At 51.9% G+C, this 56937-nt stretch carries 50 protein-coding genes, 2 tRNA genes and 23 pseudogenes (1 of these 75 only partly in view); 34 read left to right on the top strand and 41 right to left on the bottom strand.

Annotated features, from left to right (window positions below):
* Positions 1 to 217, top strand: partial view of an endonuclease SmrB gene (smrB, locus tag JZM30_RS11790; RefSeq protein WP_252318891.1) — the end only. It extends 356 nt beyond the left edge of the window; the window shows 217 of its 573 coding nt (coding positions 357-573); the start codon falls outside the window, past its left edge; it ends in the stop codon at positions 215 to 217.
* 52 nt (positions 218 to 269) lie between these two features.
* On the opposite strand, the gene sixA is transcribed toward smrB, so the two are convergent.
* On the bottom strand, positions 270 to 743 hold the full coding sequence (gene sixA, locus JZM30_RS11785; RefSeq protein ID WP_252318890.1) for a phosphohistidine phosphatase SixA: 474 nt from the start codon (positions 741 to 743) through the stop codon (positions 270 to 272).
* Between the two features lie 933 nt (positions 744 to 1676).
* Between sixA and JZM30_RS11780 the strand changes: the two genes are divergently transcribed.
* The 7 genes and pseudogenes from JZM30_RS11780 (at position 1677) to JZM30_RS11755 (ending at position 6973) form a co-directional block, all read left to right on the top strand.
* Positions 1677 to 2018 (top strand): spore coat protein U domain-containing protein, encoded by a 342-nt coding sequence (locus JZM30_RS11780; RefSeq protein ID WP_252318889.1) that lies wholly within the window; start codon positions 1677 to 1679, stop codon positions 2016 to 2018.
* A complete protein-coding gene (locus JZM30_RS24340) occupies positions 1913 to 2215 on the top strand; it encodes a spore coat protein U domain-containing protein (RefSeq protein ID WP_367115812.1) in 303 nt (100 codons plus the stop codon). Before JZM30_RS11780 ends, JZM30_RS24340 begins: the two co-directional genes overlap by 106 nt.
* Before the next feature lie 82 nt (positions 2216 to 2297).
* Positions 2298 to 2808: pseudogene (locus JZM30_RS11775) on the top strand (Csu type fimbrial protein).
* A gap of 325 nt (positions 2809 to 3133) precedes the next feature.
* Positions 3134 to 3664 (top strand): annotated as a pseudogene (locus JZM30_RS11770) (fimbrial biogenesis chaperone); the annotation flags it as partial.
* A gap of 74 nt (positions 3665 to 3738) precedes the next feature.
* Positions 3739 to 5481, top strand: a complete 1743-nt coding sequence (locus tag JZM30_RS11765) for a fimbria/pilus outer membrane usher protein (RefSeq protein WP_252318884.1) — start codon at positions 3739 to 3741, stop codon at positions 5479 to 5481.
* Positions 5450 to 6013 carry a FimD/PapC C-terminal domain-containing protein gene (locus JZM30_RS11760; RefSeq protein ID WP_252318879.1) on the top strand — a complete coding sequence of 188 codons (564 nt, stop codon included), beginning with the start codon at positions 5450 to 5452 and terminating at the stop codon, positions 6011 to 6013. Before JZM30_RS11765 ends, JZM30_RS11760 begins: the two co-directional genes overlap by 32 nt.
* Before the next feature lie 3 nt (positions 6014 to 6016).
* On the top strand, positions 6017 to 6973 hold the full coding sequence (locus JZM30_RS11755) for a Csu type fimbrial protein (protein ID WP_252318878.1): 957 nt from the start codon (positions 6017 to 6019) through the stop codon (positions 6971 to 6973).
* Positions 6974 to 7007: 34 nt separating this feature from the next.
* On the opposite strand, the pseudogene fadJ reads toward JZM30_RS11755, so the two are convergent.
* The 3 genes and pseudogenes from fadJ to JZM30_RS11740 all read right to left on the bottom strand — a co-directional run bounded on the left by fadJ (position 7008) and on the right by JZM30_RS11740 (position 11002).
* Positions 7008 to 9126 (bottom strand): annotated as a pseudogene (fadJ, locus tag JZM30_RS11750) (fatty acid oxidation complex subunit alpha FadJ).
* 35 nt (positions 9127 to 9161) lie between these two features.
* Complete coding sequence (gene fadI, locus JZM30_RS11745; protein WP_252318877.1) at positions 9162 to 10475, bottom strand: acetyl-CoA C-acyltransferase FadI; 1314 nt, start codon at positions 10473 to 10475, stop codon at positions 9162 to 9164.
* 230 nt (positions 10476 to 10705) lie between these two features.
* Positions 10706 to 11002: a YfcZ/YiiS family protein gene (locus JZM30_RS11740; RefSeq protein ID WP_252318876.1), complete on the bottom strand. Its 297-nt coding sequence runs from the start codon at positions 11000 to 11002 to the stop codon at positions 10706 to 10708.
* A 393-nt stretch (positions 11003 to 11395) separates the two neighbouring features.
* Between JZM30_RS11740 and fadL the strand changes: the two are divergent.
* Positions 11396 to 12683 (top strand): annotated as a pseudogene (fadL, locus tag JZM30_RS11735) (long-chain fatty acid transporter FadL).
* 77 nt (positions 12684 to 12760) lie between these two features.
* Here fadL and mqo read toward each other — a convergent pair.
* The 3 pseudogenes from mqo to JZM30_RS11720 form a co-directional block, all read right to left on the bottom strand.
* A pseudogene (gene mqo, locus JZM30_RS11730) lies at positions 12761 to 14332 on the bottom strand (malate dehydrogenase (quinone)).
* 457 nt (positions 14333 to 14789) lie between these two features.
* A pseudogene (locus JZM30_RS11725) lies at positions 14790 to 15085 on the bottom strand (ogr/Delta-like zinc finger family protein).
* Positions 15086 to 15123: 38 nt separating this feature from the next.
* Positions 15124 to 16258: pseudogene (locus JZM30_RS11720) on the bottom strand (phage late control D family protein).
* A gap of 152 nt (positions 16259 to 16410) precedes the next feature.
* Here JZM30_RS11720 and JZM30_RS11715 point away from each other — a divergent pair.
* The 7 genes and pseudogenes from JZM30_RS11715 to JZM30_RS11690 all read left to right on the top strand — a co-directional run bounded on the left by JZM30_RS11715 (position 16411) and on the right by JZM30_RS11690 (position 22164).
* Positions 16411 to 17602 (top strand): annotated as a pseudogene (locus tag JZM30_RS11715) (phage tail sheath subtilisin-like domain-containing protein).
* A complete protein-coding gene (locus JZM30_RS11710; RefSeq protein ID WP_252318875.1) occupies positions 17602 to 18117 on the top strand; it encodes a phage major tail tube protein in 516 nt (171 codons plus the stop codon). Before JZM30_RS11715 ends, JZM30_RS11710 begins: the two are co-directional and overlap by 1 nt.
* Positions 18118 to 18164: 47 nt before the next feature.
* Positions 18165 to 18725, top strand: a complete 561-nt coding sequence (locus JZM30_RS24750; RefSeq protein WP_438801500.1) for a GpE family phage tail protein — start codon at positions 18165 to 18167, stop codon at positions 18723 to 18725.
* Positions 18631 to 20776, top strand: a pseudogene (locus JZM30_RS24745) (phage tail tape measure protein); the annotation flags it as partial. The gene JZM30_RS24750 and the pseudogene JZM30_RS24745, both read left to right, overlap by 95 nt.
* A 64-nt stretch (positions 20777 to 20840) precedes the next feature.
* Positions 20841 to 21131: a hypothetical protein gene (locus JZM30_RS23945; protein ID WP_308167155.1), complete on the top strand. Its 291-nt coding sequence runs from the start codon at positions 20841 to 20843 to the stop codon at positions 21129 to 21131.
* Positions 21094 to 21672 (top strand): hypothetical protein, encoded by a 579-nt coding sequence (locus JZM30_RS23940; RefSeq protein ID WP_308167154.1) that lies wholly within the window; start codon positions 21094 to 21096, stop codon positions 21670 to 21672. Before JZM30_RS23945 ends, JZM30_RS23940 begins: the two co-directional genes overlap by 38 nt.
* Before the next feature lie 15 nt (positions 21673 to 21687).
* Positions 21688 to 22164, top strand: coding sequence for a phage tail protein (locus tag JZM30_RS11690; RefSeq protein WP_252318874.1), 477 nt, complete (start codon positions 21688 to 21690; stop codon positions 22162 to 22164).
* Positions 22165 to 22257: 93 nt separating this feature from the next.
* Here the strand turns inward: JZM30_RS11690 and JZM30_RS11685 are convergent, their stop codons facing one another.
* The 16 genes and pseudogenes from JZM30_RS11685 to JZM30_RS11615 form a co-directional block, all read right to left on the bottom strand.
* Positions 22258 to 23502, bottom strand: coding sequence for a phage tail protein (locus JZM30_RS11685; RefSeq protein WP_252318873.1), 1245 nt, complete (start codon positions 23500 to 23502; stop codon positions 22258 to 22260).
* Entirely contained in the window at positions 23499 to 24107 is a 609-nt protein-coding gene (locus JZM30_RS11680; RefSeq protein WP_252318872.1) for a phage tail protein I, read from the bottom strand. The genes JZM30_RS11685 and JZM30_RS11680 overlap by 4 nt, the downstream gene beginning before the upstream one ends.
* A pseudogene (locus JZM30_RS11675) lies at positions 24100 to 24986 on the bottom strand (baseplate assembly protein). Before JZM30_RS11675 ends, JZM30_RS11680 begins: the two are co-directional and overlap by 8 nt.
* Positions 24973 to 25313: pseudogene (locus JZM30_RS11670) on the bottom strand (GPW/gp25 family protein). The pseudogenes JZM30_RS11675 and JZM30_RS11670 overlap by 14 nt, the downstream one beginning before the upstream one ends.
* 15 nt (positions 25314 to 25328) lie before the next feature.
* Entirely contained in the window at positions 25329 to 25871 is a 543-nt protein-coding gene (locus JZM30_RS11665) for a phage baseplate assembly protein V (RefSeq protein ID WP_252318871.1), read from the bottom strand.
* Positions 25868 to 26506, bottom strand: a complete 639-nt coding sequence (locus tag JZM30_RS11660) for a phage virion morphogenesis protein (RefSeq protein WP_252318870.1) — start codon at positions 26504 to 26506, stop codon at positions 25868 to 25870. The genes JZM30_RS11665 and JZM30_RS11660 overlap by 4 nt, the downstream gene beginning before the upstream one ends.
* Positions 26503 to 26961, bottom strand: a complete 459-nt coding sequence (locus JZM30_RS11655; protein ID WP_252318869.1) for a phage tail protein — start codon at positions 26959 to 26961, stop codon at positions 26503 to 26505. Before JZM30_RS11655 ends, JZM30_RS11660 begins: the two co-directional genes overlap by 4 nt.
* Before the next feature lie 9 nt (positions 26962 to 26970).
* Positions 26971 to 27174, bottom strand: a complete 204-nt coding sequence (lysC, locus tag JZM30_RS24740) for an Rz1-like lysis system protein LysC (protein WP_438801499.1) — start codon at positions 27172 to 27174, stop codon at positions 26971 to 26973.
* Positions 27080 to 27517 carry a DUF2570 domain-containing protein gene (locus tag JZM30_RS11650; RefSeq protein ID WP_252318868.1) on the bottom strand — a complete coding sequence of 146 codons (438 nt, stop codon included), beginning with the start codon at positions 27515 to 27517 and terminating at the stop codon, positions 27080 to 27082. The genes lysC and JZM30_RS11650 overlap by 95 nt, the downstream gene beginning before the upstream one ends.
* Positions 27514 to 28059 carry a lysozyme gene (locus tag JZM30_RS11645; RefSeq protein ID WP_252318867.1) on the bottom strand — a complete coding sequence of 182 codons (546 nt, stop codon included), beginning with the start codon at positions 28057 to 28059 and terminating at the stop codon, positions 27514 to 27516. Before JZM30_RS11645 ends, JZM30_RS11650 begins: the two co-directional genes overlap by 4 nt.
* On the bottom strand, positions 28043 to 28345 hold the full coding sequence (locus JZM30_RS11640; protein ID WP_252318866.1) for an HP1 family phage holin: 303 nt from the start codon (positions 28343 to 28345) through the stop codon (positions 28043 to 28045). Before JZM30_RS11640 ends, JZM30_RS11645 begins: the two co-directional genes overlap by 17 nt.
* Positions 28336 to 28536, bottom strand: coding sequence for a tail protein X (locus JZM30_RS11635; protein ID WP_252319649.1), 201 nt, complete (start codon positions 28534 to 28536; stop codon positions 28336 to 28338). The genes JZM30_RS11640 and JZM30_RS11635 overlap by 10 nt, the downstream gene beginning before the upstream one ends.
* Complete coding sequence (locus tag JZM30_RS11630) at positions 28536 to 29030, bottom strand: head completion/stabilization protein (RefSeq protein ID WP_252319647.1); 495 nt, start codon at positions 29028 to 29030, stop codon at positions 28536 to 28538. The genes JZM30_RS11635 and JZM30_RS11630 overlap by 1 nt, the downstream gene beginning before the upstream one ends.
* A gap of 97 nt (positions 29031 to 29127) precedes the next feature.
* Positions 29128 to 30027 (bottom strand): annotated as a pseudogene (gene gpM, locus JZM30_RS11625) (phage terminase small subunit).
* Between the two features lie 42 nt (positions 30028 to 30069).
* Positions 30070 to 31155 carry a phage major capsid protein, P2 family gene (locus JZM30_RS11620; protein WP_252318865.1) on the bottom strand — a complete coding sequence of 362 codons (1086 nt, stop codon included), beginning with the start codon at positions 31153 to 31155 and terminating at the stop codon, positions 30070 to 30072.
* A gap of 25 nt (positions 31156 to 31180) precedes the next feature.
* A pseudogene (locus JZM30_RS11615) lies at positions 31181 to 32020 on the bottom strand (GPO family capsid scaffolding protein).
* Positions 32021 to 32175: 155 nt separating this feature from the next.
* On the opposite strand from JZM30_RS11615, the gene JZM30_RS11610 reads away from it, so the two are divergent.
* From JZM30_RS11610 to JZM30_RS11590, 5 genes and pseudogenes are all read left to right on the top strand, one after another.
* Positions 32176 to 33903, top strand: a complete 1728-nt coding sequence (locus JZM30_RS11610; protein ID WP_252319645.1) for a terminase large subunit domain-containing protein — start codon at positions 32176 to 32178, stop codon at positions 33901 to 33903.
* Positions 33904 to 33929: 26 nt separating this feature from the next.
* Positions 33930 to 34956, top strand: a pseudogene (locus JZM30_RS11605) (phage portal protein).
* Positions 34957 to 35417: 461 nt separating this feature from the next.
* Positions 35418 to 35609, top strand: a complete 192-nt coding sequence (locus tag JZM30_RS11600) for a type II toxin-antitoxin system Phd/YefM family antitoxin (RefSeq protein WP_252318864.1) — start codon at positions 35418 to 35420, stop codon at positions 35607 to 35609.
* Positions 35606 to 35761: a hypothetical protein gene (locus JZM30_RS11595; RefSeq protein WP_252318863.1), complete on the top strand. Its 156-nt coding sequence runs from the start codon at positions 35606 to 35608 to the stop codon at positions 35759 to 35761. Before JZM30_RS11600 ends, JZM30_RS11595 begins: the two co-directional genes overlap by 4 nt.
* A gap of 83 nt (positions 35762 to 35844) precedes the next feature.
* Positions 35845 to 36171, top strand: coding sequence for a type II toxin-antitoxin system death-on-curing family toxin (locus JZM30_RS11590; RefSeq protein ID WP_286673591.1), 327 nt, complete (start codon positions 35845 to 35847; stop codon positions 36169 to 36171).
* Positions 36172 to 37037: 866 nt separating this feature from the next.
* Here JZM30_RS11590 and JZM30_RS11585 read toward each other — a convergent pair.
* The 12 genes and pseudogenes from JZM30_RS11585 to JZM30_RS11530 form a co-directional block, all read right to left on the bottom strand.
* Positions 37038 to 37241 carry a BTB/POZ domain-containing protein gene (locus JZM30_RS11585; RefSeq protein WP_252318861.1) on the bottom strand — a complete coding sequence of 68 codons (204 nt, stop codon included), beginning with the start codon at positions 37239 to 37241 and terminating at the stop codon, positions 37038 to 37040.
* 177 nt (positions 37242 to 37418) lie between these two features.
* Positions 37419 to 37727 carry a hypothetical protein gene (locus JZM30_RS11580; RefSeq protein WP_252318860.1) on the bottom strand — a complete coding sequence of 103 codons (309 nt, stop codon included), beginning with the start codon at positions 37725 to 37727 and terminating at the stop codon, positions 37419 to 37421.
* A 293-nt stretch (positions 37728 to 38020) separates the two neighbouring features.
* Positions 38021 to 39805, bottom strand: coding sequence for a replication endonuclease (locus JZM30_RS11575; RefSeq protein ID WP_438801498.1), 1785 nt, complete (start codon positions 39803 to 39805; stop codon positions 38021 to 38023).
* The gene (locus JZM30_RS11570) at positions 39795 to 40082 is read right to left on the bottom strand and encodes a derepression protein (RefSeq protein ID WP_252318859.1); all 288 of its coding nucleotides are present in this window, start codon (positions 40080 to 40082) and stop codon (positions 39795 to 39797) included. The genes JZM30_RS11575 and JZM30_RS11570 overlap by 11 nt, the downstream gene beginning before the upstream one ends.
* Positions 40066 to 40332, bottom strand: coding sequence for a hypothetical protein (locus JZM30_RS11565; protein WP_252318858.1), 267 nt, complete (start codon positions 40330 to 40332; stop codon positions 40066 to 40068). The genes JZM30_RS11570 and JZM30_RS11565 overlap by 17 nt, the downstream gene beginning before the upstream one ends.
* Positions 40333 to 40334: 2 nt before the next feature.
* Positions 40335 to 40541 carry a hypothetical protein gene (locus JZM30_RS11560; protein WP_252318857.1) on the bottom strand — a complete coding sequence of 69 codons (207 nt, stop codon included), beginning with the start codon at positions 40539 to 40541 and terminating at the stop codon, positions 40335 to 40337.
* Between the two features lie 34 nt (positions 40542 to 40575).
* Positions 40576 to 41412, bottom strand: coding sequence for a DNA adenine methylase (locus JZM30_RS11555; protein ID WP_252318856.1), 837 nt, complete (start codon positions 41410 to 41412; stop codon positions 40576 to 40578).
* A pseudogene (locus JZM30_RS11550) lies at positions 41409 to 41621 on the bottom strand (TraR/DksA C4-type zinc finger protein). Before JZM30_RS11550 ends, JZM30_RS11555 begins: the two are co-directional and overlap by 4 nt.
* Complete coding sequence (locus JZM30_RS24735; RefSeq protein WP_438801508.1) at positions 41518 to 41808, bottom strand: DUF2732 family protein; 291 nt, start codon at positions 41806 to 41808, stop codon at positions 41518 to 41520. Before JZM30_RS24735 ends, JZM30_RS11550 begins: the two are co-directional and overlap by 104 nt.
* Positions 41809 to 41932: 124 nt before the next feature.
* Positions 41933 to 42324 (bottom strand): annotated as a pseudogene (locus JZM30_RS23935) (DUF5347 family protein).
* Positions 42325 to 42595: 271 nt separating this feature from the next.
* Complete coding sequence (locus tag JZM30_RS11535) at positions 42596 to 42787, bottom strand: hypothetical protein (RefSeq protein WP_252318854.1); 192 nt, start codon at positions 42785 to 42787, stop codon at positions 42596 to 42598.
* Between the two features lie 41 nt (positions 42788 to 42828).
* Positions 42829 to 43122 (bottom strand): hypothetical protein, encoded by a 294-nt coding sequence (locus JZM30_RS11530; protein WP_252318853.1) that lies wholly within the window; start codon positions 43120 to 43122, stop codon positions 42829 to 42831.
* 31 nt (positions 43123 to 43153) lie between these two features.
* Between JZM30_RS11530 and JZM30_RS11525 the strand changes: the two genes are divergently transcribed.
* A complete protein-coding gene (locus tag JZM30_RS11525; protein WP_252318852.1) occupies positions 43154 to 43402 on the top strand; it encodes a hypothetical protein in 249 nt (82 codons plus the stop codon).
* 182 nt (positions 43403 to 43584) lie between these two features.
* On the opposite strand, the gene JZM30_RS11520 is transcribed toward JZM30_RS11525, so the two are convergent.
* Genes JZM30_RS11520 through JZM30_RS11510 form a run of 3 tightly spaced genes read right to left on the bottom strand, consistent with a single transcriptional unit; the run spans position 43585 to position 44255 of the window.
* Positions 43585 to 43842, bottom strand: coding sequence for a hypothetical protein (locus tag JZM30_RS11520; protein WP_252318851.1), 258 nt, complete (start codon positions 43840 to 43842; stop codon positions 43585 to 43587).
* Entirely contained in the window at positions 43811 to 44023 is a 213-nt protein-coding gene (locus JZM30_RS11515; protein WP_252318850.1) for a hypothetical protein, read from the bottom strand. The genes JZM30_RS11520 and JZM30_RS11515 overlap by 32 nt, the downstream gene beginning before the upstream one ends.
* Positions 44024 to 44051: 28 nt before the next feature.
* Positions 44052 to 44255, bottom strand: coding sequence for a DNA-binding protein (locus JZM30_RS11510; RefSeq protein WP_252318849.1), 204 nt, complete (start codon positions 44253 to 44255; stop codon positions 44052 to 44054).
* Positions 44256 to 44719: 464 nt separating this feature from the next.
* Here JZM30_RS11510 and JZM30_RS11505 point away from each other — a divergent pair, with 464 nt between their 5' ends.
* From JZM30_RS11505 to JZM30_RS11490, 4 genes and pseudogenes are all read left to right on the top strand, one after another.
* Positions 44720 to 45106: a helix-turn-helix domain-containing protein gene (locus JZM30_RS11505; protein ID WP_286673573.1), complete on the top strand. Its 387-nt coding sequence runs from the start codon at positions 44720 to 44722 to the stop codon at positions 45104 to 45106.
* 9 nt (positions 45107 to 45115) lie between these two features.
* Positions 45116 to 45746, top strand: a pseudogene (locus tag JZM30_RS11500) (hypothetical protein).
* Between the two features lie 27 nt (positions 45747 to 45773).
* Entirely contained in the window at positions 45774 to 46019 is a 246-nt protein-coding gene (locus JZM30_RS11495) for a DUF8087 domain-containing protein (protein WP_252318846.1), read from the top strand.
* An 81-nt stretch (positions 46020 to 46100) separates the two neighbouring features.
* Positions 46101 to 47125, top strand: a pseudogene (locus tag JZM30_RS11490) (phage integrase).
* A gap of 104 nt (positions 47126 to 47229) precedes the next feature.
* On the opposite strand, the gene JZM30_RS11485 reads toward JZM30_RS11490, so the two are convergent.
* Positions 47230 to 47316: transfer RNA gene (locus tag JZM30_RS11485), tRNA-Leu, on the bottom strand.
* Between the two features lie 6 nt (positions 47317 to 47322).
* Positions 47323 to 47396: transfer RNA gene (locus JZM30_RS11480), tRNA-Cys, on the bottom strand.
* Positions 47397 to 47504: 108 nt separating this feature from the next.
* Between JZM30_RS11480 and JZM30_RS11475 the strand changes: the two genes are divergently transcribed.
* From JZM30_RS11475 to JZM30_RS11460, 4 genes and pseudogenes are all read left to right on the top strand, one after another.
* Positions 47505 to 47729 (top strand): hypothetical protein, encoded by a 225-nt coding sequence (locus JZM30_RS11475; protein ID WP_252318845.1) that lies wholly within the window; start codon positions 47505 to 47507, stop codon positions 47727 to 47729.
* 373 nt (positions 47730 to 48102) lie between these two features.
* Positions 48103 to 48458, top strand: a pseudogene (locus JZM30_RS11470) (YdiL family protein).
* A 9-nt stretch (positions 48459 to 48467) separates the two neighbouring features.
* Positions 48468 to 48981: pseudogene (gene aroL / locus JZM30_RS24335) on the top strand (shikimate kinase AroL).
* Between the two features lie 454 nt (positions 48982 to 49435).
* On the top strand, positions 49436 to 50683 hold the full coding sequence (locus tag JZM30_RS11460; protein WP_252318843.1) for an MFS transporter: 1248 nt from the start codon (positions 49436 to 49438) through the stop codon (positions 50681 to 50683).
* Positions 50684 to 50722: 39 nt separating this feature from the next.
* Here the strand turns inward: JZM30_RS11460 and JZM30_RS11455 are convergent.
* Positions 50723 to 51622: pseudogene (locus tag JZM30_RS11455) on the bottom strand (LysR family transcriptional regulator).
* A gap of 617 nt (positions 51623 to 52239) precedes the next feature.
* Between JZM30_RS11455 and JZM30_RS11450 the strand changes: the two are divergent.
* The 4 genes and pseudogenes from JZM30_RS11450 to JZM30_RS11435 form a co-directional block, all read left to right on the top strand.
* A pseudogene (locus JZM30_RS11450) lies at positions 52240 to 53475 on the top strand (MFS transporter).
* Between the two features lie 131 nt (positions 53476 to 53606).
* Complete coding sequence (ydiB, locus tag JZM30_RS11445; RefSeq protein ID WP_252318842.1) at positions 53607 to 54473, top strand: quinate/shikimate dehydrogenase; 867 nt, start codon at positions 53607 to 53609, stop codon at positions 54471 to 54473.
* A gap of 51 nt (positions 54474 to 54524) precedes the next feature.
* Positions 54525 to 55284 (top strand): annotated as a pseudogene (gene aroD, locus JZM30_RS11440) (type I 3-dehydroquinate dehydratase).
* Between the two features lie 76 nt (positions 55285 to 55360).
* On the top strand, positions 55361 to 56937 hold a 1577-nt coding region (locus JZM30_RS11435), incomplete at its 3' end, for an acyl CoA:acetate/3-ketoacid CoA transferase (protein ID WP_252318841.1).

Genomic DNA, 56937 nt, shown 5'->3' with positions numbered 1-56937 from the left:
CTGTCGCCGTGAACACGTTTACTGCGCCTGTGTGATGCACGGCCACGGTAAGCATATTCTCAAACAGCAAACGCCTCTCTGGCTGGCACAACATCCGGATGTACTGGCTTTACATCAGGCACCCAAAGAGTTCGGCGGTGACGCCGCACTGTTGGTGTTGGTGGAACTGGATGCGGCGTACGGTCAGATAAAAGCGGGCACCGAACCGTCGCGCTAATGCACCCGACTTGCGCGCTGTCGCCTGACATTTGCGACAGCGCAAGCTCAGATCAGGATTTAAGCGCCAACTGTGACGGGCTGATTTGCCAATCGAACACACCAGCCCCCGACTGCGCATCGAGAGTAACGCAAGCCACCGCCGAGGTGGCAAACATCGGCGCACCGGTTTGCGGGCTGAGTTCCACCACCAGATACCCGACCAAGGGCAGGTGCGAGACGATCAATACCGATTCGATACCCTCACCGGCCAACGCCAGCAGGTAATCACTTACAAATGCGGCATCGCCGCCCGGCGTCAGCGCTGGCAGGCAATCTTCTTCATCAGGCAGGGAAAGGATACCACGCAAGGTGGACAGAGTTTGCTGGGCGCGGACATAAGGACTCACCAAAACACGCGTAATAGCCACACCCTGGTCATGTAGCCAGAAAGCCACCTGACGCGACTCTTTAACACCGCGCGCACGAAGCGCATCACTGGCTTCGTCAGGTACTGCATCACCATGACGCATAATCAAAACTTGCATATAACACCGTTATAGTAAAAAACTTCGTTATATTATACTGTTAACACATATTCCCCGATAAAGAAACCGCCATGCATACAAGGTTTGGACAGGGGGAACACGTGTCATTTTGTTGCAAATTTAACCGAAGCACGAACTGCCTTTTTACCTTAGATGGGAAGCCAGAGTCAACCGATTTGGGTAGGCCGCTGAGGCATAGTCATACCTTACTTCATCACCAGAACACGCATCGTGGCAAGATTACACACACGAATCATCAGGTTAAGTGACGACCTTGTCACGCTCCCGTATGGCAACAGAACAAAAAAAGCGAAAAACAACATTTTTGCCACCATCACAGGGTTAAAAATCAGAGTAAAAATCCATTAAATCCCACCATGTAAAAATTTAAAACTAACAGCGAACGTAATTTGGCTTTTTCATTTCTTTTTCATTTCTTTTTCATTTCTTTTTCCTTTTTATCAAATTCTTCACATTATTAAACAAAGGGGAGGCATCTATCTTTATGAAGAGTGTTTTATGTAAGTTGTTATTAAATTTATTTAAAAGCTCACCATAATCTATTATTCAGTGCTGCTGGCAATAACAGCAAAAGCACCGATTGCACCTTTATTTTCACTGTTTATACCCTAAATAATTCGAGTTGCAGGAAGGCAGCAAGTGGGGGGCTTACTTGAGTAAGTGGTTTGGGTAAGTGAACACAGCCACCCCATAGGCAACGTGAAGTATAACGGGGATATATTGCCCACCAGAGAAAGCGATGCCTTAAAAAAGGGATAAAGGTTTATACCCTGCACGCTTTGTCCATTTTCTCCGCGCCAATGTGTCGCGGTGAGAATGAAAAAATCTGCGCGCTGCCACGCTTTCCTATTTTAAAAACGCCATTGCGTTTAACGGAATTATCGTGCGCGGTGCTTGTATGAAGGAAGGGTAATGAATAAGCAAAAAGCAGCGCTCGCAGCACTATCCTCTTTATTTCTGTTTATGCCAACAACGTTTGTCGAAAGCGCCACCATTACTGGCAATATCGCCGTTTCCCTGACGGTAAACTCGACATGTCTGGTTAACAACGTCAGCAGTGGCACATTCGGAACGTTAGCGTTTGGTCAGGTAGCGGATTTAAACAATAACGTAGACGCCGAGGTGGGCACTACAGGCCTTTCGGTGCTGTGTTCGTCAGGCACCGCCGCCGTGCTCACTATCGGGGCTGGCGCAAACGACGCCAGCGCCGTACACCGTCTTACCAACGGCGCAGGTACCACCACCCCACACTGATTTCCTATAGGCTTTACAGCAACAGTGCGCGCTCAACGGAAATTGCTATCGGTGGCACTATTAGCGTTCCTGCAGGAACCGGTGTAGCACAAGCAGTGCCTATCTATGGTCGAATTGTTGCGTCCGAGCAAACGCTCAAATATCCCCCTGCGGGCAACTATACAGACACCATCACAGCAACGCTTACCTGGAACTGATAAACAGGAGAACCCTATTGCCATGAAGACTTGCACAGGGAAAACCACGGGCATCAGCGCATAGCGGTTTTTCCGTGACCTTATGCCGCTGCTGGCAGTGTTGCTGAGTTTTGCTAATCCGGTATTGGCGGTAACGGTCAATGCGTCCTTTGACGTGACGGCCACCTTGCAAAATGGCTGCCTGTTTGGCGTTAACAGCAGTAGCTCAAGCAATATGGGAACCCTCAGTTTCGGCTCACAAAGTGCCACCACCACTAAATGTGGATGTGGCCAGCAGTGCGGGCAGCGGCTCAATCGTCGTCACCTGCACGCTCGGCACATCAGTCTCCATTGCGCTCGATTACGGCACAAACGGCGGCAGCAGTACACAGCGCTATCTGAAAAACAGCGCAGGAACACGCACACTGCCCTATCAACTCTACCGTGATGTCGCTCGTTCTCAGGTATGGGGTACTGGCACGCTGGCGCTCACCGTGTCTTCTTTTCCCAGCACGACACAAACCTATACGGTATATACACGCTATTTTGGCGCAACGCCGCTGCCTGCGGCCGGGCAACATACCGACAGCGTCACCATCAAAGTGACGTATTAACCACAATGTATGGCGCGAGCGGCAGTCATTGAGATATGCGTAGAAGTGTTAGTGATTACGGCGTTTTTAAAAATAATAAGGCGTTGGCATGAAAATAACGAAAAGTAGTGTGGGTCGATTTTTATCTATTGCAGTACTGTTTTTCTGTTCAGGCGCATTTGCCGCCAGTTCTTTGCTGGTGTGGCCGATTTACCAAATCATCTAAGCATATAACAGCAGTTCAGCACTATGGCTGGAAAACAAGGAAAATAACACCGTTGGTTTGCAAATTCGCATTATGACCTAGCGTCAGATGCAGTATTAAGATCGCTACGCCGATCAAACCGAAGTGATACCCACACCGCCCTTCATTAAACTGGAACCGGGTCAGCGTAGCATGATCAGGTTGATGCGTGTTGCCCCGTCATCAACAACTCAGGAACGTGCTTTCCGTATCGTGATTGATGAGATAGCCACACCTTGTCTGCCGCAAACCAATAACGCTCCCTCTGGCGTTCAATTCCAGATGCGTTATCTGTTGCCATTGTTTCTACGGGGATCAGGCCACGATAAGCCTAATACTGTGGAGGCTCCCTTGCTACTGCACTGGCGCATTGCCCCGGTCGACGGAAAGCCCTACCTCTATGTACGTAATGAAGGCCAAACGCATGCCCGCCTGAATAATGTGTTTTGGTCCACCTCGCCGCAAGGAAAAGGGCCGCGTACCATCATCAGTGAGGGATTTTTAGGGTATGTTCTGCCGGGCCAGGAAATGCGCTGGCCGCTTCCGGCATCAGCGGCGACCCCCGGCGTAAATGCCATTCTGTATACCCATTTGACGGATGCTCCTGACCCTATCGTTATCACTCGCGGCTAAGCCTGATGTCAGGAAGGTTAAAGCATTTAGCACAGCATGTTTGCCCAAGCGTATTTCTGTTTGCAGGTGGCGTTATGCTGTGCGCATCAACCGTGTTTGCCGCCGAGGAATTCGGTAGCTTACCGCCCCCGCCTACGGCTCCCCCCGCTCAGCAACAAGCCCTTTATTACCTGACGCTGGCGGTAAACGGATACAGCGATAATCTGGTTGTCCCCGTAAGTGTCAATGGCGATCGCTACGCTGCGGACGCCAGCGAGCTCGCCCGCAGGCACATAAAACTGCCCACCAGTGCCACAGGACAGATAGAGATCAACACGCTGCCCGATGTGACGGTGTTCTATGACAGCCAGGTGCAGCAACTCAACGCAGGTGGTGGCAGCGGCACACCGCGCCTGTCCGCACGCAGCAGCACCGGCCTACTGTTTAATTATAACCTGTTTTATACTTCGCCGCCACAGCAGGGCGACACGATGAACGCGCTGATGGAGCAGCGCCTTTTCAGCGATTACGGCACCTTGTCCAACTCGGGGCTGTGGGTGATAAAAAGCTCCTACACCGACGATGGCAGCCGCTATCGTCGCTACGATACCTATTGGCGCTACAGCGGCAGTGGGCGGGTGGTCAGCTACCAGTTGGGCGATCTCATCAGCAACTCGCTGACCTGGGGCCAATCAGCACGTATGGCGGGTCTGCGCATGGGACGTAATTTCAATCTGCGACCGGATATCGTCACCTATCCCATGTTGCAATATGCATGCTCTGCTGCGGTACCCAGCACGCTGGATCTGTTTATCAACGGCTTTAAAACCAGCAGTATGGCGCTCAACTCCGGCCCGTTCACCCTGACCAATACGCCCTATCTCAACGGTGTGGGTGAGGCGACAATCATTACCACCGATGCACAAGGGCGACAGATTGCTACCAGCATGCCGTTTTATGTATCCAACACACTACTGCGTCAGGGACTTAGCGATTTCGACCTCTCCGTTGGCTTGCTGCGCCAAACCTACGGGCTGGGGCAGGATCGCTATGCATCAGATCCTGCATTCAGAGGCTTCTATCGCTATAGCGTCACACAGAACCTGACGCTCGCCAGACATGGCGAAACAGTGCGTGGCCTCTCCCTGCTCGGCGCAGGTGCAGACATGGCCGTGGGGCGCTGGGGTACGCTCAGCACGGCCTACAGTCACAGTGAACGGGATGGACGCGGACAACAATATGTCTTTGGCTACCCCTATTATGGCAATACCGTAGGGTTTAACGTCCAGCATCAGCGCCGCACGTTGCGCTATCAGGATCTCAGCACTTACGCTACACCGGGGAACATGAGCAAAGAGAGCCTGCAAGCCACCCTGAGCAGCATGTTATTTGGTCCGGCAAACGGCACCGTCGGGATGAGCTATTTCGCTATTACCACATTTAACGATCCGCGCACTGAGTTAGTGAATCTTTCCTATACGCGGCAACTCTGGGGCAACAGCACGCTCTATCTGGCGGCCAATAAAACGCTGGGCGATCGCGGTCACAGCGCACAGATTCAGGTAATTATCCCCTTTGGTAGCAGCGATACGTTCAATACCAGCATGCAACGTAACAACCAGGGAGAGAACCTCACGACACTGGGTGTGACGCGCACCCTTCCCCTCGATGGCGGTTTTGGCTGGAACCTAGCCTACAGTGCAGGCAATGATCCTTATCATCAAGGGACGCTAGTTGGCGAGGTCCGTATAACCAGATACAGGGGGGATCTATGGCAACGAGGGGAGCCAAACGCACTGGGGAGAAATGAGCGGCTCGGTAATCTATCTGGATGGTAGCCTATTCCCCAGCAACCGTATCAATGACGCCTTTATTGTGGTCGATACGCAAGGCTATGCCGACGTGCCAGTGCGCTACGAAAATCAGTTAGTTGGCTATACCAACCAGCAAGGACGATTGCTGATCCCATGGGTAACCTCACACTACCCGGCGAAGGTGGAAATCGATCCGCTCGCTTTACCACCTGACGTAGACATCTCGGGCGTTGAAACCCGGTTAGCCGTGAAGGAAGGTAGCGGCACGTTGGCCTCGTTTGCCATTAAAAAAGTGCGTTCAGCCAATATCGCGCTACGAAACAGCAGCGGTGAAGCGCTGCGCGTCGGCACCTGGATTACCGATGAAACCAGCGGCAACACCACCATCAGTGACTATGACGGTTTGGTCTACTTTGCCCATTTAGGTATTCACAACCACCTGTCGTTTACTCAGGAAGATGGGCGCCGTTGTCACGTACAATTTTCACTGCCAGAGCAGCAATCCATGCCGGCACTGGTTGGCCCGCTGACATGCCAACCCGATAACCAAGGATAAAAGATGCGTATACTTTTCCTGTTCTTCTCACTTGCGCTGCTCGGTTTCAGTTATGCGCCAGTAACATGGGCGCAGTGTCGTGTACCCAGCACCTCATCTTCACTGGGCAGCGCCAGCTCGATCGCGCTTAACGGTTCATCGCAGACCTCTCAAGCCAGTACCGGTTTTAACTGCGACGCGCCAACGCTGTCACTGGCAGGCACCAACCGCGTCATTGCGACGTTCGGCGCCGGAAATAACGCTTCCGCTGGCCTGCGTCAGTTAAAACACACCACGAAAAGTGACGTTATGCCCTATACGCTTTGCGTCGACCAAAGCTGTAGCAAAATACTCGCCGTTAATGGCTCATACACCTGGAGTAGCCAGACGCTCTTGGGGCTATTGGGGTTGTTTACCGGTCCAAACAACACCTTGCCGCTGTGGATAAAAACAAGCACCGGTGCCGTGCTTTCTGCCGGCACTTATACCGATGTCATCGCCATTAGCTGGGGCTATCGCGTTTGCGATATTGGTGAATTCGATCTTTGCCTGTACTATTTCGGCACACCGACTTCCAACATCACGCTAACGCTGACCATCACCAACGATTGCCAGATTAGCAATACCAACAATATCGAGTTTGGCAGCGCAGCCTTTCCCTCAGCCTTCACGGCTATCAACAGCAGTTTGGGCGTGCGTTGCACTAAAGATGGTGCTTACAGCGTAACGTTAACCAGCACGCACCCTGACGATGCCAATTGGCGTCGGATGACCGCCAGCGTTTCCGGTACCAATTACTATCTGCAATATCAACTTTATCGCGCCGACAACAGCACCTGGACCGAGAGCAACAGCTACGCGGGCACCGGCTCTGGGGCGACGCAAACCATCCCTTTTACTGCACGCATCAACGCAAGCCAGGCCAACAAACCGGCCGGAAGCTACAAAGATACAGTGAGCGTGGCGGTGACCATCAATTGATGCCCTTCCGGCTGATGTCGGAAGGGGGGAAAGATTAAGGATGAAAACGCGCCGCATTTTCCCGCATGTTCAACAGGCGCTGACACGGGGCAAAACGGGGCCATACTGATGCTCGAACGTTTCCAACGTTTTGACCACTGCCTCAATACCCAAATGATCCATGTAGTGGAACGGCCCTCCCAAGAACGGTGGAAAGCCAATGCCAAATACAGCACCGATATCACCGTCACGTGCGCATTGGATCACGCCTTCATCCAGACAGCGCGCCGCCTCGTTTAGCATCATCATCACACAGCGTTGCGCCATCAACGCAGGATTAATATGGGCTTTTGGCGTTACGCCCAGCAAGGGGTAGATAGCGCTGCCCACCTCGCGCGGTGTGCGCCAGAAACGGCGCTGGACGCCATAACGGTAAAAGCCCTTGCCGTTCTTACGCCCTTTGCGCCCATACTGCAAAATGGCCTCGAAAGTGGCTGGTGCCTGAAACCGCTCACCCCAAGCGGTCACCAGTATTGGCACTATTTTGGTCGCCACATCAATGCCCACTTCATCGAACAGGGTTAACGGGCCAACAGGGAAGCCAAAGCGCACCAGCGCGGCATCCACGGTTTCTACCGGATCGCCCTCCAACAGACAATAAGCAGCCTCGTTGATATATGGAGCCAGAATACGATTAACATAAAATCCGGCTTTATCGGCCACCACAATGGCGGTTTTCCCCTGCTGGCGGGCAAAGGCTACCGTGGTGGCGATGGTTTCAGGGCTGGTTCCTGAATGGGGAATGACTTCCACCAACGGCATTTTGTCTACCGGGCTGAAATAGTGCAGACCGATGACCTGCTCAGGGCGCTGCGCCCGTTCGGCGATCTGATGTATGGGCAAGGAAGAAGTGTTGGATGCGAACAGGGTTTACGGGTGCGCGTACTGTTCAATATCTGCCACCATGCTCTGCTTGAGCGCCAGATCCTCAAACACCGCCTCGACAACGATATCGGCATATTCAAAACCGTGATAATCGGTGCTGCCCGAGACCAACGTCATCAGGCGCTGGCGTTCCGCCGGTTTCATAGGTTTGCGCTGCACGCGTTTACTCAGCAATTCCCAACTGTAACGCAGCGCGTGGTTGATACCTTCTTCGTTAATATCCTTGATGCGCACCGGAAGCTGCGCGCGCTGGGCAGTGACACAGGCGATACCGCCGCCCATCAATCCACCAGCGAGCACACCGACACGGTGTATTTCACGCGGTTCAGCAGACGCTCCCGCCTGCTTTTTCAACGCATTGGTGGCAAAAAACAGGCTACGCAACGCCGCTGAGGCTGGCGTTATAACCAGTTTGCCAAACGCGCGCGCTTCCTGTTTGTATCCTTCGGCCAGCCCTTTACCTATACCACGCCGTACCACCTGAATAATGCGATCGGCCACAGGATAGTTACCCTGAGTTTTGGCGCGCGTCTTCTGCTTCACCACTTTAAATAACACGTGACGCACTAGCCAACTGTTCACCAGACGCGTGCGCCAGGGCAGCATCGGCTGCCGCCGTTTCCAGCAAGATACTGTTGGGAACGGCATCATCGATCATCCCCAGCTTGAGCGCCTGCCGCGCTTTTACCGAGCGACCCGTCAAGATCAAATCCAGCGCGCGATCGACGCCAATCAACCTGGGCAAACGCTGAGTCCCACCCGATCCCGGCAATAGGCCCAACTGCACTTCAGGTAATCCCAGTACCGTTTTGTCATCCAGAGAGCAGACACGATAATCGCAGGCCAACGCCAGCTCAAACCAGCCGCCAAGACAAGGGCCGTGGATTGCCGCAACCAGAGGAAAAGGCAAGTCACCAAAAGCGGCAAATGTCTCCTGCCCTTGCCGCGCAAGCGCTTCCGCTTCTTCTGCTCTCGTGCAGGCATCAAGCATGGTTATATCCGCGCCTACAATAAAACGAGTCGGGCTTACCCGATATTAAAATGACGCCACGCAGTGCCGCATGTTGTTGCGCTTGACGAAGCACTGTTTGTACTTGTTCCGCAAAGGCGCTTTTCAAGGTATTCATCTTCTCGCCCGGCACGTCCATGGCAATCACGGCAATATTATCGGGCCGTATAGAGAGCGAGAATGCCGAGGGGCTTGACGTCATGTTATCCGATGCCGTCATCTCACCCGATGTATTATCGATACTGTGCGCGTTCTTCATGGTGTAACCTCCAGAACCATTGTCGCCCCCAGTCCCCCTGCTGCGCAGGCGGTAACCAGCCCAAACCCGCCGCCGTGCCGCTGCAACTCATGCAGGGTCTGCGTAATCATTCTGGCACCCGTAGCAGCAAACGGATGACCGTAAGCAATCGAACCGCCCAGCACGTTGAATTTATCCATGTCCACGTCTCCCAATGTCGAGGTACGCCCCAGTTTATCCCTTGCAAAATCAGCGCTGGCGAACAGTTTAACGTTTGCCAGCGTCTGTGCCGCAAACGCTTCGTGCATATCAATCAACGTAAGATCGCCGAGGCTAAGACCCGCGCGATCCAACGCCAGCGGCGTGGCATACGCCGGCCCCAACAGCATATCTTGCTGAACACCAATGGCAGTAAACGCATAACTCTTCAGATAGCCCAGAGGGGTTAACCCGAGGCTGCACGCCTTTCCTTCACTCATTAAGAGTACAGCAGCGGCGCCGTTGGTGAGTGGAGAACTGTTGGCAGCGGTGACAGAACCGTGCAGACGATCAAACGCGGGCGATAAACGGGCGTAATGCTCCAGCGTAGAGTCATGGCGCACGTTGTTATCCTCTTTGAGCGTTTGGCGGTACGGAGGCACGTAAGCGGTCATCACCTCTTGGTGCAGCACGCCTTGTTGCCAGGTTTTCGCCGCCAGCCGGTGCGAACGATGCGCAAAAGCATCCTGGTCGGCACGGGAAATACCGTAGGTTTTTGCCATCTGTTCAGCAGTATCTCCCATACGCAGCACGGTGGAATACTCGGCCACCGGGGGCGAGACTGGCAACAGATCGCGCGGACGCAAGCGCGACAGCAATTTGAGCCGTTGTCCCAACGTGCGATCTTTACTGAGATCCAGCAGCGTCATCGCCAGATTTTTGGTTACACCTATTGGCGGCAGTGAGAACGTGTCGGCTCCGCCCGCAATTCCCACGTGCGCAGTGCCCGCCATAATGCTTTCGGCCACGTTGACTACGGACTGAAAGCTGGTGGCGCAAGCGCGGGAAACGGTATAGGCATCAGTATGCACATACATTCCGGTGCCCAGCACAATTTCGCGCGCAATATTGGGCGCAGCCGGCATTTGTACTACCTGACCAAACACCAGCAGATCGACCCACTTGGGATCGATGCCATACCGTATCAGCAGTTCGCTCACCACCATTTTGCCTAAATCCATGGCGGGAATACCGCGATACGCGGTCGCTTGACGAGCGAAAGGCGTGCGCAATCCACTGACGATCGCGACCCGTTCGCCGCTCCGGGTTATCAGGGGTAACACCTCACTCATAAACACTCCTGTAAACAGAGAATTAAGTATATGTTCTAACAGGTCAGACCTGAATAGAGTGTTAACCAGAGCATTACATTAAGCAAACTCGTTCACTACAAAATGCGAGTGCACGCTCTCTGTAAGAGGAGATAAAATCTGAAAGGGGATAGCAAGACGGCGTGTGGGTACAAGAAAAGGGGGCGAGCACAACGTGCGGCGCGCTGCACCGCACGTTATCACCAGGAGACTTAACGCAATCCCAATTGGAAAATCAGCGTTTCAGCCTGGCAACTGAACGTGAAATCGATATCCAACTGTACGCCACCGTTCACGTCAGCAAAACGACTGTCGATCTGGCACGGCTCTGATTCTACTGCACGGGCTTTTTCCGTCAGCGCCGTCAGCGTGGCCTGCGCGGCGGCACGGTCAGCAAATACTTTGCTGTAAGATGCCGGGCAGTCAGTGTTGTCCATTACAGTACCGACATCCACGCAGCAGCAAGCGGCGGTTTCTTCAGCAGAACATTTATTTATCGCGTTTGTCATGATGCTTTTCCTCTACGGGTAACGATCTGCCCAGGCAGATTTGATCCAGTTCAAAAATATCACTTTTCCCACTATTTTACTCAGCAGGCCCACCAAGCACTAGAACTTACTGCATGTAAGGGCATTTAGTGATCAATCTCACATCATTTTGTTATTATTAGGTAAATTAACTCACCGTAGACCGCGTATTTCTTAACGAATATGTTAACTGGATCTGGTTTTTACATCAATATGGAAATATTTAGAACACAAACTTGCAACATTTTCATACTCCCCACTTATACTTTCGCCAACTGGTCTGATTTGTCAGTCCACCAGCGCCCCCTACAATGCGCGTCCCTTGTTACGGTATGTAACAAAGTCAAATAACAAGTACACGATGAGGTTTTGGTCATGGGCCAGAAAAACCTGTTTAAACACTCCGCAGTAGCGATAGCAGTGGCACTGGTTTCAGCACAAGTTTCCGCCGCAGGCTTCCAACTCAATGAATACTCTTCATCCGGGTTGGGGCGTGCGTTTTCTGGCGAAGGTGCCATGGCCGATAATGCGACATCCGGCAGCCGCAACCCCGCCACCATGACAATGTTCGATCGCACCACGGTTTCTGGTGGCGTGACGTATATTAATCCAGATATTGATATTTCCGGATCAAATCGACTTACAGGTAATGATGCCAGTGCGAAAAATATCGCACCGCACGCTTGGGTGCCGAACATGCACCTTATCATGCCGTTAAATGAGCAGTGGGCGATCGGTGCTTCAGCTACCACCAATTACGGATTAGCAACAGAATTTAATGATAACTATGCAGCAGGTTCGATTGGTGGAAAAACCGATCTTGTTACTTCTAACTTGAACCCGAGTGCAGCTTACAGATTGAACCAGCACTTTAGCTTTGGCTTGGGTGTAAATGCTGTTTATGCAGATGCAACTATTGTGTGTCATCTAGGGGACCTGAATGGACTTCCTCCCATTAATGGCGGTCTTCCGCGTTCTACTGAAATATCCCGTCTAGAAGGCAAAGAATGGGGCTATGGTTGGAATGCCGGTATTCTGTATGAAATTGATAAAAAATAATCGCTTCGGTCTTACCTACCGCTCAAAGGTTGATATTGACTTCAGTGGTGATTACAGCAACCAACTGCCAGCAGGATTGGGTGGACTTAATGGAGCGACAGTGCCAGGTAAATTGACGCTGAACCTCCCCGAAATGTGGGAAATTTCTGCTTACCACCGTGTAGCCCCACAATGGGCAGTACATTATAGTATGGCCTATACAAGTTGGAGTCAGTTCACAGAACTGAAAGCAACGGGTAGCAATGGCAATACCTTGTTTGAAAAAGAGGAAGGGTTCCGTGATGCTTATCGTATCGCACTCGGCACTACCTATTATCACGATGATAATTGGACTTTCCGCTCCGGTGTTGCATTTGACGATAGCCCAGTCCCAGCAGGCAAACGCACCATTTCTATTCCAGACCAAGATCGTTTCTGGTTAAGTGCTGGTACCACGTATGCGTTTAACAAAGATATGTCCGTGGATGTGGGTGTTTCCTATATGCACGGCAAGAGTGTCGATATTTCCGAACATGCTCCAGGGTCCTTCAGTTCTGTAGCTTATGACTTCAGTTCCAAAGGCCGCGCCTGGCTCTACGGCGTTAACCTGAACTACACGTTCTAATCGCCAGTAGCGATAAACAAGAAAGGCCTCTAATGCGGCCTTTCTTGTTTGCTTAAAGCACTACAGCTTACACTGTGTTACTCCGGTTTCACTTCAATGTAGTTCAGGTGCAGCGTGTCGCTAGTATAGCGGCGGATCTGGTTGGTAAGATCGATATCACCATATAGTTTTTTGCCGTAAGACGGCACGATCGCCTTCAGTTTGCCCTGCCATTCTGGCGTTGCTACCTGTTGCTTAAACACTTTTTCCAGCAGACTCAGCATGATCGGTGCTGCGGTTGACGCCCCAGGAGAAGCGCCCAGCAACGCAGCGATAGTGCCATCCTGCGAACTGACGATCTCGGTGCCCAACTTTAGTACACCACCTTTATCCGCATCCTTCTTAATAACCTGAACCCGCTGTCCGGCAACCGCCAAGCGTCAGTCTTCCTTTTTAGCCTCGGGGAAATACTCTTTCAGAGCAGCGAAACGATCGTCATCATCCATCATCACCTGTCCGATCAGGTATTTGACCAGATCGAAATTATCCAGCCCGACATGCGTCATCGGCATCAGATTTGACAACGTGACAGAGCCCGGTAAATCCCACAGGGAACCATTTTTCAAGAACTTGCTGAAGAACGTAGCAAAAGGCCCAAACAGCAGCGCTGGTTTACCGTTAAAGATGCGTGTATCCAGATGCGGCACGGACATCGGCGGTGCGCCCACGGAGGCTTTGCCATATGGCGTTTTACGATGTCAGGATTGTCGGTGACCAGAAACTCTCCGCCCACCGGGAAGCCGCCATAGAGATCCGCTTCGGGAATACCGGATTTTTGCAATAACGGCAGTGCCGCCCCGCCCGCGCCAATAAAGACAAACTTGGCATTGATGGCATGCTCTTCCTCACCGTCCTTCAAATCCGCATAGATAATGCTCCAGGTGTGGTCCGCATTACGCTTTATCTCGCGCACTTCTGCATTCAAGCGCAGTGAGAAGTTGGTTTTGGTCTGTAGTCCGGAAATCAGCTGACGCGTGATTTCACCGTAATTGACATCGGTGCCAATCGGCATGCGCGTAGCAGCCACTTTCTGCGCAGGATCGCGCCCTTCCATCACCAGAGGTGCCCAGGATTGGAGTGGCGTAATCGTCACTGAACTCCATGCCACGGAACAACGTACTGTGCTGCAACGCCTTATAGCGCTGGTTCAGGAAGGCGGTATTCTCATCGCCCCAGACAAAGCTGATGTGCGGCACGCTGTTGATAAACAGATTCGGATCGTACAGCACGCCATTCTTGACCTGGTAAGACCAGAACTGACGCGAAATCTCGAACGCTTCGCTGATCTCAACCGCTTTACTGATATCTATAGCGCCGTCGGCTTTTTCAGGCGTGTAGTTCAGTTCCATAAAAGCCGAGTGGCCGGTACCTGCGTTATTCCAACCGTTGGAGCTTTCTTCGGCAACCTTATCCAGACGCTCAACCATCGTGATTGACCAGTCGGGTTGCAGTTCCTGAAGATAAGTCCCAAGGGTGGCACTCATGACACCACCACCGATCAGTACCACATCGGTAGTTTTTGCAGTATCCGCTGTACTTTCCGCCCATGCGGGCAACGCGGCGGTTCCCGCCAGATTCAGGCACAAGACCAAAGCCCGTAGTTTTTTCATACTTATATGCCTCTGTTTATTCTAATTTTGTTGTTGCAGGTGAATCGCTACTCCAACCATCTCGAACGTGCGTCATTCCCACACGACAGCCAGGCTTCGTGTAAAATGCGTGTTACAGCGCACATCCGCACAACATTATTGTTACAAAGACAGTGAAGATAAATTTTTATAATTAAATAAAAAATAACAATACAACTGTTATTGATTAACAAGCAGTGGGAACACCGTATTGGTTCAGATTATTGCAGTGTTTTATTTCGGATGAATGGACATAAAGCAAAAGGCTCCCTGAAGTGCGTTAAATTAAAGTGCAATGCGTTGAAAAAAAGAATTTAATTTCGCAGTGTCCAGATAACGTCCATCTTTGACCAAAAGACTCCGGTTTCCGGGGCTTTTTCTTTAAATCCATCCTCCCACAAAATCACCACGTAAAGCCTCATTCCGCACGTTACGTCAGTCAATTTCGCCGTGCATGTTGAGCTTCATCGCCCTCATCGACAAGCATCAAATCAAGCTGCACCTTCCCGTAGTGGGAGGCCGGAAACGCGTCGCGGGGAACAAAGTCATCCGGCAGGGGGCCTCCCCACTGTTCTGCTTTGAGGTGAGCTTTTCGAAAGCTTCCATCGTGGTAAAGCACGCACCGCACGCCAGATTGTTACACTGGTAGTACTTGCGTCGTACCGTATTGGTGTTATTCATTTTTGTACTGGTGCGAGTACGGCCTGACGCGCCGCGACGTGGGCATCTGAACATGTGATGGCTCTCCTGCTGGACGTGAACTCACGGTTATTCTATTCACTTTCTGCAATCCAGTCAGATATTTTCGCTTCCAGCTCCAGACGCGTGGTAAAACCGCTGCCGTCAATCACATGCTCCGCGCGTGAAATAATCCATGCCTGATTATCAATCTCCGCTTTAAAGCCGGTAACGGTGACGTGCATTTCCGGGTACAGATCAGCGCGGCCACGCGCCATGGTGATAGAGAACTCGGCGGCTCCCCGTTGAAGCTGTTGCCATTTTGCTGCGGCAGCGCGTTTGGAGGCGGTTTCATTTGGGTAGGTTTTACGCAGCACATACACGTTGCCATCGGCCCCCTCCATGTATTCGCCCTCACGGCGGCTGCTTTTCTCTTGTTCTGGTCGGGTTCCGCGCCGCTTGACACTGACTTTCTTTTTTTTTGCCAAAATAGAGATCCAGCCAGTAGGCACGCACACCGGTGTAAGCATCACGATCCGCAATGCGAAAGCGGTGCCAGTCTCCTCTGCTGCGGGTAATACTGGCTGACGGTAACGCCTTGCCGGATGCCGTTACCCCGCCACCGGGCAGGATAAACAGCAATGCCCCGTTTTTAACCGTGGCAATCGCGCCCAACATTTCTGCCATTCGGGTTAAAAATGACATGTCGCTTTCTTGTGTCTGGTCGGGGTGGTCAATCTCGATATTCATCAGCCTGTCGCTGATTTGCGCTTTCAGCCCGTAACGGTGCGCGATAGTAGACACCACACGCTCAACAGTCACATCGTGCCAGGATACTTCACGCTTAACGTTAAATTCATCACGAAAATCAGCGCTACGGGCCGTGATGTTCAGCACATCCGGCGGGCCTTCATGAGCGACTTCATCAACGGTATACCGCCCCCTGTAAATCAACGACTCACCCAGCCAGCCAATGGACAGGGCAATCTCTGCCCCGCGCGAGGGCAGACCAATCAGACCGTCGGTGTCGTCCAGTGAGATCGTCAACTGGTCAGCATCAAACCCGCGATTATCGGTAAGCGAGAGCGACATTAGACGATCGCTTAATGCGTTAAGTGATTTCCCGCCAAGCGTGACGTTAAACGCCGGGACTTTTACCGCGTCAGCAAGGGGGTTGTTGTCACCCGTGATCTTGCTGGTCAACGTGTCTGCCAATCCTGAAAGTGCCATATCACCCCCGTGTCTTGTCGCATGATTTCACACGCGCGGGCGGGGGAAAATGGCTTTTTGTTGTCGCCCGCTTCTCAGGCCTCAAAGGGTATGAGTTGTGGTTAAAAATGGGGGATTATCACCGCGAACTCAATAACGTAATGGTGGTTAACATGTCAGAGGCACGTTTCCACGGTGTACACGTTCGCGAAAATACCGACCTCGTTACCGCGATCAATGACATTGATTCCAGTGTAATTGGCGTAGTGTGTGGCGGATGACGCAGACCCGAACACCTTTCCCCTGAATACCCCCGTGCTACTGACACGGGTTAACGGTGTACTTGGCAAGGCGGGTAAAACCGGCTCCCTGTACAAAACGCTGAAAGCCATTTCTGACCAGACCAGTCCCAAAGTCATTGTGGTGCGTGTCGCGGCAGCAACGGAAAACGGCGAAAAGACGCAATCGCAGTTGATTATCGGCGGCACGCTGGCTGATGGCAGCTATACCGGCATGTATGCCTTGCTGACAGCAGAAGCCAGGGTTAACTATCGCCCGCGCGTGCTGGCCGTTCCCGACCATGACACTGAGGAAGTGACCACAGCACTGTGCGGTATTGCTCAGAGCCTGCGGGCATTCGTTTATGCCGGGTGTCATGGCTGCACGACAATGGCAAAGGCCATCGCCTATCGTGGGAAATTTGCCTATCGCGAGTTAATGCTGATCTGGCCGGACTTTATCGCCTATAACCCGTTGACCGGTGAAAATGAAACCTTCCCGGCCCCGGCATATGCCTGCGGTTTACGTGCGGCCATTGATAACGATCAGGGCTGGCACAAGTCACTGTCCAATGTTCCGGTGAATAACGTGCTGGGCATTTCCCGTGATGTGTTCTGGTCACTTCAGGCAGAAGATAGTGACGCCAACGCGCTGAACAGCAAAGAGGTCACTACGCTTATCAAGCGCAACGGTTTTCGCTTCTGGGGCAACCGTACCACGCAAACCAGTGACTACCTCTTTAGTGACTACCTCTTTGAGGTGTATACCCGCACGGCGCAAATTCTCGCTGACAGTATTGCCGAGGCGCAATTTGAAAGCGTGGATGAACCGCTTACCCCGGCCAACGTAAAAGACGTGGTCAGCGGTATTTCAGGCAAACTCAGTTCATTGGTGACGAAAGGGCAACTGATCGGCGCGGAATGCTGGTTTGACATTGAAGACAACCCCACTACGAGGCTACGTCAGGGACAGGTGCGTGCGCGCTACAAGTACACACCTGTGCCGCCGCTGGAAGATCTGACGCTGTACCAGACCTTCACGGATGAATACTTTTCGCCTGCGTTTGCATCGCTGAGAGGAAAATAATGGCAATCCCGCATAAATTGCGCTTGTTCACTGCCTTTGTGAACGGCAATAACCAAATCGGCAAAGTGACTTATGTCACGCTGCCAAAACTAACCCACAAGACGGAAGATTTTCAGGGCGGCGGCATGATTGGCTCTGCTGCTGTCGATCTCGGTCTGGATGCTGGCGCACTGGATGCGTCAATGGTGGTCGGTGGCATGGTCAAGACACTGTTGCAGGAATACGGCGGCGGTATTGATGAAACCCGTTTGCGCTTTGCCGGTGAATATTACACCGACGGTGATAGTCAGCTTGTTGAAGTGGAAATGCGCGGGCGTGTGACTGAAATTGACAATGGCGAAGCTAAACAAGGCGATGGCACCTCTGTCACCTATGCGCTGAAGAACACCTACTACAAGCTGTCGATCGACGATCAACCGATTATCGAAATTGATTTGCTGAACTTTATCTACAAGAAAGACGGCAAAAACATCTACCCGGATCGCATTATCTCTGCGCTGGGCCTCGGTAGCTGATTAACCGCACTGATGGCGGTCAATCTGGCCGCCTGGAGAACAGAACGATGAGTAAGAAAAACGATAACGCCGTAACGCTGATCACCCAGATTGTACGGGATGCCAATAAAATCACCCGCGTTGCCATTACCGACGAGATCAAACAGGCCGGTTCACTGAGTGGTTTGCGTCTGGTTAACGAGCTGAAATATGGATACAGATTCGGTCACCACGCTGCTAACCCGTGTGACGTCTCCCAGGCTGAAGCTGGCGAAAATCAACGCCATGGATACCCGCGATTTTGTCCAACTGGCGGGGGTGTTGACGCCTTTTTTGGTACCTGCGGTGCCTGGCGAATCGAACGAGGCGGAGACGGAGACAGCGTAACGCTGTTGCTGTTTGACCAGATCGACGATCTGGTCGCCGATATTGCCGTTGTTTTTAACTGGCCGCCCTCTGAACTCTTCAGCATGGATCTGGGCGAGGTGATAGCCTGGCGTGAACAGGCAGCTATCCGCAGTGGAGCCCGTGACGATGAAAAGCCTTTATATCCGTGTTGCGTTCAGCGCGATAGACCGCCTAACCCGCCCGGTCAATGCCGCCCGCCAGAGTGCGGGCGGTCTGACTGAATCCCTCAAAAAAACCCAGGCCGCGATTAACGATCTGGACAAGCAGTCAAAAACCTTTAACCGCCTGCGCGATAGCGTGCAAAAAACCTCGCGCCAGATTGATGAGGCGGGCCGTTCTCTGGACGGGCTCAACAAGGCCCAGCGCAATGGCACCGTGCTGACGGACAAACAGCGCGAACACATGGCTGCCCTGGCGGCCAAAATGGAACGCCTGAATATGACGCGCGATCAGGAAATGGTCAAACTGCGCGCTAGCGCACAGGCGTTGCGCGGTCACGGCGTATCGCTGGCAGGAAGCTCGGTCACCATTCAAAGTGCCATCCGGCGCACTGAACAATACAACCAAACGTTAGAGCGAGAGCGGCGACAACTGGCCGCGGTAACGCAGGCTCGCGCACGGTATGACCGCATGCAGCAGACAGCCCAAAAGAGGCGTAATGGCGGCATCATGGCGGTAGCGGGTGCAACGGCGGGCGGTTATGTCGGCGGGCAGTTCTTGGCGCCTGCGGTGGGCTTTGATGAGGAAATGTCACGCGTTCAGGCGCTCACGCGACTGGATAAGAACGATCAGCACATGTCAGCCTTGCGGACCCAGGCGAAAAAACTCGGTGCGGAAACCGCCTTTACCACCCGCGATGCGGCCAGTGGTCAGGCATTTCTTGCCATGGCCGGTTTTACCCCGCAGGCGATACAAGCGGCCTTGCCTGGCGTGTTAAATATGGCGCTGGCCGGCGGCATAGATTTAGGCGAGTCCGCCGATATTAGCTCAAATATTCTTTCTCAGTTCCGCCTTGATCCCAAAGAGATGGATCGCGTCAGTGACGTGCTAACCGGCGCTTTCACTCGTACCAATACCGACTTAAAAAATATCGGCGAGGCCATGAAATACGCCGGGACGGGGCTTTCTAATCTTGGCGTCAGCATCGAACAGACAACGGCCATGATCGGCGTAATGGCTAACGTGGGTCTGCGCGGAAGTATCGCAGGTACAGGTTTGCAGGCTACCTTTTCACGTCTTGCTGCACCCACCGGCAAGGCAAAAGATGCACTCAAAACGCTGGGAGTAGAAGTCGCTGACGCAGCAGGAAAAATGCGACCTGCTGAAGTGGTTCTTACTGACCTGTACAAAAAAAATCAGTCAGTACGGCGATACCGATAAACTCTCCCTCTTTAAAGATATTGCCGGTGAAGAAGCCGCAAAATCATTCCAGGCGTTGGTGATGTCAGCCGGGAATGGTGAACTACAGAAATTGCTGGAAGCACTGAAAAACGCCAGCAGTGAAGCACAAAAAGCCGCCAAGGTGATGGCCGACAACCTAAGCGGCGATCTGAAAGAACTGGATAGCGCCTGGGAAGGGTTTCGTATCCAGATTGAAGAAACGATCGATGGACCACTGCGACAACTCACCCAAGGTCTGAGTGAAGTTATTAACCGCATGATGCTATGGGTTAAAGATAACCCCAAACTCACCCAAACATTATTGACTGTTGGTGGCAGCGCTTTAGCCCTGACGGCGGCGATGGGTGCCACCTCGCTGGCTGCGGGTTTGTTGCTGGGGCCGCTGGCAAAACTGCAATTAGGTTTTACGTTATTGACCGGTGGGCGCGGCATTGGCGGTGTAATCACGATGTTTCAAACGCTGGGCGGCGTCGCGGGCGGTTCAATGGCACGCGTTGGCGGCTGGTCGCAGATAATGAAAACGCTATCGGGCGGCTTTTCCCGGTTGCCTGCGCTGCTGACACCCGTACGCGGCATGCTGTTTTCTGTGTTCACCTCCCCACTTTCGGCGTTGGCATCGTTGGGTAAAGGCATTGGCGGCCTGTTGTTGCGGCTAACGGGCTTGCCTGCCATAGGGGGGGGCATGATCACCGGTGCGGTGTCCCTGTTGGGGGGCGCATTGTCGGCGCTGTTAAGACCGATAGGGCTCATCGGGGCCGCGTTTGTCGGTGTCGGTGCGCTTATCTGGCGTAATTGGGAGCCGATAAAAGCCTTTTTCAGCGGTATGTTCAGCGGCATCATGCAGCAGCTTTCACCGTTCCGTGATGCCTTTTTTTACCCTGACACTGGTTTTCGGGGCAATCGGTGATGCGGTTGGCCGGGTGTGGGACGGGTTTGTGAAACTATTCACACCGGTGGATAGCAGCCGTCAGGCATTGGAAAAATGCACGTCAGCCGGTGAAACCTTTGGCCGGGTACTCGGTGCCGCACTCACCGTGCTGCTGTGGCCGTTGCAAAAACTGATGGAGGGGATCGGCTGGGTACTGGAAAAACTCGACCTTATCCTGTCCGGTTTGGAAGCAGCACGCGTTAAGGCAGAAAGCCTGAAGAAAGATCCCGTTATGTGGGAATGGGATCCGCAGCAGAAAAATGGTGCAAAAGGGCTGGAACTGGTCGCCCAAACCTGACGAGAGCAAGGACGGAAATACCAAGCCTCCCACAGTCACCTCGCCACCGCTGTTAACCGGCGGGACAGGTACGCAGCGCCGCTTACAAAAAATTGCGGACAACACTACCGGCCTGCTGGACGAAACCAAAAAGCGGATTGGCCCCGGCGATATCGTCTTTAAAAACCTGCCGCGTGCACTGGCGGTGCGGGGTGAGTGGCAGGAATCCCGACTTGCCAGCCTGCCAGCGGCAAAAACCGGTGTCAAACCCAGCACGCCGGCAAGGCAACCTAACGCCAATATTGCGGCAATCACCTCGCACCCCGTGGTCGTTGCTGCGTCACAGCCAGTACGCCAGGCGGAGCTTCCCCCAGTGGCACCCGTCAACCGTGCACCGACACTTTCCGCAGTGGGCGCGCTGCCACCTGAAATCCATATCCATCTGCACGGCGCAGAGCGGCAGGACGCACGCGAAATCGGGCGCATTGTCAGTAAAAAACTTAATGCAGAACTGGCGCGCCTTGACCGGATGAAGCGCGGCAGTTTCAGAGACGCGGATTAACAGGAAAAAGTCACCATGATGATGGTTTACGGGCTGCTTGTGTTTGAACTGAAAACCTTGCCACACCAGCAGCTACGCCAGTCAAAGCAATGCCGGCACGTTAAAAATGAGCGTATCAACCGCTCGGCAAAGTGGCAGTACATCGGCGCGGGAGAAGATCAAATCACGCTGGACGGCATTCTGTACCCGGAAATCACCGGCGGTGAGATGTCATTAACCGCACTGAATACCCAGGCATACAGCGGCCGCCCCTGGCCGCTGATTGAGGGCACCGGGCAGATTTACGGCATGTATGTGCTCACCGGCATGCAGACAACGCGCACCGAGCTTGACCGCTATGGCAAGGCGAAAAAGATAGCGTTTTCGCTGAGTTTTCAGCGCTGCGATGAAGATTTGCGCGAACGGCTTCAATCCTCGTCATTCAGTGACCTGATGGGCAATGTTCGCAGCAGCGCTAATTATGCGGTGAACGCGGTGAAAGGGTTATTTTGATGGCCAACACAGCCTTTATTGACTGTGCTGAAGAATAGATAAAAATAACTGTACTCGATAAACAGAGCCCGCTGAGAGTAGCGGGCCATTTTCTTACGAACCGAAGGCATGATAACAAACATCAATTGCACTGCCTGATCCTGACGGACTCCACGTATTCCACGCCACAGAAAACCCGGTTTTTGATAAATTCCTGACGCGTATCACCCAACCATTCACATCTGCGCCGCCGTTCTCCTGGATGAAAATCAGAGGTAATCCTGTAAATACTTTCGGGAAAACAATATCAAGTGGTGCACCAAGTGTGAGACTTGCGCGCGCAAAAATCTCAATTTTCCCATCGGCGAACTTTCGCCAGTAGTAGCCAGTCCCTGATCCTGTCTCTACGATTTCTACTAAACCGAGGCTTCCCGGTGTCAAATTAATGTCAGCAGTACCATCAAACGCTACACCATTAATTTTTCGCGCTGTCGCTAATTTTCCCGCTGCTATCGTCGCTTTGACGTGAGCGGTTGTAGCAATTTGGGTGTTATTCACCGTTGCCGCCGCAGTGGGTGCCGTCGGCGTTCCCGTTAAAACCGGGGATGCCAAAGGCGCTTTAGCCGCGAGTGCATTGGTCATCGTGGTAGCAAAATTGGGATCGTTGCCTAATGCTGCCGCCAGTTCGCTTAACGTATCAAGCGCAGCAGGCGATGAGGCCACCAAAGCAGAAAGGGCAGCTTTGACAAATGCCGTGGTGGCGATCTGTGTGTTATTTGTCGTCTGTACTGCGGTCAGGGCCGGGCTAGCCTTCGGTGCATACTGTGTATGAGGATCAGCAGCGGCAAGATGCGCTTCCATCACATTGTCGGCATAGGCTTTCACCTCAATTACCGCGCTATCCACATAGCCACGCGTTGTCAGCACCACCGCCGGATCAATTTTGGGTGATACCGTTTCTGTGCTGGAGACAATCAAAATCATGCGCACGGTCTGAATGCGTCCGCTGCCTTCCTGCAATTGCGGCTTATAGGTTTCAGCACAATTGGCAACCGCAATCAGGTTTCCCTCAGCATCAAACAGGCCGATTTCACGTATCCAGAAACCGCCCTCATTTTCGGGGATCACCTGCTCGGCAATAATCTGGTTAGCGTTATTGGCATCAACGCTCAGGGTGTTGATGGCGGCGCGGCGTTTTTCATTTACCAGCCTGGTTTGTGCCGGATCGGGGGTTGGCAGCGTGCCGCCGCCATCACCGACCGCCATGTGAGTGATATCCAGTTGGGAACCCATCGCGGTGGCGTTTGCCAGCCTGGCCGCGCCAATATTGGTTAACAGGGCAAAAAATTTTGTACTCATACGGTTACGCTCATCGTATCAATCACATGAATGCCTGCACCGGTACAGTCCGGTGAAAACACGGTGATGGTTTCAGGGAAATAGGGGTATACGGTCAAATCATCGCCGTCGTAAACGCTGGCCGCGACATAGGCCGCACCTTGCGTATCCAGCGTGATATTGAGCCCTTGCAGGTGATGTGATACGGGTTTGGCGTCGGCGATCAGGCGCTCCAGCTCTAAAAAGGTTTCTTCAGTAATACCGTTGTCTTGCACGCCGATATCAAGCCGGAAGGTTCCCGGTACGCCGCCGGTTTGCCACCATTCGATCACGCGCAGCAAGTAACCAAACGGTTCAACCACCCGGCGCAGCTCGGCAATGGTGCCCTTCTGGCGATGTATCAACCAGGCCGATTTAATCACCTGGCGCTTGGTTTGTTCTGACCAGCGTTTACCCCAGCGGTCAACGGACAACGCCCAGGCCAGAAAGGGCAGCAGGTCTATTGGGCATTTCTCCGCATCCCACAAGGTATTCAGATCGACCGCCATTCCCGTCAGGATGCGGCTAGCTGCCGCAGCATTGCGCATAAAGGCACTGGCAGACGGCGGCAACAGGTCGTTATTCATCCGTACCCCCTTCCTGCAGGGTGAAGCCCGTGCAATACGCCGCCTGAGTGTCACCGATCACCATGTCCCGCGCGGGTTCAATGATTTCAACACGCTGAACACCTTGCACATGCAAGGCGGCCATTATCGCGGGGCGGGCCACATCACGCCCAATCTTGCCTTGACTGCCAATCCAGCCTTGCAATGACTCCTGTGCTGCCTTGGTTATCGGCTCTGATTCCGGGCCGGGGTAAAGGTAGAGACGCGCATTTATCGCGTAACTGATGATCTCTGCGCTCTGCACCGTCAGCCGGTCAGCTACCGGGCCGCAGAGAGCGCCGCATTGACCTGCGTTAGCAACGTGTCCGACTCGCTGCCATCCCCCTCAGTCGAAAGAATGGATACCACTACCGTGGCCGGTGCCGGACTGATCTCTTTGGCGTCGGCAACCTGGCCACTGGCGCTCTTGGCAAAATATTCATAGGCACCGGTCGGGCCCGCCACGCTTAGCCCTTCAAAGGCAGACTGCGCGCGCAGACGGAATGCGCTATCGCTTTCCATCACCGCATCAGCGATATCGGTGGCCTCGGTGATGGTCAGGCGCTGGGTGTTAAGATTCACCGCCAGATTATCCAGATCGGAGGACACCGCATGGCTGAGCATGCACGCCGCCGCCCCGTCGTTAATCCGCTGGCGCAACATCATTTCGCGATAGGCAATGACCTGCGCGATCACGTTTAACGGCTCGGATTCCAGTTCAAGCGCTGCCGCCACCGAGACGCGCTGTTCAACCGGAAATGCCGCAATCATCACCGCTTTCACTTCCTGAAGGATCACTTCAAAATCCAGCGTTTCAATGATCTGCGGTTGGGGCAGTTGCGATAGGTCAACGGTTGCCATTGGTTGCCACCTTGAGTGCCATTGAGGTGCGCACGGTTTGCATGCTTTCGGTGATCAGGCCGGACAGTTCCACATCTGTTGCCCCCGTGGGTGAAAACCGGATATCGACCGCATTCAGCGCGATCCGCGACTCCCAGTGCGCCAGGGCAATCACGCACGCGCTAATCAATTGCAGTCGTGTTGCCGCGTTCTGCGGCGCATCCAGCAAGTCGGGCACCAGACTGCCGTATTCACGACGCGAGACGCCAGCGGCATGGTCAGAATATCGCGCACGGAATGCCATAGCTGATCGGTATCCGTCAGCACGCCAACGCCGTCGGGGTTCATGCCGGTATAACGCGCTCACTTGGTGCCCTCCGTCCAACTGCCACCGCGCTGCACTGCGCCATGATCGTGGTCGTCAATCTGCACGCCGTTGGAGGTAAACGCGCCGCCGCTGTGTGCAATGTTGCCGTGCATTTCTCCGCCTTTTTGCACTTCCGGCGTATCGAGTAGGATCCTGGTTTCTGCGCTCACCCGTGCGGTTTTCATGCCAACGGCTTCCAGCGCACCGGCAGCAGCGTCATAGCGAAAGCGGGCACCGTCCAGCGCGGTAATAACCATCTCTTGCAGACTGCTACCCGGCGCGGGGTTCTCGTCGCTGTACAGACTGCCGATAATGACGGCGGTTTCCGGGTTGCCACCGAGACAACCTAACCAAACCTGTTCCCCCACCTCAGGCGGGATCCAGACCTTGAACGCACCGGCGCGTTGAGTATTCCAGCGCAACCAGTCGGTAAGCAGTTCGCCGCTTTTGACACGCACGCGCCAGGTTTTCGGGTTCACTTCCGCTACCACGCCAACACGTAAGATATTCGCCAGCAGGCGCATCAATTCGGCACTCATAGGGCAGCACTCCCCAGGCTGTTGATCGCGGCGTGTTCAATCGCCTGTATGTCGGCGGGTGACAGGCCCAGCAATTCACGCACCGGGTATTTGGCAAACGTGCCGGGGCCAATCTGATCGCGCTGGCCGAACTGGTGCACGCGCGCGATGCGGGCGGCAACGCCGTCAAAGCCGACGCGCACCCCGTTGCTATTCGCGCGCATCTTCAGAAAGCGATAGCCGCGCAGGCGCTGAAACATGGGGGCTTTTTTGGTGGTTGAGCGCCGCACGGCCTGGGTATTGATTTCGATATAGCGCTCAATGTCACTGCAGTAGAAGGTGCGCATATCATTGCGGTCAGTATCAAACCCGGTCAGGGTACGGCCATATTTGCCGCGGGCACCGTGCCAGTTTTTCAGGTGGCGCACCTGACCTTGCCAGACAAACGAAATACCTTGCTGGGCGCGCAACACTTTGCGGCGGCGAGTCGGATAGGCGGATCCGTCGGGGTTTTGCTGTGCCCTGATGCGCTGTTGCTGGCTGCGGCGCAGCACCTGACCTATCTGGCGCACCGTTTTTTGACGGCCAGCGGCAGACACCCCAGAGAGAATGTCATCAAAGACGGCATCCAGTGCGTGAAAGCGGTTATCAGTCATACCGGATCGCTCCAGGTCACATCCTGAAGTACCGCATCCCATTCACCGCCCGCTAGTCTCGGACGGGGTTCCGGTAAATGCTCTGCCTTTACGGTGCCATCATCGGCGCGCACGACCTTTACCCGCTCGAGCACCGGGATTTCAAAGAGAATGTCTGCGCTGTCATCGTTGTTGATAAGCGTGGTGAATTTCACATCACGGTTTTTTTCCGGGTTAAGCAGCACATCAGGCTGGTTGTGCCACAGCCAGGCCATCAGCGGCAAAACGAAATCGTCAATGTCGCCAGTGAAGTTCATCACGAACAACACCAGTGAGTAGCTATAGACAAATAACGGCGTTTCACCGGTGGTTTCAATGCCACCCTCTTCAACAAAGACGGTAAACCCTTCAGGATTGGCACGGCACCAGGTGTTAGCCGTGGTCAGCGCATCGCGCAATGAATCCATTTTCAGCATGACATTCTCCTAGTGGGCGCTTTGCGCAGCAGCATTGATACGTTGCAACCGGCGCAGATACAGATCGCCGATGGCGGCTTTATCGTCATTGCAGGTGTCCAGCGCGTCACTCAACTGATCACTCCACAGTGCGATCCCGCCCCAGGTCACCGGCGTGTGCAGTGCGAGTGTCGGCGTCGGGGTGGTCAGACTTTCCGGTATCGGCTCCGCCACGATGCTTCCCGCGGGGGAGCGCGGCACGTTTTTGCAGGCTGTCACTGACAGCAGCAGGCACAACAGTGTTAGCGCACGTATCGGCTTGCATATCAGAGCGCATCTGTTCACGGCGTTCTTCCCCTTGTGCATGGCGTTGTTGGTCACGGGCGCGTATCTCAGCCAGCATCTTTTGTGTGTCCGTACTCAGCGCTCGCACTTCTGCCAATACGTCCCGTTGCTGGTTAGCACTGGTCGTTAACGCCTCACGGGTGGCGCTATCAATACCGCGCTGGTAGGTCTGCCACAGCAAACCGGCAACGGCCAATACCAGCAACACACCAAGCGCAGCAGCGAGCCTCATGGCGTCGTACTCACATCGTGCAGGCACCAAGCTTTAAAGTCAGTACGGCGATCCACTAGCCCGGCGGAGCGTTTGCCACTGCTGTTAACGAAATCCGTTAACCGGCCACACATCGCGACCCACTCATGCGCCTGCGCATGTTTCCAAATCGTGGTGCGCTGCTCGCTGCCCTGCGCGTTGGTAAACCACATCAGGCCGGTACACTCGACGTTGAACGCTGCATCGGTCATCGCATCAAAGGGCGATTGCGGCATGGCCTGCCCCTCAAAACTGCTGTTGATGCAGTTTTCTGCCCGCTGCATATCGTTTACCCAGCGCCGTGCAATCTCTTCGTTGCTGTACTCGCGTTTTTCCACGTTGCCGGCAGAGCCCATCCCCACCGTCAGCACGCCAGCCGGACAGTAATAGGCCGATTGGCGGCAATCTTCCCAACGGGCGGTTTTTTGCTGTGCTTCCGGTGAGGTGCGCAATGAGCCCGGTGTGAGAGAGGCTCCAAGCAGAACGATCATGGCGATAGAACAACGTTTAACAACGGCTTTCATCGTCAATGTCTCCCTGATGCAAAATGGCAACAGCACGACGCTCAGATTCGGTCATGGCTCGGTGTTCAGTCTGGCGTAATATCTGCTCGATCAGGTCATTACGGCGGCGTTGAGCCTGCTCGATACGACGCCGGAACAGCCAGGCTCGCCAGGCGGTGACCACGCCAACAATCAGGCCGGCCAGCGCCACTTTTTCACTGACGGTCATCACGCCGATGCCGGTGACCATGGCTGACATGGCGAAAGTCACCCAGTCATTAAGGCGCTGTAAATCACTTAATCCCATAACTGCACCGTTTCCTGTTCTGCTTTACGGGCAATGTCCGGTAACATCACGGCCTGACCGGCGTTAAGGAAAATCTGACGGCTCAGGCCCGGATTGGCGGCAATCACCTGTTCGGTAACCCCCTGCGACGTGCCGTAATGGCGGTAGCACAGCAAGTCCACTGTATCGCCCTGAAGTGCGTTAACGATAATCAGCACAACTCGGCAAACAGGCGTTGCGCGTCGCGGATATCGGCAATGCTCCAGCGCGCATCACGCCACAGATCGTCAACCTGCTTCTCGAAGGTGTCCGTTTCCTTGTCCCCTTTGGGCGTGGTATCCACATCACGATGACGCTCCAGCAATGCTGCACGGCTCAGGGCATAAACCGCATTCTTGTAGCGGTATACCTTCACGTTTTCGTTATTGACCTCACGCGCAGGCACGGTCTGCAACGTGCGATAACCGGCGGACTCCTGCGCGTGCTGCCAGTCCGCCAGTTGATCGGTAACGTGGATCACCGCCTCAATGGCAATATGCATCAGGCGCGTGGAGGTAATCCCGCCGGTAATACGAACTGCAAGACGCAATTCACACAGTAGGATCGGCGGCCAGAAATCACCGGCGCTCACGCTGGCCTCGCCATCGGCAATGTCTGGCACGTCACTCGCCGCAGGGGTAACGCGTCTGGTTGCTACCAGGCTCATCATCACATCTCCCAAAAGTCAGGCGGTGGGCGCGCGGTCAAAAGACCGTAACGGGCAGTTCACAGCATGCGCCGCCTGTCGGATGGGGCCGAAGTCGTTAATGCTGTTGGGTGGTTTTACGTGGCCGGGGTGTTTTCCCCGTTGCCTTTTTGCTCGCACCTTTACGCACCGTGGTGCGTTTTGCCGCCGGAGTGGGTGTCGTGTTTTCACTGGCGGCCGTTGGCGGTATGTCGGAGGCCTCAACAGTATCGGTCACCGCTGTGTCCTCTTGGCCCGCGCTATCCGCTGCCGTATCATCCGTCGTCGGTTGGTCACTGGCGGGCATCAACTTCTTAAGCTCACGCGCCAGCCAGGCGATCTTTTTTTCACCCCGGCGTTAGGGTTGAGGCTGATAGCTTCACGGAACAGTTTCAGCGCTTCACCCCCTAGTTTCGGCATCGCGGGTTGCACGACGCGAGAACGCACGGGCTTTGCACAGCTTGGCGCGCACCTCATCGGGCATATCCTTTCCGGTGACCATCTCCGCAACTTCATCCAGCGTCACGGTATAACCGGACAAGTCAGCCTATGCGTCGGTGGTCGCCAGCGTCAGCACCGGATTACTCATTTCCTCAACCAGTACCGTCACCGCATCGCGGCGGAATCGGTCGGCAGGCAAAGACAGGCCATGCTTAACGACATAGTGCCCCAATTTCAGCGCAAGTGCGCTGGCCTGGCAGTCAATTGCCCAGACCATCAAGGTGGCGATCACTTCATCCTGACGCCCGCTGTCACCCTCGATCGTGCCGTCAATCCAGCCCTCATAGGCGGGCAACATGGCCTTTTTCATCTCGGCTTTGGTGACGTCCGACTGCACCCAGCTCAGTGCCGCCATGTCAAGGCGCAGGCGGTGCAAGATCTCTTCATGGGCCGTGCGCGCGATATCAGATTGTTCATCAACCTGCCCGCGCCGCTCGGCCATGACCCGCTGAAAATGTCGCTGTGCTGGTGTCAGCATCGCGTTACCTCCCGTTAGGGCGGGGGGTTTCCCCGCCGTGCATTATTCACCAGCACCTGCTGCCTTCGCCTCGCTAGCGCCTTCTACCGTCGCCTTGGCAAACTGGATACCGTCGATAAAGGCCACCTTGCCGTAATCCTCTACGACAAAGGCATCGTTTGAGGATTGATAAGTCGCAATGCGGTTGTAGTGCGATTCTTCAACCATGCTGCATCGCAGACCACCCAACTGGTGGTAAAGCGATAGGTTTTTGAAGGAGGTGATTAACACCCCATTCGACGGGAAATAAGGGGCAAGGAAGGTTGGCAATCCGCCCACGCGCTCCTGGCTGACAATCAACTGACCGGCCAGCAATTCGGTGTTGGGGTTGCTCTGGCTCAGCGCGTTGAGTTTGGGGAAATTGCTGGCAGTCAACAGGCCGGATGCCATGACGACAACAAGGTCAGGTGCCTTGCAGTGCCGGGAGTCCAGCAGGGTGTTTTTCGCATCAAAAATGGCAGTATCAATGTTGCCGTAGGTGCCTTTGGCAATGACCTTGTTATCTTCATCACGTGAGGTGAGTGTGACATTTTTGATAATACGGTGATTCGCTTCACTGCGGATTTTTTGCAGCCAGCCTATGCCACAATCCTGCAATAACGGATGGGCCTCACGATCAGATTTTTCGGCGTAGGTGGTGCCGTTAAAACCGATCATGATGCGGTCAAGGCCGATTTGCCGCGCATTGGCCTGACTGATCAGCGCCTGAAAGTTAGGTTGCTGTGACCAGGCATCAAGTTGGGCATAACTCACTGCTGAATCGTAGTTAATCTGACGGCAATGGTATTTGCTCGGTTCTTTGGAATGGTTATCTACCGGGTTACGGCGTGAGGTGCCGTCGCTGTTGGTGTTGGTGTTGGCAATCGGCCCTTTGCTGCCAATCAGAATCTTTTGCCCTTCCTGTGCTTTAACACCAAACACATTAATGTGTTTCAGGAAATCGTCACTTTCCATCGCCGCTTTTTCAAGGCGCTGTTGCACCGACGGTTCAACACTGAAGGTTGCCGCAAGATCACCAGGCTGCACACCGTTAAGCTGTGCCTGACGGGCGCGGTACTCGTTGTAAAGTTTACGGGTGGTATTTTCCATGTTTGCTTTTCTCGCTTAACGTGGCTTAAAAATCGGCCAACTGTGCGTAAATGGTTGCTCCGGTGGCCGCTGGGCGTTGGGTGAAGCTGTTATCCTGTGTCGCCAGCGTTTGCCTGAGCGCGGTCAGTTCGGTATTCAGCTTCTGAAAGGTCTGGCCGTCCTGTTGGCGCTGTGTCGTCAAATCGTTGAATTTATCCAGCAACTCAGCATGGGATTGCGCGACGCTCTCCACCGCTTCGCGTACCTGGGTGAATTGTTCGCCGTCTGATTTACGGCCCTTGCTAATGATCCCCATCACGCGGGAAAACCACTGCTTCCCCTCATCGCTGTGTTGGGTGGCAAGTTCAATGATTTCCGCCTCGATGGCATCAGAAAACAGCGGGGCTTCGCCTTGCTGCTGGTTGAATGCCTGGATTTGGGCGCGTTGCTGGGCGGCAAACTTGAGGCGCTCAGTGCCAAGGCTTGCCGTGGTGTCGGTCATGGCAAGCCCCACAACATACGCCTTACCGTTGAGCGCAAACTGAGGATGTAACTCAATACTGGAGTACACCTTTTTTGCCTTCATCGGTCAGTTGCTTCATACGCGCCGAGGGGTCGATCTCCGCATAGAGTGCGGTGCGCCCGGCAAGCGGCCCCTCGCTAATATCTTCCGTGCTTAACGCAGTCACATCCCCATTGCGCCAAATTCGCTAACGGGAAACGGTGAAAGGTAGTGTTCAACGTTGACCCGTGCGCCATACACATCAGTGCGGTAACTGGCCGCCGCGTCGCGCAAGTGTTCGGGGCTGATTTCGCGCCAGTCAACGGTGGAGCCGGAGACAGCGACCCGGAATGTTTTACGGGTGGGTTTGGTTGTTGCACTCATGCCTGTTTGTCCTGTCATGTGGTGTCAGTGGCATCATGATGGCAGAGCGTAACGGGCTGCCTCAACGCGGTTTTGTTGTCAGCGCGTGCGCAGAACAAAAAGGGGGAGCAGGACGGTTCGCGCGCGGTAATCTTCCCGGCAAAGGGGGAAGCTGCATGATCCAGGACGCTTTTGTAAAGCTCAGAGCAAAACAACTTTACTGGCAGGGATACCCACCGGCGGAAATATCACGCCTGATGGGTATCAATCAAAACACGTTGTATGCCTGGAAGAAACGCGACGAATGGAACGAAACACCAACCATCCGGCGCGTCAGCCAATCCATTGATACACGCCTGTGCCAGCTTGCGCAAAAACCGAATAAGACCGGCGGCGACCTGAAGGAAATGGACGCCCTGACGCGGCAGTTGAAAAAGCTGAGCGACGGCCAGCCAGCGGAAGTCGCAGGCGGCAAGAAACCGCGCCAGCGTAAAGCCAAGAACCATTTTTCTCAGGCGCAGATCGCCGCATTGCGTGAAAAAATCCTCGGTTCGCTGGCCTGGCATCAAGTCGGATGGTATGCAGAGCGGGCGCGCCGTAACCGGATGATCCTGAAATCGCGCCAGATTGGGGCCACCTGGTATTTTGCCCGTGAAGCCCTGTTGCAAGCGCTGCGTGATGATGTGAAATATGGCTATCAGCGCAATCAAATCTCTTTGTCGGCGTCACGTCGTCAAGCGCACCAGTTCCGGGGCTTCATTCAACAGGTGGCGCAAGAGGTCGATGTTGAATTGAAAGGCGGCGATAAAATTGTGCTGAGTAATGGTGCAGAGCTGCATTTTCTCGGCACGTCAGCCGCTACCGCACAGTCTTATACCGGCAACCTGTTCTTTGATGAGTTTTTCTGGACAAGCAATTTTGCCAACCTGCGCAAAGTCGCCGGGGCTATGGCCACCCAGAAAGGGCTCACCCGCACCTATTTCTCTACGCCCTACAGTGAAACCCATGAAGCCTACCCGTTCTGGACGGGCGCGCGCTGGAATGAAAAGCGCAACAAGGCGCAGAAAATTGATTTTGATGTGTCATGGAAAACGCTTAACAGCGGCTTGCTGTGCCCGGATAAAACCTGGCGGCAGATCGTCACCTTGCAAGACGCTATCGATCACGGCTGGGAGTACACCGACCTTGACGAAATCATGGATGAGAACAGTCCGGACGAATACCAAAATCTGTATTGCTGTGAGTTCGTTCGTGACGGGGAGAGCGCCTTTAACCTTAATCTGCTGTTCAGTTGCGGTGCCGACGGTTACGACGAGTGGCCGGACTGGAAGTCGTTTGCATCCCGCCCCATGGCCGATCGCGTGGTATGGATTGGTTACGATGCCAACGGCGGCAGCGGCAACGGTGACAGCGGCGGCATTACCTTGACCGTACCACCATTGGTGGCCGGGGGAAAATTCCGCACTATCGAAACCCAGCAGATACGCGGGCTTGAGTTTGAAGAACAGGCCAAAGTGATCGAGGCGCTGACCTTCAAATACAACGTACAGCACATCGCGATTGACGGCACCGGCATCGGGGAAGCGGCCTGGCAGTTGGTGAAAAAGTTCTTTCCGGCGGCGGTGTGTTACCTGATGTCGGTGTCGTCCAAACGCGCCCTGGTGTTGAAGATGTTGCAGGTGATCCGCGCGGGACGCTGGGAGTATGACCGCCGCGAACAAGCCCTGATCGAAGCCTTTAATACCGTGCGCCGCATAACCACCCCCGGCGGCATTATTACCTATGACTCTGACCGCACGCGCGGTTCAAATCACGGCGATCTGGCCTGGTCAACCATGCTATCAATCATCAATGAACCGCTCGGCCAGGAACACGGCGGCGGCGGTTTTGCTATGGAGTTCTGATGCGCAAGAAACAGCACCACACACGGATGGCCAGCACAGCCACTTCCGACACGGCCACGCAACCAGACGCTGCCACCGCACTGAAAAGTGAACCCGGTTTAAGCGCGTTCACCTTCGACGGGCCTTATCCGGTGCGTGACAGTTATGATCTGCTGGATAACATGTATTGCGCCTATAACGGGCACTACTACGAGACACCGTGGCTGGCGCGCTCATTCGGTAGTGCGTCATGGCATCAGTCAGCGCTTTATTTCAAACGCAATGCGCTGACCGGGTGTTTTATTCCGCACCGTTGCTATCCCGGCAGGCGTTCTCTGCCTTTGTGCTTGACTGGTTTGTGTTTGGCAATGGCTACCTGGAGTGCAGAACAAACCGGCTCGGCGGTGTGCTGTCATTGTGCCACGTCCCGACCAAGTACACCCGGCGCGGCAGTGACCTGGAAACCTATTGGTTTATCCGCCAGTGGAAAGACGAACATCAGTTTGATACCGGCAACGTGTGCCATGTGATCAACCCGGATATTCATCAGGAAATTTACGGCATGCCGGAGTACATCGGGGCCATGCTGTCAGCCAGCTTGTCACACTCCGCCGACATGTTCCGCAAACTCTACTACGACAACGGATCGCACGCTGGGTGCATCATCTATATCGGCGCGGCGCAGTTTGATGGCAAGAGCATGGAGAATGTGAAAAAGACGCTGACCGAAGCGCGCGGCAAGGGGGCTTTTAAAAACCTGTTATTGCATGCGCCAGGCGGGGGCGAGAAGGGGTACAAATTATCCCGTTCAGCCAGATATCGGCCAAGGATGAATTCCTGAATATCAAGTCTGTTACCAGTGACGATATCCTTGCCGCGCACCGTGTGCCGCCGCAACTAATGGGGGCCATGCCGGAGGGCAACGGCTCATTCGGTGACGTTGAGAAAGCCGCGCGCGTGTTTGCCATCAACGAACTGATGCCCGTTATGGAAGCGCTGAAACATGTGAATGACTGGCTGGGCATGGAAGTGATCCGCTTCAACCCTTACGCCTTGCTGAAAGCCGAAGAGTAACCCACTTCACCACCGCACCCTGCGGCGGTTTTTCCTTCAAAAGTATTGATGCCACCGATAGCGCAAGCCTGCTGAAGTCCCCGCATTCCCCCACAGAATCCCCACGCACAAACGCGCCTCAACGCTACGCTGTGAGGCGATGGCGTGAAACATCGCGCGGATCACCAAACGCGAAACAATCGCGCAGAACGGCGGAAATCCATCAGCATATTGAGTAATCAAGCCGACCCTATCTACCACCTTTCGCGTGGGTCTCCCCCGTCACCTACACGCAGCAAACCTGCGTGTTTTTGTGCGGAGGCCGATACCGGCTCAGCCCGTGCCCGCACTGAGCGAAAAGGGGAAAAATCGCATCAAGAAAATTGTGCACTTTGTGCAAAAAAAAAGCCTCCCGGAGCAGGTTATTATTGTGCAATGAGTCCGTTATACTGACACGATGGGCGCGGATAATGGAAACGAATATGAAAACTGTCACTGACGCTGAATTTCGCGAAAATCTTGGCGATATGCTGAATCACCTCCGCTCCGGTGGAAACATCACCATCACAGACAAAGACCAGAAAAATGTCGTCCTGTCCGGCTCAGATATTAGCCCTGAATACCTTGATATCAGCAATAAACTCAAAGAACATTATGAAAAGGTAAAAAAATGAGTCAACAGCCACTGATTCAGACAGTACGTGAGCTTGAAAAAACTTATCCTAACCTGTTTTTTCAGGTGAAAAAGGCCCTCTCTTTTGAAGAGGCAATGAAGCGAACAAGAGAGAAATATGCGGCAATTATAAAAATGCTCGAGGATAACTAATGGATCTGTTTTTTCTTTCAAAGGAGGACGTGAGACGTATCCACACTGAAACACTTCCGCAAAGTGGTAGCACTAATACCTGACTGCTTGACGGAGCACTCAATCGCGTCCAGACCTTGCACCATTATAAAGGCGTTGATGATATTTATGCCCTTGCTGCCATGTATCTGATCGGCATAGCAAAAGCTCACGCCTTCCATAATGGTAACAAACGTACCGCTTTTCAGGCCGCATCTATCTTTTTGATGATGAACGGATCAGAGCTTTCATCTTCGCTTTTGCTGGTTAAATTAACGGTGCTTGCGGCAATGGGGGCAGCTAGTCTTGAAGAAACGACCTTTGCGCTGAAATTATTGTCTGATTATGGTAATAATCTAATTAATGATTATGAAGATGATTATCTTTACTGATGTCGAGCAGTAAATTTGTTCACTATCAAGTTAATGATGATTAACCGATCACGTGAGGCATGGAAGTAGTAGAAGTCGTAGCAGAACCTGAACGATCATCTTCTTCTTTTGCTTTAAACTGAGAGTAAGTATGAATATCGAAAATGACATTCCCTCAATCTTGTCTTTTGGCAATAGCGTTCTAAAATCCTCCAAGCTTACCGGACCTTCACTAATACCGCCCACTATACCACTTTCGATGTAGTGCCGTTTGTAGTTTGTTGTTACTGTGATAGTAAGAGTATCTTTATCTCGATATCCACTCAGAAGCGGTAAAAGCTGCAAATAGTCGACTTTACCCTGTTCCAGTTCTGGACAGTTGACAATTCCAACATAAAACTTGCGCGACGCAAGCGTAACGATCACTGGAAATCTGCTTGTTGAGGCCTCAACAAGAAAGCTTTCAAATGGATCATGCTGAATTGCTTAGACAAGAACAGAAATTAGCCTGTCTTGATCACAGTAGACATACCAGCGCATAAAATGCCCTAATGCCCACGCGAAGAAAAGTGAAGTAAAACAGAAAAATCCGTACTTAACATCAGAAAATTTAAACTATTCCTCTGTAGATAAAGGGTAAAATCTATTGATTGATCCCGGCTCCACAAAATTTTGAACCAAAAGGAAATTACACAGCCACCTAAAAAATCCGAACACACTCAGGAATGAGCAGAGCAGCCAAGAGAGTAACGTGAACATAACACCCCACACGGCAACATAGAAATAAGCATTCCAACCTTGGGAACGCTTAAATATGTATCGTGTTGAAACAGAGTTGATTACGTATAGATAGCCGCTCATCAAAACTATTGCCAAAGTAATTGTATTCATTCGTTTTTTCTTCTTTCTTCTGTATCGCCAAAGATTTCAATCTGGCGAACAATGGGTTTCACCACCTCGGCATCATTAAGATTCAATGAAACATGCCCATCCCGACTGATGCTATAGCGACCTTTGTTATCCCGCAGAACCTTGGTCAGTCGCTCTCTTGAACTGAATATAGCCCTGGATAATGACGATTCAAACGACATACTTACCTCCTTTTATATACTACAAAAAACACTATAAAACAAACACTATAGCTGATGAGATACCTTAAAATTCTTACGTGTTTTCAGAAGACTTGGAAACGTCTGTGCACACAACATTTACAGTAAAGCACGAACGCTATCAACCTTTTCGGCAGCGCTGGACACATCGGCAATCTGTTAGTCAGTTGCCTGCGCGCAATAGCCCTGGCTGTCAATGTCCCTCACACCAACAATCTTCCCGTCAGAAATAATCCAGGCCTTACCCTGTGGCCATAACGCATCTAGTTGAAGAAAAACCCGGCTGAACTGTTTTTTTTCGTTGGCCCATCTGTTTCTGAAATATTTTTCGCTGTCCCGCTTATATCGCGCATAACCGCCAGAACGGAAACAAACGGCACGAACATTTTGCATATAACGCTCATTATGATGCTCTCTCTCAGTCGTATACGCCTGATACAGTTCATGTATATAGGAATATTTCGCCATCCCTCAACCTCCACAAACAACAGAAATCATCTCTGTAACCCCAGTCCCATGACAGACATCAGCAGTACAACCCCCCTATCATCGAATGGTTACGTGTATTGCCTCTCTGGGGACAAACCAGAAGTAGGTGGGTCAGATTTCAATTGGCACTGACACCAATATGATGTCGGAGGCCCTGGCTCCCCCGTACAGTTATTGACACGAGTCCGAGTCCGAGGCAACGCGTCCGCGTTGCTCACGTCAACGGCCAACTTCGGTACAATCTTCCACTGCTTCAACCGGGTCAGGATCGGCTAATCCTCGCCAACCACCGTATCAAACAGCCCACGGATACTCAGCATTTCCTCACCGCACTGATTCAGTACCTCTGTCGGCTGATACCGGGTGCGCACCGCCAACGCATCACGTTTGACCAATGGCCCGCCCTGAGCATTGGCATACTCGGCCCAGTCCGGCGCATTGGCCGCCTCGTGGCAGGCGGCAAACTCCACACTCAGGCCGCGGGCGGTTTCACTGTCATTCAGCCGGCGCAACTCCCGCCACACCGTCACCGGAACGCTGCCAATAAACTGAAACTGGCGAATGCCCCAGAGCGATGCCCAGGCGGTAGCACGCTGCGCGTGCTCCTTTAACGGCTTGCCGCTTTCGTCGTCGGCTTCATCGTCCAGGGCATAGCCATCAATATTTTTCGAAATGTATTTCGCGACATAACCGGTGGCGCTGCCTTTTTCTGGATCGATGGCTTTTGCGTCAAACCGGGCGTTTGCCGCGGCGGCACTCCGTAACTCATCGCCGTCTTCCGCCATTGCATACTCGCGCAGAATGTCCCGGATGCGATTCATCTCTTCCGGGCGGGCAAACACCAACAAATGGGCATGTGGCGTGCCGTCATGGTGTGGCTCAGCAACCCGCATACCAAAAACGCGCAGCCCCTGGCGGTGGCATTTGGCGCGGGCGCGGGCCCAGACATCATTGAGATAGCTCTGGGTCTCCTTCGGGCAGGCACCGTTCCATTTCCGGTTAGTGCGCCCGTTTTCCAAGGTGGCGTGATAACTTGAGGGCGCGGTGATGGTCACAAATTCGCCAACATAACCCTGAGCATTGGCGATATCTTCATACCCCCGAATGCGTATCATCAGTTCAGTACGCCGGATGGCTGGATTGGCCTGACTGGCAGCATAGCCGTCCATCAGGCTGATACGGTTACCCTCTTCGTCTTCCAGATCCATGCTTTTGCGCCACTCGTTGGTGCGCCGCCGCTGCTCGCCCCAGTCACGCAAGGCGGTTGTGCTGACGTTCGGGGAGGCATGCTTATGAACATACCCCATGGCGATGGCCAGATGTTCACGCCAGCGTTTGGCAGTACGACGCAGGCTGTTCAACCACCACCGCGCATCGCTCATGCGCCGGATGGCGGACTGGGCATCAAAGGGCACGAAACATTTTTCCAGCTTGTCCCAGAGCGGCGGCTGTGCACCCAGCAAGCGGGTGATACGGGCCAGATGGTGGTAATGGTCATGGACGATGCGCCATTCGCTGTTATCACCTTGCGCCTGCGTCAGCCTTGCCAGTTCGGTGGCGGCAAAATGGGCCACGACATCAACCAGTGACTTAAGCGCCTGGCTGTCCAGGTCGGGCAAACGGTTGCGCTGGGTGCGCAGGCGTAAAAAGGCCACCACGCCATTGTGTTGAGGGGATTGTGTTGCGCGGTTGCCAAACAGAGCACGGGGATCGTCATCAACTATCTCATCCAGGCGGTAGCCTGCGTTCACACGCGTAATGCGCGGCAACATCACCCTGGCCACGGACTCGGTTAACCAACGACGGGCGCTGTCAACGCCCTTTTGTTTTTCGCGCTGGTCGAAGCGCCAGTAAAGGCTGGCGCTGACGCTTTCCAACTGACTGTCCACCTGCTTTTTCGCCTGGAGATAGTCTTCCTGACGGCGTGCGGCGCGGTGCATCTCCTCATGGGTCGGGATACCGCGATCAATCGGCAGCAAGGGCTTGTCGTTCCACGGGTAGGCCACCGCGCGTGGCGCGGGGGTAGACGTGAGTGCAGCAGGATTATTACTGGTCATCGCTGCTCTCCTGCGGTGACTGGAAGGCCGCAAACAGGCCACGAGCGCTAAGCTCCTGATGAATGGCGTTAAGGTCATCGGCCAGCCAGGAAAAAACAAACGGCAGGTAATATTGATTCAGTCCATTAGGGGGACGGGTATGCAGATCGAGAAACAGCCAACGGGCGGTTTCACGCGCGCGGTGCAGCTTGCGGTAACAGTCAAGGGACATGCTTTCAGGTAAAACGGGGGTGTGGGTAGCAACCATAGTGGCGGCCTCTTTAGTAAGGTATTTCAACCTCACCACCCCAGGCGAGACGTAACAGGGTTGCAAGACCGGTACCAAAGAACCCGGCGAGCGCACGCGCTCCCCCGTTACGCCCCACCATAATCAGGACGCAACTGTGGTATTGATGGACGTAAAAAAACCGCAAAGAGAAATAGCGGCTGTCCGCTTTGGTATACGGGCTTGCAAACCCGACACCGACTTTTGTCGATGCCCGATCAGCATAACGCCGAGCAGCGGACGAAAACAAGGGCTTTTTCACGTTCACCATCCTCTTTGCACTCTCATGACGGCACACAGGCTGTGATCGCCCTCAACATCATGCTTACTGACATGTCTGGCTCGAAACTGTCGGCCATTTTTTAATGTAATGAAGAACTCTCCCTCACTGACTATCGAGGGAAAGGAATAAGCGATAGCATCACTGTCTACCGTGATTTTCCTGCCGTTAGCCTCAAATGTGACAATCATCAAATTTTACCTCCGCAAGATAACATGCCACCACCTACCCACTGGCGCCGGGAGCGGACAGCGTGGCAATCACTTCCACAGCTTTACCACGACTGACCCCCTTGGCGGCGAGGCTGTAACAGGCGTGCGTGTAGTGAGACGTAAAGCCCGCATAGGCGGCGTGCGTCCTGGGGGTATCACTGCCGGAGAGCACAACGGGCGCACCGCGCCGCTGGTTGACCTCTATCAGAGCATCAGCCAGTGCCTGATGCGCTTCGTCCCGAAACGGCGTGATGTAATAACCGGTGAAACCGGCTTTGTCTTCCTGAGGGAAATAATAAGGCGGATCGGCATAGACTGCACAGTGCTCGTCCACATGAAACGCCAGCGCTTCCTCAAAGGGCAGGCAGACAAACCGGGTGTGTGTATCGCGCGCCTTTTCGGCGAACAGGCGGATTTCCGCTTCAGGGAAATACGGCTTTTTGTAACAACCATACGGGACGTTAAATTCACCACGCAGGTTGTAGCGGCACAGACCGTTGTAGCCATGGCGATTCAGGTACAGGAACACGGCAGCTCGCTCAAGGCTCTTAGTTACCCGCCATTGTCTGAAATCAGTGCGGTATTGGTAATAGTCAGTAGAGGTGTTGGCGCGTCTGAATAGCGACAGCACTGCCCGTATAACGCTTTCAGGACTATCAACGACCGCCTGGTAGAAATTGATAAGATCCGGGTTAATGTCCGCCAATACATAGCGACGGTGATCGGTATTGAGAAAAACCGATGCGCCACCCACAAAGGGTTCAACTAGGCAGTCAGCCGTTGGCAGTAAAGGGCTTAAGTGTGGCATCAGGCGAGATTTGCCGCCTGCCCATTTCAGGATCGGTCTCATGCTTTCCTCCTGTCGTATCTGTTTTTGCGCTCATTGCTTTCCTGGCAGGTCACGCAGTACTGCACACCCGGAACAGCCCGGATGCGAGCTTACGGGATGCGTGCATCACATCGGGCACAGCACGCCCTTGAAACCGCCCTGGTTCTGGAGAGTGCGCGGCAGATATGGCGCTGACGCGCCTCTTCCTCGAGCCACTGGATAACATCCATTGCATCGGGCATCAGCATCTCTCCTGCGCGTCGCTCTGGATGTTCTGCGCGACATCTCGCAGCAGTCGGCAGCATCCGTGCTGGTGAGTTTGTAACGTGTTATATGCACAGCCAGTTTTTCAAGACGGGCCGCGAACACGTCAGCACGCCCCCGGCGCCCTTCCATCCGGGCCTCAGTCAGCAACATGTCAAGGCCGGTGTTGTCCGGTAAGGTTCTGGTGTTGCGGGTTTCAGTCTTTCGCATTGTCATTTCCCCTGTATTTGGGCAATAAACCGCCCGGCGGGTTTACGCCATTGATTTCTGCCGCGAATTAAACCAGCAAGGTCAGTCGTTCAGGAAATAAGCTCACTATCACCCGAAAATGGTTCATGGCAATAATCAGAGCCTTTTTTTCCTGGTCGGACATTTCCACTACGTCAACACCATGCCGGGCCTTTTTTATTCCTGCGAGATAAAACAGTGCGGAAAGCGCCCGATCATTCTGCTCATGTTTTGCGTCATGCTTATCTCGCATGTCAGCAAGAAAGCGGGCCAGATCTTTATCTATAATCGCGTGTGGCACAGAGCGATTTTTTTATTCTGCTGTTGTACTCTTTTGTTTATTTCCCGCATTTCGGCGCGAATTTCAGCGATTTTATTCAGACCGCACAGGCGCTGACCGGCGTTAAAGTTGATTGTCATATCAAAATTATTAATAGCCATCGTGCGCGACCTTTCTGTTATTTCACGTGGTTGTTTCGTGTATGCCTTGCCTGATATTTTTTCGCGTATCGCGCACGAAGTGAGTTATTCTTGTGCTGTCTGCTTTCCCTGATATCGATAATGACCGCATAGAGGGAGAGCTGGGGTGCAATAAGTAACAGGAGTACCGGTACTAAATAATCCATCCACCATAAATCTTGCAATATCATTATTTATTATCTCATTGGTTGATTCCGTTAACACTGCTCTCGAGAAAAAATCACAAGAGACGTTAATTGATTAACTCATTTCCCGTCTTGAGCGCCAACGCCACGATGATCTCTAGGTCACGCCCAGAAATAGCCCTGTTGGTGCTTCTGACCTTTTCCTCCGCAAATGTTAAAATATCTGTCGCAAAACATAGCATTTCATCAAGAGTAATCTTGGTATCATTACCCTCATTTTTATTTACTGTATCTGTCATCACCCTGTCCCCGTTATGTCGTTAAGCACCTGAATGTTTCACTATGTCCGGTATATCCTTTTTAGCGCGGTAAAGTTGGCCGCCATGGCCCGGCTGTCGCCGAGTGTAACTCTTTTATTTTTATAACCCCCCCGCATAACGTCCATTTTTAAAATATCTACGGCGGAATTCAGTAACAGGGATACCGTCATTTTTTGTTGCCCCACTCCAGTCTTCCGCGCATTTGTTTTAACCCTATGGCTGATGAAATATTGCCAGGATGTTTCACCACGCCCGGCGCGTGGTTTTGTGGTACTTTCGTCATGCCCACCAGTTCCTTGGCCGAACACGGGCATGATCCTCACCCACAAAAAAGAGATAACCCACATGAACATCGAAGATAAATTCAGCTTTGCTGAGTCATTTGTTGTCTTTGAGGCAGATGCCAAATACATCGGTCAGGCTTATGCGCCGTGCTTTTCTTATAAAGCCAGTGAAAATCCGTTACCGCCTGCCGATGAAATATTGACAGCCCTGACTATTCCTCAGATAAAAAAGCTCATCGCTGATCTTCAAGCCGCTGTTTATGTCGCCGAGCATGAGCATGAATTTCTTGACAAAGCAGGTCGTCATTAAGGCATCCCAAACTTTTAATAATCCCGGCAGCATGATAGCCCGCGTCAAATGTGCTGCTGTCATTGTCTTCGGCCCGGCATTCGCAACTAATAATGCCGCCGCCTCGCGTGAACTTTGTGCGGGTAACAACATGGCCCGGCCCTGAATTCGCCTCGAAAGGGTCTTGAACAGTATTGACGTTTTTATGCTGCATTGGCTGCCCCCTGACCGGTGTAAAACAGCCGGATAACGCTATCAATCTGTTTGGCACTGTCGATATCTCCAGTGGCATAGGCATCGTCCAATGCCTCTTCCAGTTCAATACTCAGCCGGTAGGCGTAATCGTTGGTTAACCACTGGCGCAGTTCGGGCGCGATAGCCGTCGCGTAGCGCAGGTTTGCCCGCTTGGTGCGGTACTCCTGCACGAGTTCATTTATCAATGTGGCGTAGGTCGGTTGCATTGTCTTTCTCCTGCAAACGTTGGCGAGCCTGGCATTCAACGCTAGACCTGTGGGCCATATAGGCTTTGCGCATGGCTTCGGCGCGTTTTTGCTGGATAAGCTCCATCAGCCTGCTGGAGAGCACATAGGGCACGACGCAGGGAAAGCTAAATATGCCCAAAATGAAGATGAAGTTAATCATTGGCGGTGACCTCTTACTGGAAATACCATCAACTGTTTGTAATTGCATCTTTAAGCATGGCAACCATGTTTATTTCAATCTTACCGTCTGACAGTTCTTTAGGCCGAATAATAATTCGCCCGTCTCTCACCATACTACGACAAGTACCAAAGGGTATGCCGGTTACTCTGGCATATTCTTTTAGAGATAAATAAGGAGCTGCAACATTTAAATTTATAGTTACACCTGACATACCTCACCTCTTGGAAATTTCAATTACGTATTCAATACGTCTTAAAATCAGAAATTTTTATTACTGATGGTTTAAAAATCTATTAATTACTTTTGGTGCATTTCAGCTTCTTTGCCATTGCTGCCTTAGGCACCTGAAATTCAGCTTTATAGATCTTATTTGCTCATGGTTAAATTTCCTGTTCGTTCATTTTTTCAGACTTTATTGCATCAAACCCACGTAAAAAAACGACGCGAACCATGTTTGATGCAGGGCGGCATTCAGCCTTTGCCATCTCCTCAATGGCTAAGCGCTCTCCTGGAGATAAACGTAGTGGAAGCGGCCTACCCGCAACCCTGTTTTTCGGGGTGCGTGACCTTTGAACATGATGTACTTGTGTCATAGTGGTATATTGTAATCAGCTAAGTGTCCGTAAAAACATTCTTGATCACATTAGTGATCAAGTCAATATGAGATAATGATTTATGTCGACAATTGGAAGCAGGTTACGAGAGGAACGGGATAAACTAGGTATGAATCAGACTGATTTTGCCAAGTTAGGCGGGCAGTCGAGAGGTTCCCAAGCGTACTATGAACGTGATGAAAGGTCACCAGATGCTAGGTATTTATCAACTCTTTCGAGGCTAGAGGTTGATGTTCTGTATGTTCTCACTGGCAGAAGAACCCCCGATATTGGTGATATCACTAATGATGAAATTGAACTCATCAAACTTTATAGATCTGCACCTTTAGCAGTTAAAGCCGCTGTTCTTGCAGCACTCACCGCTGGTAGCAATGCATCAAATTCAATCCATGTATCAGGTCAAGGTAACCGAGTTGCGGGCAATAACTTCCACGAAAACAAAAAGTAAGGATGTGTTATGACGGTTCATTCTACTGGTGAACAAAACCGCGTCGCAGTTCGTGATTTCAATGAAAATAAGGTACAGATAGATCAATTTGATGGACGCCAAACTATCAACATTGCGATCCCTTCTGAAAAAGAAGATAAGCGCACCCCTCGTAAAAGCCCAACGCAAGGAACTTAACTGCTTAGTAGCTGCAATTGCTGGAGCAGGTGACAATGAAGCGTTCGTTATCTGGCAAAAAGTACATGCGGAAATTGGTATCGCCAGCATTGAGGATATGACCGTGAACCATTACCAAGCGGCAGTGAGCTTCCTTCAGGCTATGCTTGACAGGTGCGAGGAAAAAGACGCCAGCAAAGCTTTGGTCAGCCTCCTGCTTCGCAACAGTGAAGATAGTGAAACCAGACAAAAACTCATTCGCTATTGTCATATTAATTTTGGTACCGGCAGACTGAATGATTTAACTCGCCCCCAGCTTCAACTTGCTTTGTCCTGGTTGGATCAGCAACTCCATGATAACTGCAAGACAAGCACCTTGCTTCTGGCCTCACGGCACAGCATTACAGGTCTTCTTAGAACCCACCCCAAAGAGGTCTGCTTTGTTTTTGTCGTAGGCGCTGTAGTAGGCTCTCTCTTTTTTTAATTACCTAAATTGGAAAAGGATGACGTTATGAGTTCTGAAAATTTAATTCCTCAAGAAGGTCTTTATGTCTCAAAGAAAGACCCATCAATGCGACTCTCTGTTATTGAAGTAATTGAAGTAGATGTGCTTGACAATGAGGAAGAAGATGGTGGCGACAAAGTTTTCTATACAGTCCTTTTTGTGAAAGAAGGGGATGAAGATGATATGTCAGCACAAACATTCGAATATGATCCTGATGAGTGGCAACGTTTTGTAAAAAAATCATCAGCTTGAATACCATTTCTGAAAATGGCTTACCAATTTCTTAGATAGAGAGCTTTAAAAAAATAAAAGGATTTAACAAGGTAGAGATTTATGACAGTCCGTAAACTCCCATCTGGCAAATGGCTCTGCGAGTGTTACCCATACGGCGCAACCGGTAAGCGTATCCGTAAGCAGTTTGTCATCAAAGGCGAGGCGCGCTCTCACGAACGCTGTCTTATGAATAATTTTTCCAATCAAGCGATTAACTATAATGCGGTCACACTTTCGGCGTTCGTGGGGCGCTGGTATGAAATGCACGGTAAAACACTAACCTAAGGTGATGAACGCAAAGTAAAGCTGCTCGCAATCTGTGGGCGCTTAGGGGATCCGCTTACAGCTCATTTTGATAAAAACACTTTTGCGGTATACCGAGAAAGACGTTTAAGCGGTGAATGGAACCAAAAGGGAATAAAGAAACTCAGTGAGGCCACCGTAAACCGAGAGCAATCTTATCCACATGCGGTTTTTCTGAAATGAAACGGCTGGGGGAATGGGAAGGGTATAATCCGCTATCGGGGATCAGGCAGTTTAAGGAGGGGGATCAGGAGCTAGCCTTTCTCTATAAAGAAGAAATTGAGCGCCTGCTTGCAGCTTGTGATCAGTCAGTCAACAAAGATCTAGGCATTATCGTAAGGATCTGCTTGGCGACCGGGGCGCGATGGAGTGAAGCTCAGGACTTGAAGCAATCTCAAATATTGCCTGGCCGTCTCACATACACCCAAACCAAAAGCAAAAAAAACCGAACAGTGCCAATTTCTGATCGGCTGCAACAGATATTACCCAAAAACCGAGGCGCTCTCTTTTCCCCTTCTTATGAGGCTTTCAAAGCTGCACTCAATAGAGCGGGTATTGAATTACCGAAGGGACAACGTACTCATGTATTACGCCATACGTTTGCCAGCCACTTTATGATGCGCGGTGGCAATATTTTAGTATTGCAACAGATTCTAGGCCACAGCACGATCATGATGACAATGCAGTACGCACATTTTGCCCCCGATCACCTTGACGCAGCTATCACATTGAACCCCTTCGATAGCTTGGAAAGTGAAGAATCTAAAGCTGCTAAAAAGTAGCGTCGCCAATACATCGCCACTTAGCAAATAAAAAGCATAAAAACACCGCCTTGACGGCGGCGACCAATAAGGAACAAGATGCTGATTATTATGGTTTTTATTCGTGGTGCCCGGGGCGGGACTTGAACCCGCACAGCTCGTACGCCGAGGGATTTTAAATCCCTTGTGTCTACCGATTTCACCACCCGGGCGAAAATTGGAGGCGCGTCCCGGAGTCGAACCGAGGTAGGCGGATTTGCAATCCGCTGCATGGCCACTCTGCCAACGCGCCTTTATTCTGCCTACTAACCTAAGACTTCAGGTCATATCAATAAGTTTTTACTTATAACTTATTGATAAATAAGATTTTTTCATTTCCGTTTCAGGAATGGACGTTATTATGGACTGGTTACGTGCTGATGGCAAGCCCTTTGTCGCCGGGATAAAACCAAACGCTCAAAAGCTCACCACGGCAGATCATTATTTACAACTCTCGCTGCATTTATCAGCAAAATGGCTGTTTAGTCGGCAAATATTCACCCGCCAGACCGCATGTAACATCATTATCCTGGCTCAGCGTAAATGCCGGACAGCGACAAAAGCGTACAATATCCACCACCAGTAAACCTAGCGACTGGGGGTTGATACTGCACCAGCAATTTCAGTGATGTCGACCAGGTAGCCGCCAGTAACCGTTGCTATGGTTAAGTAACACGTTCAATCATTGCGTAGCGAAAGTTGCTAAGAAAGTCGTCTATGCCATATTGAACACCTGTGGCTGTTCACCCCTCGCCAGAATTGATCAGTCAAGCACCGGTTCTCCCTCTTGGCTGTGTCCAGCTATCACGCGCTGACACAACGCAAAGATCGCGCCAACCTGGATACCACTGCAAATAAACAATGTTGCACAAAATAGTGTGACAATAATCAAGCCGGTAAATAAGCAATAATGTTATTTACTAGCAGCATAATTCGTTGCGTTGTGGAATCGCATTATGATGAATCCTTTAGAGCTACAAGCATTACGTCAACTTTTTTTATGAGTGTTGATGAAGCGGCCACCTATATTGCTAACGGTACTGAAAGCGAAACCTGGCGTTTATGGGAAAGTGGCTCGCAGCCAATACCTTCAGAAGTTATTGACACACTAATGTTGATGAACAAAAAACGTAAGCAACGACTCGATGCGATCATCGAAAAAATCAATAATCGTATCGGGAATAATACTATGCGCTTTTCCCCAGATTATGCTGACTTTCGTACGGTTTATACCGAAGGTGATTATATTGAGTGGAAAATATACCAATCTGTCGCCACTGAACTTTACGCACACAACTTGGAACGGTTATGTTAAGAATAATAGATGACTCATTCGATTATTTTAGTCGGTCCGCGGGCATCCGGTAAAACAACCGTTGGAAAGATGCTGGCAACCCGGCTACATCGGCATTTTATTGACACTGACGATCTGGTACAAAAAAAACGAATAAAACCATCGCACAAATCGTTGATGAGCAAGGCTGGGATCGTTTCCGCGACATCGAAAATCAGATTCTCGAAGACGTTATGTTACGTGATGCCGTGGTAGCAACGGGCGGCGGGATGGTGGTCTCGGAAAAAAACGTTTGTATATGAAAAATAATGGCATTGTGTTTTATCTTGCCACCTCTGCCGAAACCGTAGTAGCACGGCTGAAATCAAACCCAGCGGTCAGCCAGCGTCCCTCACTCACTGGCTTGTCTATTACAGAAGAGATCACCGGTATTATTAAAGAGCGTGATCCCCTTTATCACGAAAGCGCACATTACGTCATTGATGCGAATAAAGAGAAACATGAGGTATTACAACAAATTTACGCACTCTGCATTTCGTTATAACTTCTGGCAACAGAGATAATGCGATGTATTTTTTTACCACCCCCTACTCGCTGGTTGCGAGATAAATCACAAATTAACGATCTTATTGCTCGGGAGAAAATCACAATTTTCCTCAAGGGAATTTAATGAGTACCGCATCATCTACTGTGTGTTACACATCCGTTTCTTTTTCATTGAGTAAATAGAAAGGCATAGCAAGGTTTTAAACATAAAAATTAACATCAATAACATTTATCAGGTATGCCGATAGAAACAATCTATGAATTAATAAAAAAAGGAATTATTCATTTCCCGAAGGGATTGTTAGCATCAAGCAACTTAAAAACCGGCCGCAAATCTGTGGGTTATGTCAATTGAATACGACAGGATACCAAGATAAGACTGGTATTACACATCGGGGCAGGAAAACAGCAGGGTTTCTTTTTCACCCAGGCGTTTTCCCACAAGGCTAACTATGAAAAACAAATATATACCAACCGCCTTCGGATTATATCTCAATTATCTGGTGCATGGCATGGGTGTGATATTAATCAGCCTAAACATGCCACACCTGGAGCAACAATGGCAAACCGACGCCGCAGGGGTCTCTGTCGTCATTTCATCGCTGGGTATTGGCAGACTGAGTTTGCTGCTACTGGCTGGGATGTTGTCCGACCGTTTTGGCCGTAAACCGTTCGTGTATCTGGGAATGGTATGCTGCCTCGGCTTTTTCTTTGGCATTCTCGGTTCGCAAAGCATTGCCGCGGCCTATTGTTTTGGCTTTCTAGCCGGGATGGCAAACAGCTTCCTTGATTCCGGCACCTACCCATCGCTGATGGAAGCATTCCCCTCTTCCCCCAGTACTGCCAACATTTTAATTAAGGCCTTCGTCTCCAGTGGGCAATTCCTGCTGCCAATGATCATCAGCCTGTTGGTCTGGGCAGATCTGTGGTTTGGTTGGTCGTTTATCATCGCGGCTGGCATTATGCTGCTCAACGGCATTTGCCTGTTTCGTTATCTTTTCCCGGCACATCCGGGAAAAGTAGTGCGGGAAAACTTGGCTGCCGAAGCCCCAGTGGTACGCACCATCACGCAACACGCCTGCTCTTTAGTAGATCTCACAAGCTATACGCTGTATGGCTACATCGCCATGGCAACGTTTTACCTTATCAGCCAATGGCTGGCACAATATGGCCAGTTTGTGGCAGGTATGAGTTACACCATGTCAATCAAACTGCTCAGTATTTACACCGTCGGCTCTCTGCTCTGTGTGGTGATCTCCGCCCTATTAGTGAGAAAAACCGTCAGTTCCACCTCGCTGTTGATGCTCTACACGTTTATTTCGTTCGTGGCGCTGCTGGGCGTGTGCCTGTATCCCAGTCCGAACACTGTTATCGTGTTTTCTTTCGTGATTGGCTTCTCCGCTGCGGGAGGGGTGCTGCAACTGGGGCTGACGCTGATGGCGGTACGGTTTCCCCACGCCAAAGGTAAAGCCACCGCGATTTACTACAGCGCCGGCAGTATCGCTACCTTCACGATCCCTCTCATCACCGCCAGACTTTCGCAAACCAGTATTGCCAGCATTATGTGGTTTGATACCAGGGTTGCCGCCGTCGGTTTCCTGCTGGCGCTGTTTATCGGCTATCGTAATCGGAAAACACGCGACAACCTTCTGACAGAGGATGAACTACACGTTAACGATGCGCTGCGTCGTCCATCCTAATACTGCGCCTCTGTGCCCATGCTCCAGGGGAGTTAAGCGCTAAAATTGCAGAGTCTGGCAGGCGATAAAGACAAACTTTTTAAATCCCTGCGCCGCCGCTGATAACATTTTGTCTTTACGCGTAGCCAAATAGATATAGCGCGTTGGACCAGGATCGCGAATACGCATCACATGCAGATCCGAGCGAGAGAGCGTGCTGATGAGAGGCATCACGGCAATACCATAATTGACGCTGACCAATCCTACCATCGCAGTATCTTCTTCAACGTAACAAGCAATTTCCGGGATCAGCTTTTTCTGCATAAACATCTTATCAATAAACTGACTCAGCCCGCTTTTCTGTGAAAAGAAAATAAACGGATAGGCGATGGCTTCTTCCAGCGAGATGTCTTCCTTCGCTTGCTGTGCCAGCGGGTGTTGGCAAGAGGTAACCAGCACCAGTTCCTGGCTCATCAACGGCAAAAACTCTATTTCATTCTCATCCGCCACCAGCGAACAAATAGCCATATCGTATTTATCGGCCCTCAGATCTTCCACCAACGCTGATGTGGTGCCCTGATAAAAGCAGAAGCGTTTGTTGGCATTACCGGGCTGATGGGCAAACCGATCGACCAGGCGCGGTACCACGGTTTCGCCCATGGTGTAGATAAATGCCAGGCTGATCACGTCATCCTGTTGACCACACATCTGGCGTAGTGCCAGCCGGCCATTATCCAGCTCAAGCAATGCATTGTCCACGTAGGGTAAAAAAAGCTTGCCTGCATGGGTAATACGTACATTCCTGCCCGATTTTTCAAACAGCATCACGCCCAGTTCTTTCTACAGTTCAGCAATGGCGTGACTGAGCGACGGTTGCGTAATAAACAGACTTGAAGCTGCTTCGGTATAATGCTGCTTTTCAGCCAAGCGTTTAAAGTAGTGGAGCTGTTTTAAATTCATGACCGACCTCTTGGCAAGGTATCACGGCATCATTCTCACGCAGTGATATAGGTGGATTACCATTGCCAGCATATCCCGCTCTTACTGTTGCAACTGCCCGTCAAGCAAGGGCAATGCAACATTGTTTCGGTGCCGTGCAATATAAGCGGTGCGTCTGTCAGCGCAACAAAAATGCGCAGCGTAACGCAATTGTTAATGAGTAAAAACATAAATCGGACAGGAATGACACTGCATTATAGCATATATACACCACCTGATAAATTGAGGAAATAATACTGTTTGTCAGATCACAAAATAGCGTCTCACCGTGAACACAATGTGATGCACACCCACCTTTTTCCAGACTAGGTTGTTGTAGGACACTTGTGAAATAAAAACATTTCATCAACATCCAATCTCTCCACTTCCTCACATTGCACAGCAATAAAGTTAGCAACTAAAACGGCATATTACGTATTTATTATTATCCGCATTTAATACATTACATAACGAGAATAAAAAATATCCAGTATCGACAATCATTGAAACACAAAAGGTCAGGAAAAACGAAACCACTATCCCTGGTTATGAAAAATATCAACAACAAGCAGAATCATTAACGAAATGCGGAGAAAAGCATGAGCCAGAATAAGGCCTTCAATGCGCCCTTCTTATTAGCCGTCGTCGGTATCTATCTCAGTTATTTTTTACATGGCGTCAGCGTTATTACGCTGGCACAAAATATGACATCCCTTGCGGAGAAATTTGGTACTGACAATGCGGGTATTGCGTACCTGATTTCAGGTATTGGATTAGGTCGATTGGTCAGTATCCTCTTCTTTGGCGTGATCTCTGACAAATTTGGCCGCCGCTCAGTCATCCTGCTCGGCGTCAGCTTATATATTTTGTTCTTCTTTGGTATTCCCGCCAGCCCAAATCTGGTTGTCGCCTTCGACCTGGCCGTATGCGTCGGTGTCGCCAATGCGGCATTGGGTACTGGTGGCTATCCGGCACTGATGGAATGTTATCCCAAAACGTCAGGTTCAGCGGTCATTCTATTAAAAGCCATGATCTCCTTCGGCCAGATGTTATACCCGATGCTGGCCAGCTACCTGCTACTCAGTCACATCTGGTATGGCTATGCCATGATCATCCCCGGAGTTCTCTTCGTCTTGGTATCGTTGCTGTTGCTAAAAAGCAAGTTCCCCGGCCAACTAGTGGATGCCACCATTGCCAAAGAATTACCGCAGATGAATAGCAAGCCGCTTGCCTGGTTGGAAGGAGTTGCCTCTATTATTTTTGGCGTTGCCGCATTCTCCACCTTTTACGTCATTGTGGTCTGGATGCCCAAATATGCCATGGCCTTTGCCGGTATGGCGGAAGCCGATGCGCTGAAAACCATCTCGTATTACAGCATGGGTTCATTGGTGTGCGTATTTATTTTCGCACTCCTGTTAAAAAGCATGGTGCGCCCGGTGTGGGCCAACGTGTTTAATACCGGGGTTTCGGTGATTACCGCCACGATTATTTATCTCTACCCATCACCATTAGTATGTAATGTGGGCGCCTTTGTTATCGGTTTTTCAGCCGCAGGCGGGATATTGTAGCTCGGCGTTTCTGTCATGTCCGAATTTTTCCCAAAAAGCAAAGCCAAAGTCACCAGCGTTTACATGATGATGGGTGGCCTGGCTAACTTCTTAATTCCGCTAATTACTGGATACCTGTCAAAAATCGGTCTGCAATATATTATTTTGCTGGATATTGCTTTTGCCCTGCTGGCTTTTGTTACTGCCATCGTAGTTTTTATTCGCTACTACAAAGTGTTCAAAATCCCGCAAACCGATTTACGGTTCGGCGAACGTTTCTTTCAATAACGATGCCACAAGAATGTGAGTATTGATTTTAAAAACTGAACAGAACGGCAATCGACAGTTTGCGCGATATGCGCCCGCCTATTGCCAGAATAACTGCACCACCTATTATTACCTTGTGTAAGGAGTTTAGAATGGATGTTACCGCAAAATATGAACTGATTGGATTAATGGCTTATCCCATCAGACACAGCCTTTCGCCGGAAATGCAAAACAAGGCGTTAGAAAAAGCGGGTTTGCCTTTCACCTATATGGCCTTTGAGGTAGACAACACCACCTTTGGCAAAGCAATTGAAGGCCTTAAGGCGCTGAAAATGCGCGGCACTGGCGTTTCCATGCCAAATAAACAATTAGCCTGCCAATATGTGGATGAATTAACACCGGCCGCCAAATTGGTCGGTGCGATTAATACCATTGTTAACGATAACGGGTATTTACGCGGTTATAACACTGATAGCACCGGGCATATTCGCGCCATCAAAGAAAGTGGTTTTGATATTCAGGGCAAAACCATGGTGTTGGTCGGTTCGGGCGGCGCATCAACCGCAATTGGTGCCCAGGCTGCGATTGAAGGCATCAAAGAGATCAAACTGTTCAACCGAAAAGATGAATCCTACGAACAGGCAATCGCCTTCGCCAAACGCGTGAATGACAACACCGATTGCACCGTCACTATCAGTGATTTGGCGAACCAGAAAGCTCTCGCCGACTCCATCGCGCACGCCGATATTCTGACCAACGGTACCAAAGTCGGCATGAAACCGCTGGAAGACCAATGCGTTGTGAGCGATATCGCCATGCTGCGCCCTGAACTGTTGGTCACCGAATGCGTTTACAACCCGCATATCACCAAGCTGCTGCAAATGGCCATGGATGCAGGCTGCAAGACCATTGATGACTACGGCATGCTGCTGTGGCAAGGGGCTGAGCAATTCAAGCTCTGGACCGGTAAAGAGTTCCCGCTGGAACACATCAAAAAGGTGATGGGCTTTAACGCCTAAAACACGCCGCGTTATCAGACCGTGTGGCAAAAGATGACGTAAGGGAAAAGCATGAAAACCGTAACCGTAAAAAAATCGGGTGTTTGGCGAAGGCGCACCTAAAATTATCGTCTCGCTGATTGGCAAAGACATCGGTGCCATCAAGTCGGAAGCCCACCATTATCAGGACGGCGACGTTGATATCCTGGAATGGCGCGCCGACCATTTTGATGATGTGGCCTCCATCGCCAGCGTGCTGGAAGCCGTACGCACGCTGCGTGACTGCATTCCCGACAAGCCTCTGCTGTTTACTTTCCGCAGTAAGCAAGAAGGTGGGGAAAAAGCACTCTCTGCCGAAGCCTACATTGCCTTGAACAAGGCGGTAGTGGAGAGCGGGTTTGTGGACATGATCGATCTGGAGCAGTTTACCGGTGATGCGCTGGTGAAAGATACCGTGGCGTTTGCGCATGCTCACGGCGTGAAAGTCATCATGTCCAACCACGATTTCCACAAGACGCCACCGAAAGAAGAGATCGTCAAACGCCTGTACAAAATGCAGGAATTGGGTGCCGATATACCGAAAATCGCCCTGATGCCACAGAGCAAAGACGATGTGCTCACCCTGCTGGCTGCCACGCTGGAAATGCATGAGAAGCACGCTGACCGCCCGATCATCACCATGTCTATGTCAAAAACCGGTGTTATTTCCCGTCTCTCCGGCGAGCTGTTTGGTTCAGCCGCCACCTTTGGTGCACTGAAAAAGGCCTCTGCCCCAGGGCAAATTGCCGTTAAAGATTTGCGCGCCGTGTTGACGGTATTACACCAATCCTGAATAGCGATGGCGCGGCTGTAGCCGTTTGCGCTGCCATAAGCAGCGCACGTTCATTTGCTTATCATGAGGAGTTGCAATGAAACTGGAAAAACCGAAAAGAATTAATGGCCGAGTACCTGTGCTCTCTGCACAGGACGCGGTTAACTACATTCCCGATGAAGCTACCCTGTGCGTATTGGGGGACGGTGGCGGCATTCTGGAAGCCACCTCTCTGATCACCGCCCTCGCCGACCGCTACAAAACCACGCAATCACCGCGCGACCTGTCATTGATCAGCCCAACAGGGTTAGGCGATCGCGCCGAGCGCGGTATAAGCCCGCTGGCACAGGAAGGCTTGGTGAAATGGGCACTGTGCGGTCACTGGGGACAGTCACCGCGTATTTCCGATCTGGCAGAACAAAACAAGATCGTTGCTTACAACTACCCTCAAGGGGTGCTGACGCCAGCGATCCGCGCTTCTGCCGCACACCAGCCTGGCATTTTGAGCAATATCGGTATTGGTACCTTTGTCGACCCACGTCAACAGGGCGGCAAGCTGAATGAAGTGACCAAAGACAAACTGATCAAGCTGGTCGAAATCGATAATCAGGAATACCTGTTCTACAAAGCCATTGCCCCGAATGTCGCCTTTATCCGCGCCACCACCTGCGACAGCGAAGGGTACGCCTCTTTCGAAGATGAAGTAATGTATCTCGATGCGCTGGTGATTGCACAAGCCGTGCACAACAACGGCGGCATCGTGATGATGCAGGTGCAGAAGATGGTTAAAAAGGCCACGCTGCATCCTAAATCCGCACGCATTCCCGGCTATCTGGTCGATATTGTCGTGGTAGATTCAACGCAAACCCAGTTGTACGGCGGTGCACCCGTCAACCGTTTTATCTCCGGCGATTTTGTGCTGGATGACAGCGCAAAAATGGCCATCCCTCTTAACCAACGTAAGCTGGTAGCACACCGCGCTCTGTTCGAGATGCGAAAAGGTGCAGTGGGTAACGTGGGGGTCGGCATCGGTCTGGTGGCTCGCGAAGAGGGATGTGCCGATGACTTCGTGCTGACGGTGGAAACCGGCCCTATCGGCGGGATCACCACACAAGGGGTGGCCTTCGGCGCCAACGTCAATACCCGCGCTATTCTGGACATGACCTCTCAGTTCGATTTTTACCACGGCGGCGGGTTGGATGTTTGCTACCTGAGCTTTTCTGAAATAGACCGACACGGCAACGTTGGCATGCATAAATTCAACGGCAAGATCATGGGCACCGGCGGGTTTATCGATATCAGCGCCACCTCGAAGAAGATCATTTTCTGCGGCACCCTGACGGCGGGCAGTCTAAAAACCGATGTCGGTGACGGCAAGCTGACGATCGTGCAGGAAGGGAAAGTCAAAAAATTCATTCAGGAAATTCCTGAAATCACGTTCAGCGGAAAAATTGCGCTCGAACGCGGTTTGGACGTGCGTTACATCACCGAACGCGCCGTCTTCACCTTAAAAGCAGATGGCTTGCACTTGGTTGAGATTGCGCCCGGCGTCGATCTGGAAAAAGACATTCTGGCACAGATGGACTTTACCCCAGTCATTTCGCCTGACTTAAAACTGATGGATACACGCCTCTTTTTCGATGACGTGATGGGCTTTGTATTGCCAGACGTGTG

It is taken from the genome of Candidatus Symbiopectobacterium endolongispinus, from assembly GCF_018777385.1.
Classification (GTDB): Bacteria; Pseudomonadota; Gammaproteobacteria; order Enterobacterales; family Enterobacteriaceae; genus Symbiopectobacterium; species Symbiopectobacterium endolongispinus.
This window is presented reverse-complemented; position numbering and strand designations above follow the sequence as displayed.

Coding starts and splice junctions, on each gene's coding strand:
- JZM30_RS11505 (WP_286673573.1), top strand. CDS start 44,720: ATGTCGACAATTGGAAGCAGGTTACGAGAGGAACGGGATAAACTAGGT.
- JZM30_RS11665 (WP_252318871.1), bottom strand. CDS start 25,871: ATGAGTGCCGAATTGATGCGCCTGCTGGCGAATATCTTACGTGTTGGC.
- JZM30_RS11475 (WP_252318845.1), top strand. CDS start 47,505: ATGGACTGGTTACGTGCTGATGGCAAGCCCTTTGTCGCCGGGATAAAA.
- JZM30_RS11660 (WP_252318870.1), bottom strand. CDS start 26,506: ATGACTGATAACCGCTTTCACGCACTGGATGCCGTCTTTGATGACATT.
- JZM30_RS11595 (WP_252318863.1), top strand. CDS start 35,606: ATGAGTCAACAGCCACTGATTCAGACAGTACGTGAGCTTGAAAAAACT.
- JZM30_RS11740 (WP_252318876.1), bottom strand. CDS start 11,002: ATGACAAACGCGATAAATAAATGTTCTGCTGAAGAAACCGCCGCTTGC.
- JZM30_RS11575 (WP_438801498.1), bottom strand. CDS start 39,805: ATGACCAGTAATAATCCTGCTGCACTCACGTCTACCCCCGCGCCACGC.
- JZM30_RS11755 (WP_252318878.1), top strand. CDS start 6,017: ATGCGTATACTTTTCCTGTTCTTCTCACTTGCGCTGCTCGGTTTCAGT.
- sixA (WP_252318890.1), bottom strand. CDS start 743: ATGCAAGTTTTGATTATGCGTCATGGTGATGCAGTACCTGACGAAGCC.
- JZM30_RS11600 (WP_252318864.1), top strand. CDS start 35,418: ATGAAAACTGTCACTGACGCTGAATTTCGCGAAAATCTTGGCGATATG.
- JZM30_RS11535 (WP_252318854.1), bottom strand. CDS start 42,787: ATGACAGATACAGTAAATAAAAATGAGGGTAATGATACCAAGATTACT.
- ydiB (WP_252318842.1), top strand. CDS start 53,607: ATGGATGTTACCGCAAAATATGAACTGATTGGATTAATGGCTTATCCC.
- JZM30_RS11630 (WP_252319647.1), bottom strand. CDS start 29,030: ATGAGCCTGGTAGCAACCAGACGCGTTACCCCTGCGGCGAGTGACGTG.
- JZM30_RS11555 (WP_252318856.1), bottom strand. CDS start 41,412: ATGAGACCGATCCTGAAATGGGCAGGCGGCAAATCTCGCCTGATGCCA.
- JZM30_RS11560 (WP_252318857.1), bottom strand. CDS start 40,541: ATGATTGTCACATTTGAGGCTAACGGCAGGAAAATCACGGTAGACAGT.
- JZM30_RS11710 (WP_252318875.1), top strand. CDS start 17,602: ATGGCAATCCCGCATAAATTGCGCTTGTTCACTGCCTTTGTGAACGGC.
- JZM30_RS11780 (WP_252318889.1), top strand. CDS start 1,677: ATGAATAAGCAAAAAGCAGCGCTCGCAGCACTATCCTCTTTATTTCTG.
- JZM30_RS11525 (WP_252318852.1), top strand. CDS start 43,154: ATGAACATCGAAGATAAATTCAGCTTTGCTGAGTCATTTGTTGTCTTT.
- JZM30_RS11515 (WP_252318850.1), bottom strand. CDS start 44,023: ATGATTAACTTCATCTTCATTTTGGGCATATTTAGCTTTCCCTGCGTC.
- JZM30_RS11645 (WP_252318867.1), bottom strand. CDS start 28,059: ATGAAAGCCGTTGTTAAACGTTGTTCTATCGCCATGATCGTTCTGCTT.
- JZM30_RS11510 (WP_252318849.1), bottom strand. CDS start 44,255: ATGTCAGGTGTAACTATAAATTTAAATGTTGCAGCTCCTTATTTATCT.
- JZM30_RS11620 (WP_252318865.1), bottom strand. CDS start 31,155: ATGGAAAATACCACCCGTAAACTTTACAACGAGTACCGCGCCCGTCAG.
- JZM30_RS11520 (WP_252318851.1), bottom strand. CDS start 43,842: ATGCAACCGACCTACGCCACATTGATAAATGAACTCGTGCAGGAGTAC.
- JZM30_RS11760 (WP_252318879.1), top strand. CDS start 5,450: ATGAGCGGCTCGGTAATCTATCTGGATGGTAGCCTATTCCCCAGCAAC.
- JZM30_RS11650 (WP_252318868.1), bottom strand. CDS start 27,517: ATGAGGCTCGCTGCTGCGCTTGGTGTGTTGCTGGTATTGGCCGTTGCC.
- JZM30_RS24735 (WP_438801508.1), bottom strand. CDS start 41,808: ATGTTGCTGACTGAGGCCCGGATGGAAGGGCGCCGGGGGCGTGCTGAC.
- JZM30_RS11680 (WP_252318872.1), bottom strand. CDS start 24,107: ATGAATAACGACCTGTTGCCGCCGTCTGCCAGTGCCTTTATGCGCAAT.
- JZM30_RS11495 (WP_252318846.1), top strand. CDS start 45,774: ATGAGTTCTGAAAATTTAATTCCTCAAGAAGGTCTTTATGTCTCAAAG.
- JZM30_RS11610 (WP_252319645.1), top strand. CDS start 32,176: ATGATCCAGGACGCTTTTGTAAAGCTCAGAGCAAAACAACTTTACTGG.
- JZM30_RS11640 (WP_252318866.1), bottom strand. CDS start 28,345: ATGGGATTAAGTGATTTACAGCGCCTTAATGACTGGGTGACTTTCGCC.
- JZM30_RS11685 (WP_252318873.1), bottom strand. CDS start 23,502: ATGAGTACAAAATTTTTTGCCCTGTTAACCAATATTGGCGCGGCCAGG.
- JZM30_RS11585 (WP_252318861.1), bottom strand. CDS start 37,241: ATGTCGTTTGAATCGTCATTATCCAGGGCTATATTCAGTTCAAGAGAG.
- JZM30_RS11460 (WP_252318843.1), top strand. CDS start 49,436: ATGAAAAACAAATATATACCAACCGCCTTCGGATTATATCTCAATTAT.
- JZM30_RS11580 (WP_252318860.1), bottom strand. CDS start 37,727: ATGGCGAAATATTCCTATATACATGAACTGTATCAGGCGTATACGACT.
- JZM30_RS11765 (WP_252318884.1), top strand. CDS start 3,739: ATGCTGTGCGCATCAACCGTGTTTGCCGCCGAGGAATTCGGTAGCTTA.
- JZM30_RS11655 (WP_252318869.1), bottom strand. CDS start 26,961: ATGCTGAAAATGGATTCATTGCGCGATGCGCTGACCACGGCTAACACC.
- JZM30_RS24750 (WP_438801500.1), top strand. CDS start 18,165: ATGAGTAAGAAAAACGATAACGCCGTAACGCTGATCACCCAGATTGTA.
- JZM30_RS23940 (WP_308167154.1), top strand. CDS start 21,094: ATGGTGCAAAAGGGCTGGAACTGGTCGCCCAAACCTGACGAGAGCAAG.
- fadI (WP_252318877.1), bottom strand. CDS start 10,475: ATGAGTGAGGTGTTACCCCTGATAACCCGGAGCGGCGAACGGGTCGCG.
- JZM30_RS11690 (WP_252318874.1), top strand. CDS start 21,688: ATGATGATGGTTTACGGGCTGCTTGTGTTTGAACTGAAAACCTTGCCA.
- JZM30_RS11530 (WP_252318853.1), bottom strand. CDS start 43,122: ATGCCCGTGTTCGGCCAAGGAACTGGTGGGCATGACGAAAGTACCACA.